Raw genomic sequence first — 56768 nt, 5'->3', positions numbered from 1 at the left:
CCGGCACGCTGACCGGGATCAACACCCTGGCGGGCACGGTCGTGGACGCCGACGGCAGATTCCTGGCCTTCGCGTTCACGGCGTCGGGCACCACCGACCGCTACGGCGCCCACGATGCCCTGGACCGCCTCGCCGCCGCCCTGGCCAACTGCGGCTGCCGCTGACCGGGCCGGCCGGCGGTTCCGCCCGGGGCCGGTCCGGGCGGGCGTGACGGGCCGCCTCCGGGGCACCCTGCCCGGGCGCCGGTCCGCTCCCGTTCGGGAGCACCGGCACGTACGGTGAAGTCATGACGAGCCTCGGTGGTGTGGAGATGGTCGACTGGAATCTCGCGGTGGCGACCGCGACCCGGCTCGTGAAGCCCGGGCCCGAAGTGAGCCGTGAGGAGGCGCGCGAGGCCGTCGCCGAACTGCGGCGGCACGCGGCGGCGGCCGAGGAGCACGTGCGCGGCTTCACACGGATGACACCCGACGGCGCCGCGGACACACCCGTGCTCGTCGTGGACCGGCCCGGCTGGATCCGGGCGAACGTGGCGGGTTTCCGCGAGCTGCTGTCGCCGCTGCTGGACAAGATGCGGGCGCGGCGCGACGGCGGCCCCGGCAACGCGGTGCTCGGCGCGGTCGGCGGCAAGGTGACCGGCGTCGAGGTCGGGATGCTGCTGTCGTTCATGGCCTCCCGCGTCCTGGGCCAGTACGAGACCTTCGCCCCGCCCACCCGCGACCTGCCGGGGGCCCCGGGCGAGGGCGGCGGGCGACTGCTGCTGGTCGCGCCGAACATCGTGCACATCGAGCGGGAGCTGGACGTCGACCCGCACGACTTCCGGCTGTGGGTGTGCCTGCACGAGGAGACGCACCGCACCCAGTTCTCCGCCGTGCCGTGGCTGCGCGACCACATCGAGGGGGAGATCCACGCCTTCCTCGGGGAGACCGAGATAGAGCCCTCCGCGCTGCTGGAGCGGCTGCGCGAGGCCGTCCAGTCGCTGGCCGGCAGCGGTCGCCCGGAGCCCGGGGACGGCGGGGAGCGGGACGGGGGGCACAGCCTCGTCGAACTGGTGCAGACCCCGGCCCAGCGCGAGGTCCTCGGCCGTATCACCGCGGTGATGTCGCTGCTGGAGGGGCACGCGGACTACGTGATGGACGGCGTCGGGCCCCAGGTGGTGCCGTCGGTCGCCGAGATCCGGGAGAAGTTCCAGAAGCGCCGCGCGGCCGGCGCGGGCCGTCTCGACCAGGCGCTGCGCAGGCTGCTGGGGCTCGACGCCAAGCTGCGCCAGTACCGCGACGGCGAGCGGTTCGTGCGGACGGTGGTGGAGGAGGTCGGGATGGACGGCTTCAACCGGGTGTGGACCTCCCCCAACACGCTGCCCACCAGGGCGGAGATCGCCCGGCCGGCGGAGTGGATCGCGAGGGTGCACCGCAAAGCGGACTGATGACCGCCGAACGCCGGGACAATCACTCTTACGAGGGACCGTGGGCGGCGGGCGCGCGTGCGATGCTCAGGGACACGGCACTTCTCTGTCACCATCGACGCACTCAGCGTAGTCATCGACTGCGCGGCCACGACTCCCCGAGGAAGTGAACGGACATGGGTCCCCACCCCGCGGTCGCCGCGATACGCCTGGCGGTTCGCCGCACACTCCGTGACGTACTCCAGGACGCCCCCGGCGCTCCCGTCGGCTCCTCCGCCCCGCACCGGCGCCCTCCACTCGTGCTCGTCGCCTGCTCCGGCGGCGCCGACTCGATGGCGCTCGCCTCCGCCCTCGCCTTCGAAGCCCCCCGCCTCGGCCTGCGGGCCGGGGGCCTCACCGTCGACCACGGCCTGCAGCCCGGCTCCGGCGACCGGGCCCGGGAGGTCGTCGGCCGCCTCGCCGAGCTCTCCCTCGAACCGGCCGAGGCCCTCACCGTGGCCGTCGGCCGCGACGGCGGCCCCGAGGCCGCCGCCCGCACCGCCCGCTACACCGCCCTCGACGAGGCCGCCGACCGCCTCGGCGCCGCCGCGGTCCTCCTCGGACACACCCGCGACGACCAGGCCGAGACGGTGCTGCTCGGCCTGGCCCGGGGCTCCGGTACCCGCTCGCTGTCCGGAATGGCCGCCGTGTCCGGCTCGCCGGCCGGGCGCCGGGGCGTCCGCCACCGCTATCTGCGGCCGTTCCTCGCCGTGGACCGGCAGACCACCCGCAAGGCGTGCATGGTGCAGTCGCTGCCGGTCTGGGACGACCCGCACAACGCCGATCCCGCGTTCACCCGCTCCCGGGTGCGCCACGACGCGCTGCCCGCCCTGGAGAAGGCGCTCGGCAAGGGCGTGGTCGAGGCCCTGGCCCGCACCGCGCAGCTCTCCCGGGACGACGCCGACGCCCTCGACGCATGGGCCCGCGACGCCGAGCGGGAGGTCCGCACGGAGCTTTCGCCGTCCCGGGCGGACGGGGCGGACGGGCCCGGCGGGTCCGATGGGTCCGGCGGGTCCGATGGGTCCGGCAGGTCCGGCGGGTCCGGTGATGCCGCGAATGTCGCGGATCTCACAGAGGGGCCCGGAGCCGCCCTCGACGTCGCCCGGCTCGGCGCCCTGCCGCCCGCCGTCCGCCGGCGTGTGCTGCGCCGCGTGGCGGTCGCGGCCGGTTCCCCGGCGGGCTCGCTGTTCGCCCGCCACATCGAGGAGGTGGACCGGCTGGTCACCGAATGGCACGGCCAGCGGGCCATCAGCCTGCCCGGCCGGGTGGCCGCCCGGAGGCAGGGTGGCACACTGGTCATCCGGCAAGTGTGATCCCCGACCGAGAGCAGCAGGGTGGACGACAAGGACATGGGCGCCGACCTCAAGTCGGTGCTCATCACCAAGGAAGAGATCGACGCGAAGCTGGCCGAGCTGGCGGAGGCGATCGACGCGGAGTACGAGGGCGAGGACCTGCTCCTGGTCGGGGTCCTCAAGGGCGCGGTGATGGTCATGGCGGACCTCGCCCGGGCCCTGTCCTCGCCGGTCACCATGGACTGGATGGCGGTGTCGTCCTACGGCGCGGGCACCCAGTCCTCCGGCGTGGTCCGGATCCTCAAGGACCTGGACACCGACATCAAGGGGCGGCACGTCCTGATCGTCGAGGACATCATCGACTCCGGCCTGACACTGTCCTGGCTGCTGTCGAACCTCGGCTCGCGCGAGCCCGCCTCGCTGAACGTCTGCACCCTGCTGCGCAAGCCGGACGCGGCGAAGGTGGCGATCGACGTGAAGTGGGTCGGCTTCGACATCCCCAGCGAGTTCGTCGTCGGCTACGGGCTGGACTACGCGGAGAAGTACCGCAACCTGCCGTTCGTGGGGACGCTGGCGCCGCACGTCTACGGAGGCTGACGGGCCCTGGCGGGTCCGGGGCGCCGCCCGGGAACGTTCGGGGGGTCCCCCGGCGTTGGAACGGGCGGACGGGGATGTTCACCGTCCGCCGGCGGCGCCCGCCTCGGCAGTGCTTCGGGCTGTGATCCTGGGGTACCGTCCGAAGGTCGGTCCGTTGGGGCAATCCGTTCGTAGGCCGAGCAAGCCGGAGTAACACGCCGGAGTAAAACACCGTACGCACAGGCGATCTCACCCGAGGTCGCGGTGCCTCACTGTGGCAGGAGGGACGGGGCGCGCGCCGCCCCGTGTGGATGGACGTGAAGCGCTACTTCCGTGGTCCCGTCATGTGGATCGTGCTGGCCGCCCTCGCCGTGGTCGTGTTGATGAACGTCGTCGGCTCGTCCGGCGGCTACAAGACGGTGGACACCGGCCAGGTCGTGCAGGCGATCAACGAGAACAAGGTCAGGTCCGCCGAGCTGACGACCGGCGACGAGCAGACCGTCAAGGTCGAGCTCACCGAGGGCACGAAGATCGAGGGCAGCGACAAGATCAAGGCCAGCTACATCGACGACCAGGGCGTCGATCTGGCCAAGCAGTTGCAGTCCAAGTACCAGGACGGGCAGATCAAGGACGGTTACACCGTCTCGCCGCAGAAGCAGAACCCGTTCCTCGGGATGCTGCTCTCGCTGCTGCCGTTCGTACTGATCGTGATCGTCTTCCTGTTCCTGATGAACCAGATGCAGGGCGGCGGCTCCCGGGTGATGAACTTCGGGAAGTCCAAGGCGAAGCTGATCACCAAGGACACCCCCAAGACGACCTTCTCGGACGTCGCCGGCTCGGACGAGGCGGTCGAGGAGCTCCACGAGATCAAGGAGTTCCTCCAGGAGCCCGCCAAGTTCCAGGCCGTCGGCGCGAAGATCCCCAAGGGCGTGCTGCTCTACGGCCCGCCCGGCACCGGCAAGACGCTGCTCGCGCGCGCCGTCGCGGGCGAGGCGGGCGTCCCGTTCTACTCGATCTCCGGCTCCGACTTCGTCGAGATGTTCGTCGGTGTCGGCGCCTCGCGTGTGCGCGACCTGTTCGAGCAGGCCAAGGCGAACGCCCCGGCGATCGTCTTCGTCGACGAGATCGACGCCGTCGGCCGCCACCGCGGCGCCGGCATGGGCGGCGGCCACGACGAGCGCGAGCAGACGCTGAACCAGCTGCTGGTCGAGATGGACGGCTTCGACGTCAAGGGCGGCGTCATCCTGATCGCCGCCACCAACCGCCCGGACATCCTCGACCCGGCGCTGCTGCGCCCGGGCCGTTTCGACCGGCAGATCGCCGTGGACCGCCCCGATATGCAGGGCCGTCTGGAGATCCTCAAGGTGCACGCCAAGGGCAAGCCGATGGAGCCCGACGTGGACCTGTCCGCGGTCGCCCGCCGCACACCCGGCTTCACCGGTGCGGACCTGTCCAACGTGCTCAACGAGGCCGCGCTGCTCACCGCGCGCAGCGACAAGAAGCTGATCGACAACCACTTCCTGGACGAGGCGATCGACCGTGTCGTGGCCGGACCGCAGAAGCGGACCCGGATCATGAGCGACAAGGAGAAGAAGATCACCGCGTACCACGAGGGCGGCCACGCCCTGGTCGCGGCGGCCTCACCGAACTCCGACCCCGTCCACAAGATCACCATCCTCTCCCGCGGCCGGGCGCTGGGCTACACGATGGTCCTGCCCGACGAGGACAAGTACTCCACGACGCGCAACGAGATGCTCGACCAGCTCGCGTACATGCTGGGCGGGCGCGCGGCCGAGGAACTGGTCTTCCACGACCCGACCACCGGCGCCGCCAACGACATCGAGAAGGCGACCGCCACGGCCCGCGCCATGGTCACGCAGTACGGCATGACCGAGCGGCTGGGCGCGATCAAGTTCGGCTCCGACAACTCCGAGCCCTTCCTGGGCAAGGAGATGGGCCACCAGCGCGACTACTCCGAGGAGGTCGCCGGGCTGGTGGACGAGGAGGTCAAGAAGCTGATCGAGACCGCCCACAACGAGGCGTGGGAGATCCTCGTCGAGAACCGGGACGTCCTGGACAACCTGGTGCTGGCCCTCCTGGATAAGGAGACCCTGGGCAAGGAGGAGATCGCCGAGATCTTCCGGCCGATCGTCAAGCGCCCGCCGCGTCCGGCCTGGACGGGCTCCGCGCGCCGGATGCCCTCCACCCGCCCGCCGGTCTCCACCCCCAAGGAGCTGGCCCTGACCAACGGCACGCAGCCCGGCCAGGAGAAGGGCAAGGAGATCGGCCCGACGGACACCGCGCTCTCCAAGGAGACCCGCCTGCCGTCCGACGAGCCCCGGCCGGAGAGCTGACCTGGGCTTCCCCACCGCCGGCCCCCGGGCCGGCGGTGGGGAACCCCGAGGAATGCCCGCCGCGCCCCTCCGGTTGACTACCGGAGGGGCGCGGCTTTTCGCCGCCGCAATCGAGAAAGAGGACCACATGATCGACCCGGTGACGCTGGAGGGCGAGGGCTCCGTCGGAGAGTTCGACGAGAAGCGTGCCGAGAACGCCATACGGGAGCTGCTCATCGCGGTCGGCGAGGACCCCGACCGCGAGGGCCTGCGGGAGACCCCGGCCCGGGTGGCCCGGGCGTACCGGGAGATATTCGCGGGTCTGCGGCAGCGGCCGGAGGACGTGCTGACCACCACCTTCGACCTCGGTCACGACGAGATGGTGCTGGTGAAGGACATCGAGCTGCTGTCCTCCTGCGAGCACCACCTGCTGCCCTTCCACGGAGTGGCGCACGTCGGCTACATCCCGGCCGACTCCGGCAAGATCACCGGCCTGTCGAAGCTCGCCAGGCTGGTGGAGGTCTTCGCCCGCCGCCCCCAGGTCCAGGAGCGTCTGACGACACAGGTCGCCGACTCCCTGATGGAGATCCTGGAGGCGCGCGGGGTGATCGTCGTCATCGAGTGCGAGCACATGTGCATGACGGTCCGCGGCGTCCGCAAGCCCGGGGCCAAGACCATCACCTCGGCGGTCCGCGGCCAGCTCCGTGACTCCGCCACCCGCGCCGAGGCGATGAGCCTGATCATGGCCCGCTGACCGCCCGCCGGCTGCCCGCCCGGCCGCCCGCCGGCCTCCGTTCGGCCGCGGGCCGTCCGACGGGGCGGTGACGGGGAGGCGCCCGCGGAACGCCTACGCTGGACGGCATGAGTACCTTGCGCGTCCCCCGCGGGGAAGTGGCCGGGCTGCCGGCATGGGACCGGTGCGCGGTCATGGGCGTGGTGAACGTCACGCCGGACTCCTTCTCCGACGGAGGCCGCTGGTTCGACACCGGGGCCGCGGTCAAGCACGGTCTGGCCCTGGTGGCCGAGGGCGCCGACCTGGTCGACGTGGGCGGCGAGTCCACCCGGCCCGGCGCGACCCGTGTGGACGAGGCCGAGGAGCTGCGCCGGGTCATCCCGGTGGTCCGCGAACTGGCCCGGGAGGGCGTGGTCATCAGCGTGGACACCATGCGGGCGTCCGTGGCCGAGCAGGCGGTGGAGGCCGGTGCCCGCCTGGTCAACGACGTCAGCGGTGGGCGCGCGGACCCGCGCATGGTCCCGGTGGTCGCCGCCGCCGGGGTGCCGTACGTGGTGATGCACTGGCGCGGCCAGAGCATCGACATGAACGACCGGGCCGTCTACACCGACACCGTCACCGAGGTGATCGGCGAGCTGCGCGCCGCTGTGGAGCAGGCGGTGGACGGCGGGATCGCCCCGGAGCGGATCGTCGTCGATCCCGGGCTGGGCTTCGCCAAGCAGGCCGCCCACGACCTGGCCCTGGTGGACGCCACCGCCCGGCTGCGCCGGGAGCTGGGACGGCCGGTGCTGGTAGCGGCCTCCCGGAAGCGGTTCCTGGGCCGGGTGCTGGCGGGCGACGGCGGCGAGGTGCCGCCCGCCCGGGAACGGGACGCGGCCACCGCCGCGGTCTCGGCGCTCGTGGCGCGCGAGGGCGCCTGGGCGGTACGGGTGCACGAGGTACGGGCGAGCGCGGACGCGGTCCGGGTGGCCCGGGCCCTGGAGGGAGCCAGGTGAGCGGAGAGGCCCGTACGGACGTCGAGGCCGTGGAGGCGGCGAACGCCGCGCTGTACGACGCGGTGGAGCGCGGCGACCTCGACGCCCTGGCCGAGAGCTGGCTGCACGACGAGGTCAGCGTCGTGCACCCGGGCTGGCCGGTGCTCACCGGACGCGACGAGGTGCTGCGCTCGTACGCGCTGATCATGGCCAACACCGAGTACATCCAGTTCTTCCTGACCGATGTCGAGGTCTCCGTGGCGGGCGACACCGCCCTGGTCACCTGCACCGAGAACATCCTCAGCGGCGGCCCCGCGGAGGAGGACGGCTCGGCCGGGCCCCTGGTCGGCGGGCTGGTGGTCGCCACCAACGTCTTCCGCAGGGCGGAGGACGGCCGGTGGCGGGTGTGGGCGCACCACGGCTCCCCGGTCCTCGTCGAGGACGAGGACGACGACGGGGACGGTGACGGTGAGGGGATCGACGGCGTCGACGGCGAGGGCGGGACCGTGCTCTGAGCGCCGGTCTGAGAGAGTGGCTCTGGTGTCCGGCGGGACCGGCACCGGTCTTCGCCGGTGCCGGTCCCGCCGGACACCGGGGTGCGGGGCATGGAGGCCACCGGCCCGCCGCCGCATCCGTACGACCGACGGGAGTGAGAGCGCGTGGACCGTGTCGCGCTGCGCGGACTGAGGATCCGCGGGCATCACGGGGTGTTCGAGCGGGAACGGAAGCAGGGACAGACCTTCGTGGTGGACCTGGCGATGGGCCTGGACACCCGCCCCGCGGCCGCGGGTGACGACCTCACGAAGACGGTGCACTACGGCATCGTCGCCGAGGAGGTCGCCGCGATCGTCGGGGGCGAGCCTGTCGACCTGATCGAGACCCTCGCCCAGCGGATCGCCGACCAGTGCCTGGCGCACGACGCGGTGCGCGAGGTGGAGGTCACCGTCCACAAGCCCGAGGCCCCCGTCACCGTCCCGTTCGACGACGTGACCATCACCATCAAGCGGAGCCGCGTATGACGCCGAACAGCGACCCGACCGTACAGCCGGTGCCCGCCTCGGTGGTGCACCAGGTGGACGCCGCCGACGTGACCCTGCACAACCCCAAGCGCGCCGTCATCTCGCTCGGGAGCAACCTGGGCAACCGCATGGAGACGCTCCAGGGAGCGATCGACGCGCTGGAGGAGACCCCGGGGGTGCGGGTCAAGGCCGTCTCACCGGTGTACGAGACCGAGCCGTGGGGCGTGGAGCCGGGCAGCCAGCCCTCCTACCTCAACGCCGTCGTCCTGCTCAAAACCACCCTGCCGCCCGGTTCGCTGCTGGAGCGGGCCCACGCCATCGAGGAGGCCTACGCACGGGCCCGCGACGAGCACTGGGGTCCGCGGACGATCGACGTGGACATCGTGGCGTACCAGGACGTCGTCTCCGACGACCCGGAACTGACCCTGCCGCACCCCCGGTGCCACGAGCGCGCCTTCGTTCTGGCGCCGTGGCACGATGTGGACCCCGAGGCCGAGGTTCCCGGGCACGGCCCGGTGGCCGACCTCCTGGGCGCCGTGGGCCGGGAGGGCGTGGCACGCCGGGAGGACCTGGGACTGAGCCTGCCGGAGTGACCGGCCGCGGCACGGCCGGGCCCACCGGCTCCACTGGCTCCACCGGCTCCAGGGGTGTGGGCGGTGCCGTACGGGCAAGGCTCTCCAGCGGCTGCGGTGGCCGCGACGGCCGCGGTGGCCGCGACGCGGTTTCGACGGTGCTGTTTGGGCGGCGCCCCCTCGGGGAGCGCCGAGTGACGTGGGGAGTCCCGTGAGGGAACTACGGATCAGAACGCTGGCCGGCATCTTCGCGCTCGCGCTGGTGCTGTCCTGGGCAGGGGCCCGGATGTGGGACGCGCTGGGCACCCTGCCCGCCGTGCCCGTCGCGGCCCCGATCGTGCTCGCGGTGATCGCCACGATCCTGACCGCCACCGCGCTGTCGATCCGCGCCCGGCTGCGCGCCCAGCGCGAGCGGCGGCCCGGCGCGAAGGGCGTGGAGCCGATGATGGCCGCCCGCGCCGTCGTCCTGGGGCAGGCCAGCGCGCTGGTGGCAGCCCTGGCCGCGGGCGCGTACGGCGGCGCGGGCGTCTATCTGCTCTTCGGCGCCATGGACGTGCCCGCCCGCCGGGACCAGGCGATCTACGCCGGCCTGTCGGTGCTGGCGGGCGCGGCGGTGGTGGCGGCGGCCGTCTTCCTGCAGCGGGTGTGCAGGCTCCCGGAGGACGACGAGGAGCCCCCGGCGGCCGCGGCGGCCTGAGGGATCCGGGAGGCCCGGGGCCTCGGGGCCGGGGCTTCGGGACCGGGGCCTCGGGGGCTGGTGATTCAGGGGGCCGGCGGTGGACGGGGAGACGTACGCGGGGCTGTCCGCGGTGGCGATCGCCGGTGCGGTGGCGCGGCGCGAGGTGTCCGCCGCCGAGGTGGTGGAGGCGGCACTGGGCCGGGTCGCCCGGCTGGAGCCGTCGCTGTGCGCCTTCCGGGAGGTGTGGGCGGACGGGGCGCGGGCACGTGCGGCCGAGGTGGACCGCGGGGTCGCGGCGGGCGACCGGCTGCCGCTGGCCGGGGTGCCCATCGGGGTGAAGGCGGGGACGGCGGGCCCGGCCGGGAGGCCGGCCGGTCCGGTCCGGCGGCTGCTGGCGGCCGGATGCGTACCGGTCGGGGCGACCTCGGTCCCCGGGCCTGGCACGCCGTGGCGGACCTGGGGCCTGGGAGCCGGCGGCCCCACCGTCAACCCCTGGCGCCGGGACCGGTCGCCGGGGGGCTCGTCCGCGGGTTCGGCGGCGGCGGTCGCGGCAGGGATGGTGCCGATGGCCACCGGGGCCGACGGCGCCGGCTCGGTGCGCGTCCCGGCGGCGTGGTGCGGGGTGCTCGGGCTGAAGACGACCAACGGGCTGCTGCCCGTGGCGGACCGTTCGGGCCTGGCCGCGCCCGGCGTCCTGGTCCGGTGCGCGGCGGACCTCGCGGCCTGGCTGGAGTGTGTGCCCGGCATACCCGCCCGGGGCGCCGGGGAGAGCGCCGGGGAGGGGGCCGGGGAGCCGGTGGCCGCGGTGTGGTCGCCGGACCTGGGGTTCGCGCAGAGCGACCCGGATGTCGTCCGGGTGACGAGGGCGGCGGTGGACGGGTTGGCCGCGGCGGGCGTCGTACGCCTGGAGCCCCCGGAAGGGCCGGAAGGGGGTGCCGTACTGCTGGACCCCGGACCGGCGTGGCTCGCCCTGCGAGCCCCGGACGGGGACCGGGCGGCGGCGCAGCGGACACGGGCGGAGAACGACGCGCGCCTCGACACGCTCCTCGCCGGCGGCCGGCTGCTGCTGACCCCGGCCACCCCCAACCGGCCCCACGGCCACGACGGGCCGGGCGACCGGTACAGCACGGCACTGACCTGGGCCTTCAACCTCAGCGGCCATCCGGCGGTCAGCGTCCCGGCGGGTCTCACCGGCGACGGCTGCCCGGCCGGGCTCCAGATCGTGGCCGCCAGGGGAGGAGAGGCGCTGCTCGCCTCGGTGGTGCGGGCGGCCGAGGGCGCGGCCCCGCCGGCACGGGCGCCCGGCGGAGCGGGCTGACTCGTCCGCGGGCGGCTTGGTCACCGGGGGGCGCGCCCCCGCAGCGCCCGGAGCGTCGCGCCGGCGGCGAGGCCGTACACCAGGTGCGGCACGATGTCCGACAGCCATGCGGAGCGGCTCCAGGAACGGGGATCGGTGACGCCGAGCGCGGTGGCGGACACATCACTGCCGGCCATGGCGGCGGCTCCGAGCAGCGGCGCGGTCACCGGCACGGGCGGCGTTCGCCGTCGTCCGCTCACCAGCGCGTAGGCCGCGGTGACGCCGAGGCCGGTGACGAAGCCCAGCAGAGCCCCGGCCGCTTCCTTGCGGTTCGACGCCTCCTCGTCCTCGCCCAGCCCGACACCGGTGCGCTCGGCGAGCCGGTCGACGACATCGGAGGGCACGGAGCTGGCCGGCCGTGCCCGCAGCAGCATGTCCCCGTAGGTCGTGATGTTGAGAGCGGCCGTGCCGACGGACCCGGCCACCAGTCCCTGGGTCAGTGGACGCATCGCTGTCTCCTTCCGGTCGGGACGCCCCGGGTACCCCTCCCGGTCCGCCGGCATGTCAGCGGGGTACGGCCAGCAGCAGGGCGAAACGCTCCCGGGCGTCGGTCCACCAGCGGGTCACCGCGAAGCCGTGCCGGCGCAGCTCGTCGGTCAGTCCGGCGCGGCGGAACTTCACCGAGATCTCCGTGCGCACCTCCTCCCCGCGCGCGAGGGGGATCTTCACATCGAGCGCGGGCAGAGTCACGGTGTGCTCGGTCCGGGACCGCAGCCGCATCTCGATGCGCTCCTCCCCGCGGTTCCACACGGCCAGGTGGTCGAAGGAACCGGGGTCGAAGTCGGCGCCCAGCTCGCGGTTGAGCACCCGCAGCACGTTCTTGTTGAACTCCGCGGTGATCCCCTGCGCGTCGTTGTAGGCGCGCACCAGGACGTCCTCGTCCTTGACCAGGTCCGCACCGAGCAGCAGGGCGTCCCCCGCGCCGAGGCAGGAGCGCAGCCGCTCGTGGAAGGCGGTGCGCTCCGCGGTGTCGAGGTTGCCCAGAGTGCCGCCCAGGAAGGCGACCAGCCGCGGGCCGGGACCGGCCGGCAGACGCAGACGGTCGCCGAAGTCGGCGACGGTGGCCGCGATGCGCAGCCCGGGATACTCGTGGCACAGCGCCTCGCCCGCCGCGGACAGGGCGGACTCGCTGACGTCGACGGGCGCGTAGCTCTCCAGGGTCCCGCGGCGCAGGAGCGCGTCGATGAGCAGGCGGGTCTTGTCCGAGGACCCCGAGCCGAGTTCCACCAGGGTGCGGGCGCCGGTGAGCTCCGCGACATCGGCCGCACGCAGTCGCAGGATCTCCCGTTCGGCCCGGGTCGGGTAGTACTCGGGCAGCCGGGTGATCTCGTCGAACAGCTTGCTGCCGCGGGCGTCGTAGAACCACTTGGGCGGCAGCGTCCTGGGCGGAGCGGTCAGTCCGGCGAGGACATCGGCGCGCAGCGAGTCGGCGAGGTGGTGCTCGGGGAGCCGGCGGTCGAGGGTGAACCGGGACGTCATGCGGTGGGCATCCTCTCGGACAGGGGAGGGGCGGGGCGGGGGGCGGGCGCGGCGGGCAGCGGGGTGATCTCGACGCTCTCCGCCGTGGCCCGCAGCAGGGAGTGCTCGGGAACCTCCCGCCAGCCGTCCCCGCCGGACGGCTCCCCGCCGGACGGCTCGAAGGGCCCGGACGGCTCGAAGGGCTCGGATGCGACGAGCACGGCGCCGGGCGCCGTGCGGTACCACAGGGAGTCGCCGCAGCGGGTCGCGATGACGCTCCGGCCGTCGGTGAGGAGCAGGTTCGCCCGCGCCTCCGGGCACGCCCACGCGGTCCGCGCGGCGACGTCGGCCAGCGCCGGCCCGGCGGGCCGCCCGGCCCGCAGGCGGTGGCGGACCAGGAGCCACAGCAGCGCGGAGTCGCAGCGGGACTCCACCGCCAGCAGGTCCTCGGCCGTCAGGTCCCCCACGAGCTCGGTCAGTGCGCGGGTCCAGTCGGGGACGGCGCCGTTGTGGCTGAACAGCCACCGCCCCTCCCGGTACGGCGCCGCGGCCGACTCGTCCTGGGTGGTGCCCGGCGTGGCCGAGCGGACCGCCGCCAGCACCGCGCCGCTGCGCACGGTGCGGGCCAGATCGGGCAGGTTGCCGTCGGCCCACACCGGCACCGCGCGCCGGTAGCGCGCGGGCGGCGTCCCGTCCTGCGGATACCAGCCGATGCCGAACCCGTCGGCGTTGACGGTGCCGTACCGCTGTCTGCGAGGGGCCCAGGACTGGGTGTACAGACCCCCGGGCGGGTCGATCAGCAGCTCGCGCAGACTCAGCGGGGGCCCCAGATAGGCCAGGTGGCGGCACATCTACCGGCCTCCTTTCCCCGAGGGGGCGGCGTCCCGGGCGGTGCGGAAACCGCAGAAGATCTGCCGCCGGACGGGGAAGTCCCAGTTGCGGAAGGTGCCGCGGCAGGCGACCGGGTGCGCGGCGAAGGAGCCGCCGCGCAGCACCTTGTACTCGGCGTGCCCGCCGCGTCCGTCCTGTCCGCCCTGTCCGCCGTGCCCGTCCTGTCCGCCGTGCTCGCCGCCGGGAAAGAACACCTCGGAGTACTCCCGGTAGGGGAAGGCGGCGAAGCCGGGGTAGCCGGCGAAGTCGGAGGAGGTCCACTCCCACACGTCGCCGAGCAGCTGCCGCGCCCCGCACGGCGCGGCCCCCGAGGGATACGCGCCGGCCGGAGCGGGCCGCAGATGCCGCTGGCCGAGGTTGGCCAGTTCCGGGGTCGGCTCGGCGTCCCCCCAGGGGTGGCGCAGCGAACGGCCGGTGGCCGGATCGTGGCGGGCGGCCTTCTCCCACTCCGCCTCGGTGGGCAGCCGGCGACCCGCCCAGCGGGCGTAGGCGTCCGCCTCGTACCAGCACACGTGCATCACGGGCTCGTCGGGCGGCACCGGCTCGGTGCGGCCGAAACGACGGCGCAGCCAGACACCGTCGCGGCGTTCCCAGAACAGCGGTGCGGACAGCCCCGCCTCCCGCCGGTACGCCCAGCCCTGTGGAGTCCACCAGCGAGGGTCGTCGTATCCGCCGTCGTCGATGAACTCCTGGTACGCGCCGCAGGTGACCGGGACGGTGTCCAGATGGAAGGCGGGCACGTCCACGGTGTGACCGGGCCGCTCGTTGTCCAGCGCCCAGGGATCGGCGGAGGTGCCCATGGTGAACGGGCCGCCGGGCACCAGCACCTCGCGCGGCAGGTCCGCCGCACCCGCGGGCGCCGCGGGCGGCGCGGGGGCGTCGAGCACCGCGGGGCCCCGGCGCAGCTGGTGGGTGGCCAGCATCGTCTCGCAGTGCTGCTGCTCGTGCTGGGCGGTCATGCCGAAGACGAAGGCGTTCTCCAGCAGGGGCGAGCCCTCCAGCGGGGATTCGGCCAGTATCCCCAGCACCCGCTCGCGCACCTCGGCGATGTAGCGCCGGGCCTCCGGCGGACGCAGCAGGGGCAGCGCCGGGCGGTCGGCGCGGGGGTTGCGGAAGGCGTCGTAGAGCGGGTCGAGGTCCGCGCGCAGCGGCTCCCGGCCGCCGGCCGCGCGCAGCAGCCAGATCTCCTCCTGGTTGCCCACATGGGTCAGATCCCAGACCAGCGGGGACATCAGCGGCGAGTGCTGGGCCATCAGCTCCTCGTCGTCGAGGCAGTCGGTCAGGGCCAGCGTCCTGCGCCGCGCGGCCCCGAGCGCCTCCAGCGCCCGGGCCCGCACACCGGCCCCGGGCGGGGAAGCCGCCCGGGCGGGGGCGACGGTCGCCGTGGCACCGCCGTGGTCGCCGTGGTCGCCGTGGTCGTGTTTCACTGCGTCTCCTTCCGGTGTGCGGTTGCCGTGCTCCGGCAGACGGTGTCCAGCAGGTCGTCGGCGGGGCAGCGGCCGCGGTCCGCGTAGCGCTCGGCGAAGCGGGCCACGGCGTCGCGCACCCCGGCGGGCACGCGGGCCCGGGCCAGGGCGGCCTCGGCGGCGGCGAAACAGGCCCGTACGGCCTTGCCCAGCTCCGGGGCGGCGGGGCCGAGCCGGGCCGCGCGCAGCCACACGGCCGTGGCGGGCAGCTCCCCGGGCGGGGCGAGGGACTCGGTGGCCGCGAGCGCGGCGTCGGCGGCGAGGGGGTCGTCCAGCAGGACGGCGGCGACCGCGGTCGGTACGATCCAGCCGTCACCGGCCTGGGCGTCGATCATCCGCAGCTCCAGCCAGCCACGCGGCCGGACGGGCGGGAACAGCGTGCTGAGGTGGTAGTCCAGATCCTCGGCGGTGGGGGGCCGCTCCCCGCGCGGATCGCGCAGCCAGGCGCGGAAGCTCAGCCCCGGCGGCGCCGCCCAGTCGGCACCGGGGCGGCGCAGGCACATCAGCTCCGCGTCCAGCGCGTAACGGGCCCAGGCCGTACGGGGGTCGCCGCCGCGTGGTGTGCGGGTGCGGCCCGGGTCGAGGCGTGCCCAGACCGCCTGCCTGGTCGAGCGCCAGCCCGAGGGGCGGCCCCGCCAGAACGGGGAGTTGGCGAAGGCCGCCACCAGCACCGGGCCGAGGCGGTGGGCCAGTTCCCAGCGGAGCCGGAAACCCGAGGTTCCCCCGGTGCCGTCGCCGGAGTCCAGGGACACCTGGACCGACGCGGTCGCGCACATCATCACCCGGCCCCACGGACCCGAGCGGGCGAAGAAGGACTCCATCGCCCGGTACCGGGGGTGGTCCAGCACCCGGCCGAGCGGGCGGACGTCGTCCACGCCGCGGCCGACGAGCCGCAGCCCGGACGTCTCCACGGCCTGCCGCAGGACGTCCAGATCGGTCGCCACGGACGCCAGGCACTCGCTCAGGGAGTCGGCCGGGGCGGAGCTGAGTTCGAGCTGCCCGCCCGGCTCGCGGGTGAGCGAGCTCCCGCCCGGCAGGCCGCCGGGCGCCTCCAGCCGGGCCACGGCCCCGGTGAGGCGCTCGGCCGACAGGGCGCGTCGCGGGTCGTCCCGGTCGTGTACCAGCCACTCCAGCTCCACGCCGACGCGGCGGGGAGGGCCGGTCCTGAAGCATCTCCTCGCGACCCGCGACTCGGCGGCGTCCTCGGTCAGCCGCCCGCTCCCGCCGCTTCCGTCCGGTTCTCCGTACGCCATGGGGCCTTGCCTCCTCAGATGCGGCCGGTACCGCGCGCAATTCCCCTGCCGGCGCCGTCCGGGACGTCCGTCCTGCAAGGACGGGCGGACGGCCGTGGCCGTCGGCCCGCTGTCCGCCCGCTACCCGCGAGCGCGGTCCGGTAAGCCATGGCATTCGGTTGGACTGCGAACGCACAACGAATACGGACGGAGACCTATCCGGAGGCGGCGCACAGGGTAAATTCCAGGCCATGCCACGAGGACGCCACCGCCACGCGCCGCCCCTGCACCGGATGCTCGCGCCGTTCGCCGTGGCGGCCGTCGCGCTCGTCAGCGCGGCGGTCCCCTGGCTGATCGGGGACGCGGGCGACCCCGGGGTGACGGCACTGCGCCTTCCGGCCGCCGCGGCCGCCGCGGCGGCCGTCACCGGGGCCGTGCTGCTGCGGCGGTGGGACCGGGAGGCCGGCCGGCGGGTCGGCGAGGTCAGGGCGGCCAAGGCCACGGCCGAGTGGCGGGCCGAGGAACGCCAGGCCGAGCTGGAGACCGAGCTGGAGGAGTCCCTGGAGATCCGCCGGAAGGCGGAGGACACGCTCCGGAGCAAGCGCGCCGAGCTGGAGAGGCTGCGCACCGAGCACGCCGCGCTGCTGCGCCGGTACGCCACCGCCGAGACCGAGCGGGCCAGCGCCCTGGAGGGGCGGCGGCAGCTCGCCCTGGAGACCGCCGGGCCCGCGAAGGCGCTCACCACCGGGGCCGCCGACCACCGCAGGGCGTCCGGCGCGCCCACACCGCTCACCTACCTCCAGGCGGACGAGGCGCTCAGGCGGCTGCGGCTCAACGCCGCCCGCCAGCGGGAGCGCGAGGGGCACGAGGAGGGGGAGAAGCGGGGCGGGGCCGCGACCGTGCCGACCCCGGAGCCGGGTACCCTCCAGCAGGCCCAGCAGGCCCAGCAGGCCCAGCAGGCCCAGCAGGCCCAGCAGGCCCAGCGGATTCAGCCGCCCCGGCCGGCGCCGCCGCGGCCGCGGGCGCCGCGGCGCGGCGGTACGGCGGGGCCGGGGGAGCCGTACGGGCAGGGCTCCGGGAGCCGCGGAAGCGGTGCCCCCAAGCGCGGCGGATTCGACTTCTTCGGCACCCAGGGCGCCCGGAAGCGGCGCGGGGACCCGGGACCACAGGCCCCCGCGGCCGGGTCCTCCTCCGACCAGGAGGACGACCCGGCCCGCGCCGGCGCCCCCGGTGACGCACCCGCTTCCGGCACCGCCCCCGAGACCCCGGCCCGCACCCCCTCGCCCGCCGTCGCGGGCAAGGTCATCGATCTGGGCGAGCCCGGCGGTGACGAGAGCGAGGACGGGGGTTCCGCTCCCGCGGACGGCGAGAGCGCGGGCGGCGCGCCGCGGCCGGCGGGCCCGGTCAGGGGCCTGCGCCGCACCCGGTCCGCCTGATCCGCCCCTGCCCGTTCGGCCGGCGCGGCTATGTGAGCCAGCGCTCCGGACGCGCCCGGTGGCGCCCGGTGCGGGAGCGCCCCGCCTGGGCGGCCACCACCGCCCGGGCCTCCTCCGCCGCCCGCAGCCCGGCCGCCACCGTGCCGTTCGCACCGTGGTCGACGTGGACGTCCGCCAGACCGAAGGCCCGCTCCCAGGGGCCCTGGGTGAAACGGACGCTCTGCACCTTCGCGTGCGGGACCAGCGACAGCGTGCGGCACAGCAGCCCCTTGCGGGAGGCGAACACCGTCTGAGTCACCCCGTGGCCGTATCCCCGCCACCACAGCGGTACGACCCAGCGGGCCCGGCGCGGCACCGGGGCCAGGGACGCCGCCGCCTCGTCCGGGTCGACGCCGGGAAGCACCCGCGCCAGTACGCCCCGGGCCGTCTCACGGGTGGCCACCGGAAGCAGCAGGCCGCCCTCGTTCCCCCCGGCGGCCACGTCCAGCTCCACCCGGACCCAGCCGCGCCGCCGCCACAGCCACGGCTCGACGATCCGGACGGCCTGGACGCGGCCGGGCGGGACGGTGGCATGGGCGCGGTCCAGCAGCCCGTGGTCCAGCCGCATCCCGTCCGGCGACTCGGCGACGACCCAGTCGAACTCGGTGAGGAAGCGGCCCACACCGCTGCGCCACACACCGCTGAGCAGCGGCACCGCCACCGCCAGGGCGGGCCAGAGGCTGCCGCTCGTCCACCAGATGAGCGCGGGCACGGCCACCGCCGCGGCCAGCGTGCCCCAGACGCTGCCGAGCAGCAGCAGTGAGACCACCAGCATCCGCGTGCCGACCCGCACCAGCTCCCGGGAGGGCGCCTCGCCGACTTCCGCGGCCGCCTCGGGCGCCATCCCCGAGGCCCGTGCCAGCAGCTCGGCGCGGAGCGCGACGGCGTCCCGCTCGCCCAGGAACGCCAGCTCGTCCTTCTTGTCCGTGCCGACCACGTCCAGCTTGAGCTTGGCCACGCCCACGACGCGGGCCAGCAGGGGACGCCCCACGTCGATCGCCTGGAGACGGTCCAGACGGATGTGGGCCACGCGCCGGAACAGCAGACCGGTGCGGATGCGCAGCTCGGTCTCGGTGACCGTGTAGCTCGTCATCCACCAGGACAGGAAGCCGTACGCCGCCGCCGCGGGCAGCAGCAGGGCCAGGGCCGCCAGCAGCCGGCCGGCCGTCAGCGACTCCACGCCCTGCCGGGCCCGCTCCGGGTCCTGCGCGGCGAAGGCGAACAGCGCGGCCAGCGGCGCCCATGCCCGCCGCCACGGGGTGACCGGGTGCAGCCGCCTGCCCTCCGGGCGCTGGAGCAGTGCCATCACAGTCCCCTCGCGGCCGGGCCCGTCACAGCCCCGCCGAACGGGCCTCGCCCAGCTCGGTGAGCCGGTCGCGCAGCCGCTCGGCCTCCTCGGGGGCGAGTCCGGGTATGTGCGCGTCGGTCGTCGCCGCGGCGGTGTGCAACTGCACCCGGGCCAGCCCGAAGTGCCGCTCCAGCGGCCCCGAGGTGACCTCCACCAGCTGCATCCGGCCGTAGGGCACGACGGTCAGCCCGCGCCACACCACCCCGCGTTCGATCAGCAGGTCGTCGTCGCGCTCGGAGTACCGCCAGGAGGCCCAGTTGCGGGCGACGGCCCGCCATCCCCACAGCGCGACCGCCGCCGGCGCCGCGGCGAGGACGGCCCACCACGGACCGGCGGTCAGCCACAGGACCGGGCCCAGCACCACGGCCAGCGGCACGGACACGGCCGTCAGCAGCGTCCTGCGCATCCGCAGCAGCCCGCGTTCGACGCCGCGCCACCGCTCGGCGTCCTCCGGCCCTCCGGGCTCCCCGGCGTGTCCGGCCCGCCCGGTCTCCCCGCCGGACGATCCCCCTGTCAGCTGACTCATACGGCAAGGGTAGGCGGCGGTGGTGACGGTGCGTATCCACCGCGGGGAGGAGAAGGAGAGGGAGGCAGGCGAGGGGAGAGGGCGGCGCCCCTCCCGGCGGAGGTGCCGGACTGCCAGACTGGTGGCCATGAGCGATCCCGGTACCAACGCCGAGTCCGCCGTGCCCGCCGAGCGCCCCGCCCCCGCCGGGAACACGGCGGCCGTGACCACCGTCGGCGTCGGCGGCGCGGCGGAGAGCACCGACATGGTGCTCAACATCGGCCCCCAGCACCCCTCCACCCACGGCGTGCTGCGGCTGAGGCTCGTACTGGACGGCGAGCGGATCGGCTCGGCCGAGCCGGTGGTCGGCTACATGCACCGCGGCGCGGAGAAGCTGTTCGAGGCGCGCGACTACCGGCAGATCATCGTCCTGGCCAACCGCCACGACTGGCTGTCGGCCTTCTCCAACGAACTCGGCGTCGTCATGGCCGTCGAGCGGATGCTGGGCATGGAGGTCCCCGAGCGGGCCGTGTGGGCGCGCACTCTGCTGGCGGAGCTGAACCGGGTCCTCAACCACCTGATGTTCCTCGGCTCCTATCCGCTGGAGCTGGGCGCCATCACGCCCATGTTCCACGCCTTCACCGAGCGCGAGGACCTCCAGCGCGTCATGGAGGAGGTCTCCGGCGGGCGCATCCACTACATGTTCAACCGGGTCGGCGGCCTCAAGGAGGACCTCCCGGCGGGCTGGCCCGGCCGCACCCGGCAGGCGGTGGCCGCCGTCCGCGCGAAGCTGGGCACCTACGACCGGCTCGTCCTGGGCAACGAGATCTTCCGCGGCCGCACCCGCGGCGTGGGCGTGCTCGACCCCGGAACCGTCCACGCCTACGGGGTGAGCGGCCCCATCGCCCGCGCCTCCGGGGTCGACTTCGACCTGCGCCGCGACGAGCCCTACCTGGCGTACGGGGAGCTGGCGGACGTGCTGCGGGTCGTCACCCGCACCGAGGGGGACTGCCTGGCCCGTTTCGAGGTGCTGCTGGAGCAGACCCGCAACTCCCTCGACCTCGCCGACGCCTGCCTGGACCGCCTCGCCGAGCTGCCGCCCGGCCCGGTCAACCAGCGGCTGCCCAAGGTGCTCAAGGCCCCGGAGGGCGCCACCTACGCCTGGACGGAGAACCCGCTCGGCATCAACGGCTACTACCTGGTCTCCAAGGGGGAGAAGACCCCGTACCGGCTCAAGCTCCGCTCGGCCTCGTACAACAACGTCCAGGTGCTCTCCGAGCTGCTGCCGGGCACGCTGGTGTCCGACATGGTGGCGATCCTGGGATCGATGTTCTTCGTCGTCGGCGACATCGACAAGTGAAGCGGCGAGTGAACCGGCGAGCGACGGGGGCGGCGGGAGGAACGGCGAAGGGACCGGCGGGGGGCCCGCGGCGCTGGCGGGAGGCCGCCGAGGAGGCGCTCTACGGCCCGGAGGGCTTCTTCGTACGCCACGCCCCCGCCGCCCACTTCCGCACCTCCGTGCACGCCTCGCCGCTGTTCGCGGGCGCGGTGGCCGAACTGCTGCGGCGCGTGGACGAGATGCTGGGGCGCCCCGGCGAACTGGCGCTGATCGACTACGGCGCCGGCCGCGGCGAGCTGCTGACCGGCGTGCTGGCGGCACTGCCCGCGCTCCCCGGCGATCTCGCGGCCCGGGTGCGCCCCCACGCCGTCGAACGCGCCCCCCGGCCGGACGGACTCGACCCGGCCGTCGCCTGGTCCGCCGACCCGCCGCGCGGCTCGGTCGGGCTGCTGTTCGCCAACGAGTGGCTGGACGACGTACCCGTGGACGTCGCCGAGACCGGCGGGGACGGCGTCCCCCGGTACGTCCTGGTGGACGCCGACGGTACCGAGCACCCGGGCGAGCCGGTGAGCGGCGAGGACGCCCGGTGGCTGGACCGCTGGTGGTCGCTGCCGCCCGAGCCGGGGGCGCGCGCGGAGATCGGCCGCCCCCGCGACGCGGCCTGGGCGCGGGCGGTGTCCTGCCTGGAGCGCGGACTGGCCGTCGCCGTCGACTACGCCCACACCCGCGCCGCCCGCCCCCCGCTGGGCACCCTCACCGGCTACCGCGACGGCCGCGAGGTGCGGCCCGTCCCCGACGGCCGGTGCGACCTGACCGCCCATGTCGCCCTGGACGCGTGCGCGGCGGCGGCCGAGCGCACCGGGGCCCCGGCGACCGGTCCGGGCCTGCCGCTGACCCAGCGCGAGGCGCTGCGCGCCCTGGGCGTGAGCGGCGCGCGGCCGCCGCTCGCCCTGGCGTCGAGCGACCCCGCCGCCTACGTACGGCTGCTGGGCCGCGCCGGCGAGGCCGCCGAGCTGACCGGCCCGGCGGGCCTGGGCGCCTTCACCTGGCTGCTCCAGCCCCGCGGGATCCCGCTGCCTCCACCCTGGGGAGTACACGGGGAGGCGGGGGATCGGCCGTCCGGTTGACCCCCGCGCGTACCCGGTCTGCCTACGCTGGGTTATGTGCACCGGCTCTACGAGTTCCTACGCAGGCACCCCACCCTCGTCGACGGGGCGTGGGCCGCCGTCCTGCTGGTGATGTCGGCCGTGTGGCTCGTGGGGATCATGACGCACCCGCCGTCGGCCGAGTCGCTGGGGCAGGGGGAGGTGCAGCAGGCCGCCTCCGTCCCGATCGTCCTGGTCCTGTGCACCGTGGTGGCCCTGCGGCGCCGGGCGCCGGAGAAGATGCTGCTGCTGGCCGCCGGGGCGGGGCTGGCGGAGGTGGTGACGGGCGCGTTCCCGGTGCCGGCCAACTTCGCCCTGCTGGTGATCGTCTTCACCAACGCCTCCCGCAACGTCCGCTGGGCCTCCCGGCTGGCCCTCGCCGGCGCACTGGCCGCGCCCACCGTCCACACCCTGCGCTGGCCCAACGAGGGCCAGAGCACCGCCGGCGTGGTGCTGGGCACGGTCTTCCTCACCGCCACCTTCCTGCTGGCCTGGGTGCTGGGCGACTCGCTGCGCACCCGGCGCGCCTACTACGCGCAGCTGGAGGAGCGGGCCGCCCGCCTGGAGCGCGAGCGCGAGGCGCAGGCCAAGGTCGCCGTCGCCGCCGAGCGGGCCCGGATAGCGCGCGAGCTGCACGACGTGGTCGCGCACAACGTCTCGGTGATGGTCGTCCAGGCCGACGGCGCCGCCTACGTCATGGACACCGCGCCCGAGCAGACCCGGCAGGCGCTGGAGACCATCTCCGGCACCGGGCGCCAGGCGCTGTCGGAGATGCGCAGACTGCTGGGCGTGCTGCGCACCGGGGAGCACACCGAGGGCGGCGAGTACGTGCCCCAGCCCGGTGTCGAGCAGCTCGCCGACCTCGTCGAGCAGGTGCGCGGCGCGGGCCTGACCGTGGACTTCCGCATCGAGGGCACCCCCCGCCCGCTGCCCAGCAGCGTCGAGCTGACCGCGTACCGCATCGTGCAGGAGGCGCTGACCAACACCCGCAAGCACGGCGGCCCCGACGTCGGCGCGACGGTGCGGCTGACCTACGGCACCGACGATCTGACACTGCTGGCCGAGGACGACGGCCGCGGCGCGCAGCGCGAGCTGTACGAGGTCGGCGGGCTGGACGGGCTCGGTCAGGGGCTGATCGGCATGCGCGAGCGCGTCGGCATGGTCGGCGGCAGCCTGGACGCCGGGCCGCGGCCCGGCGGCGGCTTCCGGATCAGCGCGGTGCTGCCGCTGAAGAGCACCGTGTGAACGGCCCCGCGCGGAGCGCGCCGTCCGCCGCCGTGCCGTCCGCCGCCGTACCGCCCCACGACACCACCTCAGGGGAGACCATGACCGTCCGTGTGATGCTCGTCGACGACCAGGCGCTGCTGCGCACCGGCTTCCGCATGGTGCTGGACGCCCAGCCCGACATGGAGGTCGTCGCCGAGGCCGGGGACGGCGCCGAGGCGCTGGCCGAGCTCCGCGCCACGGCCGTGGACGTGGTGCTGATGGACGTGCGGATGCCCCGCCTGGACGGGGTCGAGGCCACCCGCCGCATCTGCGAGGGAGGCGAGGGCGGCCCCGGCAGCCCCCGGGTACTGATCCTGACCACCTTCGACCTCGACGAGTACGCCTTCTCCGCCCTGCGGGCCGGGGCCGCCGGTTTCCTGCTCAAGGACGTGCCGCCCGGCGAGCTGCTGGCCGCGATCCGCGCCGTCCACAGCGGCGACGCGGTGGTCGCGCCCTCCACCACCCGCCGCCTGCTCGACCGCTTCGCGTCCCTGCTGCCCGCCGCCTCCGGCCGGCCCGCGCCCAGGGAGCTGGAGCGGCTGACGGACCGCGAGCACGAGGTGCTGCTGCTGGTCGCCCAGGGGCTGTCGAACGGCGAGATCGCCCGGCGCCTGGTGCTCTCGGAGGCCACCGTCAAGACGCATGTGGGCCGCATCCTCACCAAGCTGGAGCTGCGCGACCGGGTGCAGGCGGTGGTGCTGGCGTACGAGACGGGGCTGGTGCGGGCGGGCGGCAAGGGCGCCTGAGCGGCCGGATCTTTTCGGGGATCACCCCCGCTCCGGGACGCGGGCGAGGAAGCCGTACAGCGCGTCGCGCACGTCCTGCGGCCCCCAGCGCAGCCCCGGAGCGCCCACCGTCACCTCGGCCACGGCCGTTCCGGGCGGGCCGGGCGTACCCGGCGCCTCCCAGACGCGGAACAGCACCGTCCCCTCCTCCTCCGCCTGCCGCACCCCCGCCTCCGTCAGCCCGTCGGCGCCGTACGGCAGCCACACCTGGAACTGGTGGGTGTGCGGCTCGGCCGGATGGATCCGGAACCACGGCACCCCGGCCTCCGTCAGCCCCTCCCGCAGCGCCGCCGCGACCGCTTTGGCGTGGGCGACGTACCCGGGCAGCCGGGGCAGCTCCCGCTCCAGCCCCACCAGGGCGGACAGTGCGGCGGGCCACTGCTGGAAGACCTGCCCGCCGTAGCGGTGCCGCCAGGCGCGCGCCTGTGCCACGAAGTCCGCCGGGCCGGCCAGGGCGGCGCCCGAGAGGCCGCCGAGGGACTTGTAGAAGGAGACGTACACGCTGTCGGCCAGGGCGGCGATCTCCGGGAGCGTGCGCCCGAAGTGCGCGGCGCACTCCCACAGCCGCGCGCCGTCGAAGTGCACCACCGCGTCCCGTTCCCGGGCCGCCTCCACCACCGCCACCAGCTCGTCCCAGGCGGGCAGTACGAAACCGGCTTCGCGCAGCGGCAGTTCGAGCATCAGCGTGCCGAAGGGCTCCTCCAGCTCCCGTACCTCCCCGGCGGTGGGCGGGCGCGGCTCGGTGGTGGGGTGCACGGTGCTCAGCCCGCTCAGCCGCCCCGGCGCGCCCCGCTCGTGGCGCTCGGGGTGCGCCGCCGGGTGCAGGGCGACGACCGGGTCGCCGGTACGGCCCGCCCAGCAGCGCAGGGCGACCTGCTGGGCCATGGTGCCGGTGGGGAAGAACGCGGCGGCCTCGTGGCCCAGCGTGGCGGCGGTGCGCTCCTCCAGGCGGGCGACGATCCCGTCGCCGTAGATGTCGGGGCTGCCGTCCAGGTCGTGGACCTCGGCGCCCTCCTGTGCGAGCCGGGCCAGCCGGCCGGCGATCGTCCCGTCCACCGGGCCGTCGGACAGCTTCCGCCGCGCCGCGGTCCACGCCGCGAGCCTGCGGGCCCGCTCGGCCTCGGCGTCCCCTGCGTCCCCTGCGTCCCCGGCATCGAGGTCCGCGCGCGCTTCCTCTGCTTCCCCGGCTCCCTTGTCAGCTGTCATGTGCCCGATGTTCCCGCACCGGCCCGGCCCGCGCCGGTGCTTTTCCGCGCACCTGGACCCGAGCCGGATTCCGAGCCGGGTTCCGAGCCGGATTCCGCGTTCCGCCCGTCCCGCCCTGCGGGCTGGCGGAACGGGGAGCCGGCGAGTCCGCGTAGCATGGCGGTAATCGTCCGGTACCGGGTCCTGCGGACTGGAACGGAAGGCCTGAACCAGTGAACCAACCTCCCTCCGGCGCCGCCGGGGACCGTCCCGCGCGCCTGACCGTCGGCGTCGTCGGCGCGGGCCGCGTCGGTCCCGCGCTGGCCGCGGCCCTCGCCCTGGCCGGGCACCGCCCGGTGGCCGCCTCCGGCGTCTCCGACGCCTCCCGCCGCCGGGCCGAGGCCCTGCTGCCGGGGGTGCCGCTGGTGGAGCCCGCCGAGGTCCTGGCCCGTGCCGACCTCGTCCTGCTCACCGTCCCCGACGACGCCCTGCCCGGCCTGACCGCGGGCCTGGCCGAGACCGGCGCCGTACGCCCCGGCCAGCTCCTGGCGCACGCCTCGGGCCGCTACGGCACCGCCGTCCTCGGCCCCGCCACCCGGGCCGGGGCCCTGCCGCTGGCACTGCACCCGGTGATGACGTTCACCGGTACGCCCGTGGACGTACAGCGGCTGGCGGGCTGCTCCTTCGGCGTCACCGCGCCCGAGGAGCTGCGACTGGCCGCCGAGGCGCTGGTCATCGAGATGGGCGGGGAGCCCGAGTGGGTCGCCGAGGAGGCCCGCCCGCTCTACCACGCGGCCCTGGCCCTCGGCGCCAACCATCTGGTCACACTGGTCGCCCAGGCCATGGAACTGCTGCGCACCGCCGGGGTCGGCGCGCCCGACCGGATGCTCGGCCCGCTGCTCGGCGCGGCCCTGGACAACGCCCTGCGCTCCGGCGACGCCGCGCTGACCGGCCCGGTAGCCCGGGGTGACGCCGGCACGGTCGCCGCCCACATCACCGAGCTGCGCCGCCACTCCCCGCAGGCGGTGGCGGGCTACCTCGCGATGGCCCGCACCACCGCCGACCGGGCCCTGGCCGGCGGACTGCTCAGGCCGGAACTGGCCGAGGACCTGCTGGAAGTCCTCTCCGACGGGGACACCCGGTGAACGGACCGACCGCCGACCACAGGAGCCCAGCCGTGCCCGCGCCCGCAGCCGTACCCGCCCCCACACCCGTACCCGTCCTGCACACCGCCGCCGAACTGCGCGCCCTGCCGCGCCGGGGGCGGCGGGCGGTGGTGATGACGATGGGCGCCCTGCACGAGGGCCACGCGGCCCTGGTCCGGGCCGCCCGCGAGAAGGCCGGGCCCGAGGGGCAGGTGGTGGTCACCGTCTTCGTCAACCCGCTGCAGTTCGGCGCCGGCGAGGACCTGGACCGCTACCCGCGCACCCTGGACGCGGACGTCGTGGTGGCCGCGGGCGCGGGCGCCGACGCCGTCTTCGCGCCGCCGGCGGAGGAGGTCTACCCCGGCGGGGAGCCGGAGGTGAGGATCGGCGCGGGCCCGATGGGCGAGCGCCTGGAGGGCGCCAGCCGGCCCGGCCACTTCGACGGGATGCTCACCGTCGTCGCCAAACTGCTCCACCTCACCGCCCCCGACCTGGCGCTCTACGGGGAGAAGGACGCCCAGCAGCTCGCCCTGATCACCCGGATGGTCCGCGACCTGAACTTCCCCGTGGAGATCGAGGGCGTGCCCACCGTGCGCGAACCCGACGGCCTGGCCCTCTCCAGCCGCAACCGCTACCTGTCGGACGCCGAGCGCACCACCGCCCTGGCCCTCTCGCGCGCCCTGTTCGCCGGACGCGACGCGGTGGCCGCGGGCGGGGCGGGCCCGCGCGAGGTACGCCGGGCCGCCGAGGCCGTACTGGCGCAGGCCGGGCGGGCACGACCGCCGCTGGTGCTGGACTACCTGGCGCTGGTGGACCCGGCCCATTTCACGGAGGTCCCGGCGGAGCCCGGCGCGTACGAGGGCGAGGCCGTGCTCGCGGTGGCCGCGCGGGTGGGCACCACACGACTGATCGACAACGTCCGGCTGCGCCTCGGACGCCCCGGAGGGGTTCTGTGAACGGGATGACAGGCCTGCGGCTGGACGCGCCGCGCTCCGGCTGGGCCATCGCGGCGGACGTGGTGGTGGTCGGCTCCGGAGTGGCCGGTCTGACCGCCGCCCTGCGCTGCGCGGCCTCCGGCCGGAAGACGGTGATCGTCACCAAGGCCCGGCTGGACGCCGGCTCCACCCGCTGGGCGCAGGGCGGGATCGCCGCCGCGCTGGGCGAGGGCGACACCCCCGGCCAGCACCTGGACGACACCCTGGTCGCCGGCGCGGGCCTGTGCGACGAGGAGGCGGTGCGCACCCTGGTCACCGAGGGGCCGGACGCGGTACGGCGGCTGATCGGCGCCGGGGCGCGGTTCGACACCTCCGCCGAGACCGGCGAGATCGCCCTGACCCGCGAGGGCGGCCACCACCGCCGCCGCATCGCCCACGCGGGCGGCGACGCGACCGGCGCGGAGATATCCCGCGCCCTGGTGGCGGCCGTACGCGAGGCCGGGATAGAGACGGTGGAGAACGCCCTCGTCCTGGACCTGCTCAAGGACGCCGGAGGGCACGCCGCGGGCGTCTCCCTCCATGTGATGGGCGAGGGGCGGCACGACGGAGTGGGCGCAGTCCACGCCCCGGCGGTGGTGCTGGCCACCGGCGGAATGGGCCAGGTGTTCTCCGCGACCACCAACCCCCCGGTCTCCACCGGCGACGGCGTCGCGCTGGCGCTGCGGGCCGGCGCGGAGGTCTCCGACCTGGAGTTCGTCCAGTTCCACCCGACCGTGCTCTACCTGGGCCCGGGCAGCGAGGGCCAGCAGCCGCTGGTGTCGGAGGCCGTGCGCGGCGAGGGTGCGTACCTCGTCGACGCCGGCGGCGAGCGCTTCATGGCCGGGCAGCACGAGCTGGCCGAGCTGGCCCCGCGCGACATCGTCGCCAAGGGCATCATGCGGCGGATGCGCGAGCAGGGCGCCGACCGCATGTACCTGGACGCCCGGCACTTCGGCGCACGGATGTGGAGCGAGCGGTTCCCCACCATCCTCGCCGCCTGCCGCGCCCATGGCATCGACCCGGTCACCGAGCCGGTCCCGGTCGCGCCCGCCGCGCACTACGCCTCCGGCGGGGTGCGCACCGACCTGACGGGCCGCACCACCGTGCCCGGCCTGTACGCCTGCGGCGAGGTCGCCTGCACGGGCGTGCACGGCGCCAACCGGCTGGCCTCCAACTCCCTGCTGGAGGGCCTGGTCTTCGCCGAGCGGATCGCCGCCGACATCGCCCGTACCCCCGCGCGCGTCCCGGTGCCCGCAGAACCCGGCGATCCGGCGGGCACGCGGACCGTTTCGCTGCCGCCGGCCGAGGCGCGGTACGCGATCCAGCGCACCATGACCGCCGGGGCCGGGGTGCTGCGCTCCGCGGAGAGCCTGACGCGGGCCGCGCGGGAACTGGCGGCGCTGGCCCCCGACGAGGCCGGGGACAGCGCCGGCGGCAGGGCCGGCAAGCCGGCCGAGCCCGGAGTCGAGGCCTGGGAGGCGGCCAACCTCCACCTCGTCGCCGGCGTCCTGGTCGCCGCCGCCCTGCGCCGTACCGAGACCCGCGGCTGCCACTGGCGCGAGGACCGTCCCGGACGGGACGACGCGACCTGGCGCCGACACCTGATCGTCGCCCTGCGCCCCACGGCGGAGGGCTCCGAGCTCGTCGTCCGCACGACCGACTCGACGACGTTTCCCCCGGTCACGGACAGGGGGGTCCAGTGAGCGTCGCACGCGCGGCCGCCGGGCCGCAGACGGCGGGCAGAGCCGCGCTTTCGTGCCGTGTGGGCGGAGAAGCTCACGAGGGGGTGGCGGGCGTCGCACGCGCGGCCGCCGGGCCGCAGACGGCGGGCAGAGCCGCGCTTTCGTGCCGTGTGGGCGGAGAAGCTCACGAGGGGGTGGCGGGCGTCGCACGCGCGGCCGCCGGGCCGCAGTTGAAGAAGATGCCTGCGCCGCTGTGCCGCGTGGGCGGAGAAGCTCACGAGGAGATGCAGTGACCAGCCCCACGCCCGACGAACTTCCGCTGCTCCAGATCGGTTTCGGCCGCCCCGGCGAGGCGGTGAACGGCACCGGCGGGGGCTGCGGCGACGCCTGCGGCTGCGGCGGCGCGGACGACGGACCCGACCTGGACCCGCTGGAGTGCGGTCTGGACCCGGACCTGGCCGCGCTGCTCGTGGACGCCGGCCTGGACCCGGTGCAGGTCGAGGACATCGCGCACACGGCGATCGAGGAGGACCTCGACCAGGGCGTGGACGTCACCACCGTCGCGACCATCCCCGAGGACGCCGTCGCCACCGCCGACTTCACCGCCCGGGAGGCGGGCACCGTCGCCGGTCTGCGGATCGCCGAGGCGGTGCTGTCGGTGGTCTGCACCGAGGAGTTCGAGGTCGAGCGGCACGTCGAGGACGGCGACCGGGTCGAGGCGGGACAGCGGCTGCTGTCGGTGCGCGCCCGCACCCGCGATCTGCTCACCGGTGAGCGCAGCGCGCTCAACATCCTGTGCCGGCTGTCCGGTGTCGCCACCGCCACCCGTGCCTGGGCCGACGTGCTCCGGGGCACCGGCGCGGCGGTCCGCGACACCCGCAAGACCACTCCCGGGCTGCGTGCCCTGGAGAAGTACGCGGTGCGCTGCGGCGGCGGGGTCAATCACCGGATGTCGCTGTCGGACGCCGCGCTGATCAAGGACAACCACGTGATCGCCGCGGGCGGGGTGGCCGAGGCGTTCAAGCGGGTGCGCGAGGAGTTCCCCGGTGTGCCGATCGAGGTGGAGGTGGACCGGCTGGACCAGATCGAGCCCGTCCTCGCCGAGGGCGCCGATCTGATCCTGCTGGACAATTTCACCCCCGGGCAGACGGCCGAGGCGGTCGCGCTGGTCGCCGGCCGGGCGAAGCTGGAGTCCTCCGGCCGTCTCACCCTGGCGAACGCCCGCGCGTACGCGGACACCGGCGTGGACTATCTGGCGGTCGGGGCGCTCACCCACTCCTCCCCGATCCTCGACATCGGCCTTGACCTGCGTGACGAGGCCCGCGGCGGCGCGGGCGGACAGGAGAGCGACTGATGCTGCTCACGATCGACGTCGGCAACACCCACACCGTCCTCGGCCTGTTCGACGGCGACGAGATCGTCGAGCACTGGCGGATCTCCACCGAGGCCCGCCGCACCGCCGACGAGTGGGCGGTGCTCCTTCAGGGGCTGATGGGCATGCACCCGCTGCTCGGCGAGGACCTGGGCGACGGCATCGACGGCATCGCCATCTGCTCCACCGTCCCCTCCGTCCTGCACGAGCTGCGCGAGGTGACGCGCCGCCACTACGGCGACATCCCCTCCGTCCTCGTCGAGCCGGGTGTCAAGACCGGTATGCCGGTCGTCACGGACAACCCCAAGGAGGTCGGCGCGGACCGGATCATCAACGCGGTGGCCGCTGTGGAGCTGTACGGCGGACCGTGCGTCGTCGTGGACTTCGGCACCGCCACCACCTTCGACGCGGTCTCCGCCCGGGGCGAGTACACCGGCGGCGCCATCGCCCCGGGCATCGAGATCTCGGTCGAGGCACTCGGCGTGCGCGGTGCGCAGCTGCGCAAGATCGAGCTGGCCAGGCCGCGCAGCGTCATCGGCAAGAACACCGTCGAGGCGATGCAGTCCGGCATCCTCTACGGCTTCGCCGGACAGGTGGACGGCGTCGTGGAGCGGATGGCCCGCGAACTGGCCGACGACCCGGAGGACGTGACCGTCATCGCCACCGGCGGTCTGGCCCCGATGGTGCTGGGCGAGTCCACGGGGATCGACGAGCACGAGCCGTGGCTGACGCTGATCGGGCTGCGCCTGGTCTACGAGCGGAACATGGCGCGGGGCTGAGCGGCTGAGCGGCTGAGCACGGGGCCGGGGGCGGGCCGGGACACAGCAGGACGGTGATATGTCCGTTTTGCGGACTCCTGTCGTAATGTCGCCGTATGCCCACGCCCTATGGTTCCCGAGGCGCCATGGTCCTCGGTCCGGACGAGCTGCGCGTTCTGCGCAGCGCACTCGCTCTCGTCCTCCGTCCCGCCCGCGCCCGGCCGTCCGCGTACGCCGGCGGGCGGGGCCCGGAAGGGACGGCGGGGGAGTGCGCCGAGGCGGTGCGCGCGTGTCTGTGGCTGGCCGACGCGCTGGACGAGGCGAGCCGTGAGGCGGACCGGCTGAGGGCCTTCCTGCGGGCGGACCTCGACCGCTACCGCGCCGCGCTGCCGGGCTCGGCCCCGGGGTACCTCGCGCGGCTGGAGGAGGCCCTCGCGCTGGGCTGTGCGCCGGGCGCGGAGGACCTGAGGGCGTTGCGCGAACTGTGCGCCCACGGGACCGGCGAGGCGGAGACCCGGCGCCGCGCCGTGCTGCTGCGGCGCTGCGAACGGCCGGCGGCGCCCGCGGAGCCCTCCCGGACGTCCCGGACACCCGAACCCCCGGGCCGCGGCCGCCCGGCGGCCGTACCGCGTCCGGTCCCCACCCCGGCCGAGGTCTTCCCGCCCCGTGGCCCGTCCGGGGTGCGCCCTCAGGCCCTCCCGGCCTGACGCACAACTCGCTCCCGGACCCTCGCTCCCGGGCCCTCGCGAGGAGCCGGCGGAGCCGCCGGTACGCTGGAGGTCCGGTATCCAAGGAGGCTGATCCGGCATGGAGTACATCGCCGCACTCACCCCGTCCGTGGTGATGGCCGTGGCCTTCACCGCTCTCATCGTGACGATCGTCAAGAGCCAGGGCGGTGCCAACAAGTCCAAGGAGGACGCCGCGGTGGACCGGGCTCTGGCGCAGGCCGAGTCCGCGCGCGCCGCGTCGTCGGCGGACGGCGCGTCCAGGAGCTAGCGGCGCGTACCGCCGGGCGCGGACGCCGCGGCGGCGCGGGAGCGCGCACCGGGAGGTTCGTCTTCCCGGAGCGCGCTCCTCTTTGTTTACCGCCCGGCCAAAACAAAGTGCTCAATGCCGTTCATATGCGGCTATCGTTCTTGGTGTGCCTCGGCCACTGGGAGAGCTGGAAGACGCGGTCATGACGCGGGTATGGCAGTGGAACCGCCCGGTCACGGTGAGAGAAGTGCTCGACGACCTCCGGCGTGAACGGCCGATCGCCTACACCACGGTCATGACCGTAATGGACAACCTGCGGGAGAAGGGATGGCTGCGGCGAGAGCGCGAGGGCCGGGCCTATCGATATGAAGCCGTCTCCACCCGGGCCGCCTACTCCGCGGCACTCATGAACGAAGCCTGGGCGGCGAGCGACAACCCCGCGGCGGCACTGGTGGCCTTCTTCGGGATGATGTCGCCGGAACAGACGGAAGCACTGCGGGACGCCTTGCGCGTCGCGCATCTCGACGACACGCACCCCGGCGCCCCCGCCGAGGGCCAGGGTTCTCCGGAGCGATAGCGTCCCCGACATGCCAGAAGCCGTAAGTCGCGTAAGCCCCGTGAGCCCTGTAAGCGAGGTCACCGTCCGCAGGGCGAGAACCAGTGATGTGCGCACCGTGCGCCGTCTCATCGACGCCTACGCGCGCGACCGCATCCTCCTCGACAAAGCGACGGTGACGCTTTACGAGGACATCCAGGAGTTCTGGGTCGCCGAACGCGACCACGACGGCGAGGTCGTCGCCTGCGGTGCCCTCCACGTGATGTGGGAGGACCTGGCGGAGGTCCGTACGCTCGCCGTCGACCCCGCGCTCAGGGGCACGGGAGTGGGGCACCTGGTGCTGGAGAAGTTGCTGCAGACCGCGCGCTGGCTGGGAGTCCGGCGAATTTTCTGCCTCACCTTCGAAGTGGACTTCTTCGCCCGGCACGGCTTCACCGAGATCGGCGAGACGCCGGTGGACGGGGATGTCTACAGCGAGCTGCTGCGTTCCTATGACGAAGGTGTAGCCGAGTTCCTGGGTCTCGAACGAGTGAAACCCAACACCTTGGGCAACACGCGGATGCTGCTGCACCTATGAGGCGCCCGCTTCGTGCGCCCTATGTCCGAAAGGTCCCTCCAATCCGGCCGGATCGGCTCGGCAATGTTCCCGGAGGGTTTGTGTTTTCCCCGGAAAAGCGGTTTGCTTTCACCGTCAGTATCAGTAATCGGTTTTCGGTGACTGACCACACACGACGAATGGGAGTAACCGGTGGCGCAGAAGGTTCAGGTCCTTCTTGTCGACGACATCGACGGCGGTGAGGCCGACGAGACCGTGACGTTCGCTCTCGACGGCAAGACCTACGAGATCGACCTCACCACCGCCAACGCGGACAAGCTCCGGGGTCTGCTGGAGCCTTACGTCAAGAACGGTCGTCGCACCGGTGGCCGTTCGGCTCGCGGCAAGTCCCGCCCGTCCGCCGGCGGCGGAAGCCAGGACACCGCGAAGATCCGCGCCTGGGCGAAGGAGAACGGCTACGAGGTCAACGACCGCGGCCGTGTCCCCGCCAACATCCGCGAGGCCTACGAGAAGGCGAACGCCTGAGTCGCGGGCGAGCCGCGTGCGGCGGTGCCCGTCGCCGCCGCGCTCACCGGACCGGCGAGGGACGCCTCGTGCCCCGTCCGGGAGGCCGCAGCCGTGCCGCGGCCTCCCGGGGACGCGGGCGGCCGGGCGGCCGGGTGGTCGCCGGGCGCCTTCGTGGGGCGCCCGTGCCCGTCGTGTACGTCACATGCGCCGCGTACGGCGCACCCCTTACCCGGGGTCACGGCCCACCACTCCAGGTACCCGGCGGGCGGGTGGGGAAGGTGCGGTACGCCACGCAAGAGTGTTCGCCAGTAGCGGATGTACCCCCCTTGCCCGGCATGGACTGTCAGTGTCCCGGGGTAAGAAGTCGGTGAAGAAATCCCACGTGGAACGGGGGTGCGGCACCGGCGATGGAGCGGTGGACGGACGTGGCGGCCCAGAGGCGTTCGCCGTCGGCGTAGCGGAAGCGGGCGGATATGTCTGGCCTGCGGGAACATCGTCTCGCACCATCGGGTTGGAACTGTTGTCGGCTGTTCGGGACGAGGGCGAGAGGTAACGGGCTCTCCTCCCCCGCCAGCGCGGGAGCGATCCGGACGGGTGTCGGCAGTTGGAATGAGCGGTCCCCGCTTGCGGGACTAAGCTGCGGAAGGACAGGGAGGGGACCGACCCCTTACTGCCTGACCGCTCTGAGGAGCGATTAACGATGTTCGAGAGGTTCACCGACCGCGCGCGGCGGGTTGTCGTCCTGGCTCAGGAAGAAGCCCGGATGCTCAACCACAACTACATCGGCACCGAGCACATCCTCCTGGGCCTGATCCACGAGGGTGAGGGTGTCGCCGCTAAGGCACTGGAGAGCCTCGGGATTTCGCTCGAGGCGGTCCGCCAGCAGGTGGAGGAGATCATCGGCCAGGGCCAGCAGGCCCCCTCCGGCCACATCCCCTTCACCCCCCGTGCCAAGAAGGTCCTGGAGCTGTCGCTCCGCGAGGCCCTTCAGCTCGGCCACAACTACATCGGCACCGAGCACATCCTGCTCGGCCTGATCCGCGAGGGCGAGGGCGTCGCCGCCCAGGTCCTCGTCAAGCTCGGCGCCGACCTCAACCGGGTGCGGCAGCAGGTCATCCAGCTGCTCTCCGGCTACTCCGGGGGCAAGGAGGCGGCCACCGCGGGCGGCCCCGCCGAGGGCACTCCCTCGACCTCCCTGGTGCTGGACCAGTTCGGCCGCAACCTCACCCAGGCGGCCCGCGAGTCCAAGCTCGACCCGGTCATCGGGCGCGAGAAGGAGATCGAGCGGGTCATGCAGGTGCTGTCCCGCCGCACCAAGAACAACCCGGTCCTCATCGGCGAGCCCGGCGTCGGCAAGACGGCGGTCGTCGAGGGACTGGCCCAGGCCATCGTCAAGGGCGAGGTGCCCGAGACGCTCAAGGACAAGCACCTGTACACGCTGGACCTGGGCGCCCTGGTCGCCGGGTCCCGCTACCGCGGTGACTTCGAGGAGCGCCTGAAGAAGGTCCTCAAGGAGATCCGCACCCGCGGCGACATCATCCTGTTCATCGACGAGCTCCACACCCTGGTGGGTGCGGGCGCCGCCGAGGGCGCGATCGACGCCGCCAGCATCCTCAAGCCGATGCTGGCCCGCGGGGAGCTCCAGACCATCGGCGCGACGACGCTGGACGAGTACCGCAAGCACCTGGAGAAGGACGCGGCCCTGGAGCGCCGCTTCCAGCCCATCCAGGTCGCCGAGCCGTCGCTGCCGCACACCATCGAGATCCTCAAGGGTCTGCGCGACCGCTATGAGGCGCACCACCGGGTGTCCATCACGGATGCCGCCCTGGTGGCCGCCGCGCAGCTCGCCGACCGCTACATCTCGGACCGCTTCCTGCCGGACAAGGCGATCGACCTGATCGACGAGGCCGGCTCCAGGATGCGCATCCGCCGGATGACCGCACCGCCGGACCTGCGCGAGTTCGACGAGAAGATCGCGAACGTGCGCCGGGAGAAGGAGTCCGCGATCGACTCGCAGGACTTCGAGAAGGCGGCTTCCCTCCGCGACACCGAGAAGCAGCTCCTGGCGGCCAAGGCCAAGCGGGAGAAGGAGTGGAAGGCCGGCGACATGGACGTCGTCGCCGAGGTGGACGAGGAGCTGATCGCCGAGGTCCTGGCCACGGCCACGGGCATCCCGGTCTTCAAGCTCACCGAGGAGGAGTCCTCGCGCCTGCTGCGCATGGAGGACGAGCTGCACAAGCGCGTCATCGGGCAGGAGGACGCCATCAAGGCGCTCTCCCAGGCCATCCGCCGCACCAGGGCGGGCCTGAAGGACCCCAAGCGCCCCGGTGGCTCGTTCATCTTCGCCGGCCCGTCCGGCGTCGGTAAGACCGAGCTGTCCAAGACGCTGGCGGAGTTCCTCTTCGGTGACGAGGACGCCCTGATCTCCCTCGACATGTCGGAGTTCAGCGAGAAGCACACCGTCTCGCGGCTCTTCGGCTCGCCCCCCGGCTACGTGGGGTACGAGGAGGGCGGCCAGCTCACGGAGAAGGTCCGCCGCAAGCCGTTCTCGGTCGTCCTGTTCGACGAGGTCGAGAAGGCCCACCCGGACATCTTCAACTCGCTGCTGCAGATCCTGGAGGACGGTCGCCTGACCGACTCCCAGGGCCGGGTCGTGGACTTCAAGAACACCGTCATCATCATGACGACCAACCTCGGCACCCGGGACATCTCCAAGGGCTTCAACCTGGGCTTCGCAGCCCAGGGCGACGCCAAGACCGGCTACGAGCGGATGAAGGCCAAGGTCAACGAGGAGCTCAAGCAGCACTTCCGGCCGGAGTTCCTCAACCGTGTCGACGACACCGTCGTCTTCCACCAGCTCACCGAGGAAGACATCATCCGGATCGTCGACCTGATGGTCGCCAAGGTGGACGAGCGGCTCAAGGACCGCGACATGGGCATCGAGCTCAGCGGTGACGCCAAGAAGCTGCTCGCCAAGAAGGGCTACGACCCCGTCCTGGGCGCCCGGCCGCTGCGCCGGACGATCCAGCGGGAGATCGAGGACGTGCTGTCGGAGAAGATCCTCTTCGGCGAGCTGCGCCCCGGTCACATCGTGGTCGTCGACACCGAGGGCGAGGGTGAGGCGAAGAAGTTCACCTTCCGCGGCGAGGAGAAGTCGGCCCTGCCGGACGCCCCTCCGGTGGAGTCCGCGGCGGGCGGCGGCCCGAACCTCTCCAAGGAGGCGTGAGGCGCGGGGCGTCACCGAGACACACGCCACACGCCACACGGCAGTCACACGGGCGCGGCCCGGGACCGTACACACGGTCCCGGGCCGCGCCCGTGCGCGTGAGGGCGTCCGGATCACCGCGCGCCGGGGGCGGCTCAGCGCGCGATGATCCGGATGCCCTCCGGGACCCCGCCGACCCGGGGCAGCCGCGGGTTCACCCGGATGGTGTGCAGCCGGGGAAAGGCGCTCAGCCACCCCATGTCGACCCCGAGGTCGTAGGCGAGCCACAGATGCGTCAGCCGGTCGCGCACCGTGTCGTGCAGCAGTTCCTCCGGAGTGAAGCCGCCCGCGATCTGGATGCGGTCCCGGCCGCCCATGTCGCGCAGCGCCCTCAGCTCGGAGAGGTCGGAGACGGGGAAGTACAGCCCCTCCGGGTCCAGCCGGGAGACGATCTCGCGGGCGTAGCGGGCGGTGTCGAAGTTGCGCCAGGCCCGTGCGAGCTCCGCCCTCACCCTCAGCGACGACCGGTCCCGCAGCCGTACCAGATAGTCGACGGCCGCCTCGTCCCGCACCCGTGTCGCGGTGACGGCGAGCAGATACGCCTTGTCGTCCGGGACGGCCGCCGGATCGGGCAGCAACTCCAGCACGACGGGCCCGATCCACCCCAGGTTGCGGGCGCCCAGCGGATCGGTGGGACTGACGATCTTCTCGGTGCGGTCGCGCACCAGCTTCCGCGTCTCCGGATCCAGCTCGGTGACGTGTTCCAGACAGGCGGCCGCCATCAGCCTGCGGTGCTTGGTCTCGGAGGTCTTCAGATGCCCGCAGGGAGCCAGCAGCCGTTCGATGAAGCGCGCGCACTCGTCGGGCCGGGCGTGGGCGGCGGCCATCCGGACGATCTCCTCCCACCCCGCCTCGTGGGCGTGGTCCACCAGATCCTCGAACCGTCCCCGCGCCACGATCTCCTTGGCGCTCAGATAGTCCTGGAAGGTCCGGTGCACGAACTCCACCCGGCCGTCGTCCGACTCGCGCAGCAGCCCGGTGCGGTGCAGCAGATGGCCGAAGATCTTCTCCGCGTCCCCCTGGCCGCGGGCGGCCGGGATGGCGGGTAGATGGGAGTCGAGCACCGCGACGGCGGTCTCCCGGTCCAGATCCGTGCGGTCCTCGGTCAGCATCCGGTGCGCGAGTTTCTGCAGCAGCCGCTCGCGCGGCGCACGCTGGAGCTCGACGTCGTCGGCGTGCAGCACGTCGCGCTCCGGGTCGCGCCGCTGGAGCAGCATGTCCATGGCCGCGTCGTACAGCTCCTTGCGGCCCTGCGGCAGCGTCCCGGCGCGGTCCCTGTTCAGCGCGCAGATCAGACCGCACATCAAGGGGTTGGTGGCCAGCCGGCGCAGCTCCCGGTAGACCCGCACCGAGTGCAGCAGCCGCTGCTCGTAGCCGGCGAGCCGCTCCTGGTCCCCGCCGCCGTCGCGCCGGGCGGCCCGGTGCCAGTGGCGGATGAACTCCGCCACCTGGTCGCGGCTCATCGGCGCCAGCATCAGCTCGCTGAACCCCTCCCGGGCCAGCCAGTCGGGCTCGACGGCCGACGGCCGGGTGGTGACCAGGCAGACCGTGCCGGGGTGGATGTGCAGCAGTCTGCGCAGCCCCGCCCGCAGCTCCTCCCGGCGGGCCTCGGGCGCCTCGTCGATCCCGTCCACCAGCAGCAGCGCCCGCCCCTCGACCAGCACCCGGACGGCCCAGCCGGGAGGCTCGCCGCCCGGCAGCGCCGTCCGGCAGCGCCCCACGGACAGGAACTCCTCGGGCGCCGGGAAGCCCTCGCGTGCGAAGTGCCGCACGGGCAGCACGAAGGGCACCCGGCCGCGCAGCGCGGCCAGCTCCCCGGGCAGGTCGTTGCGGGTGACCGCCACGGCCAGCCACTGCACCAGCGTGGTCTTCCCCGATCCCGCCACCCCGCGCAGCAGCACCCGCTCCTGTCCGGCCAGGGCGCGGTCGGCGGGCAGCGCCGGCTGCCCGGACGACCCCTCGACGGGGGTGGCGAACTCGGCGCCCAGGCTCAGATAGGTGGCGTCCAGCGGCCAGCTTCCGGGAGCGTTGGGCAGGTCGATGCCGTGGATGGTCAGGCGGTTGTGCCGCCGGACGAGAAAGGCGGCGTACTCCTCCTCGAAGGCGAGGTCCTCGGGGGAGGGCAGGGGGCGGCGCACGGCGTCGGCGTCGTTGAGGTCGACGAGCTGCCGTATGCGGTGGCTCTGCTCGGCCAGGTGCCCGGCGACGTACGGCGAGTGCCGGATCAGGAAGTGCAGGACGTGCAGGCAGACGTTGTCCAGCAGCTGGTCGTGGAACCATGCCTGCTCGCCGGTCAGCTCCCGGTCGGCGCCGGGGACGGCCCGGCGCAGTCGCCGCGCGCAGTCCTGCGGTCCCATGCGGACGGCCTCCACATCGTCGAGGTCCAGCTCGCCGAGCGCGGCCAGGGTCCGCCCCAGGACCAGGGCCACGGGCCGGTCGGCCGGGTCCTCCGGCGCCCTGCCGCCGCCGCCCGGCCGGGCGATCCGCACCAGCTCCCGGGCGATCCGCGCCACGTCGTCGTACGTCCGCTCGGGCCGCAGGCCCCGGAACGACACCAGCCCCGCCACCAGCCGAGGGCCGTCGCAGGCCGGCGGGAGGTCGGCGAACAGCTCGCGGACCAGGGGCGCGGCCCTGTTCGAGGGGATTCTCGCGACGGCTTCTTCCATTCGGCCCTCCCCCGACGGCCCTGTGGACTGGTGGTGGTCTGACGGTGGTCCGGCGATGGCCTGCGGCGGTGTGCGGCCCGGCGGGCGCCCGCTCCCAAGGCTATGCCAACTCGCCTGAGGCGTAAGGGGTTTGGTAGATCGCACCGCGGTGCCGCACCGTACTGTGGACGGACCGCCGCACACGGCGCGATCCTGGGAGGGACGGGCCGGTGGGCGCGCTGCCCACGGTGGACCGCACGTCCGCGACCATGGGAGGCACCATGATCAAGGGTCTGGCCGCAGCCACCGTCTGGTCCACCGACCAGGAGCGGGATCTGAGGTTCTTCACCGAGAAGCTCGGCTTCGAGGTGCGAGGTGACGTCACCGAGAGCGGAACGCGCCGGATCACCGTCGGAGCCAGGGGCCAGCCGGACGTCGGGCTGACGCTGGTGCCGGCATACGGACCCGGCATCGACCCCGAGTCGGCCCGGGCGCTGGCCGGGCTGGTCCGCAAAGGGGTCCTGGGGGCGGGTGTACTGCGCACGGACGACTGCCGCTCCGCGTACGAGTGGCTGGTGGAGCGGGGCGTGGAGTTCCTGCAGGAGCCGCGCGAGGGGCCGCACGGCACCGAGGCGGTCTTCCGGGACGAGTCGGGCAACCGGTACTCGCTGGCCGAGCAGCGGACGGGCGGGCTGGTTTTGAGCCGGGAGTGGTCGGAGGTCTGCGACTGATTCCGCACCCGCCCGCCGCACCGCGGCGGGCGGGTGCGGCGGCCGTGACCGCCGCACCCCGCCTCACATGGCCGGACCCCGGCCCTGGGGCAGCCGGTAGACGCCGTTCTCCAGCGGCTCGACCAGCCCGTCGGCGACCAGCCCGTCCAGCGCGCGCGCCCGCTGCACCGGCTCGTCCCACACCGCGTCCAGCGCGGTCTGCGGCACCGGCCCCACGGCCTCGCGCAGCACGGCCAGCAGTCTGCCGCGTACCTGGCGGTCGGTGCCCGCGTAGCTCTGGCCGCGGCGCGGCGGACCGTCGTGCGCGGGCGAGCCGGCACGGCGCCAGGCGCACAGGTCCATGACCGGGCAGTTCTCGCAGTCCGGCTTGCGGGCCGTGCACACCAGGGCGCCCAGCTCCATCGTGGCCGCCGCCCAGCGCGCCGCCGTCGCGTCCTCCTCGGGCAGGACGGCCCGGGCGAGTCTGCGCTCGGCGGCGGTGGTGGCGGTCGGGGGGAACTCGCGGCCGCCGAAGGCGCGGGCGAAGACCCGCCGGACGTTGGTGTCCAGCACCGGGTGCCGCTGCCCGTAGGCGAAGGAGGCCACGGCCGCGGCCGTGTACTCGCCCACCCCCGGCAGGGCCAGGAGTTGTGCGTGTTCCTTGGGCACGTCGCCGCCGTGCCGTTCCGTTATGGCGGCGGCGGCGCCGTGCAGCCGCAGGGCCCGGCGGGGGTAGCCCAGCCGGCCCCAGGCGCGCACCGCCTCGCCGGGCGGCTCTGCGGCCAGGTCGGCGGGGCGCGGCCAGCGGGCGAGCCACTGCTCGTACACGGGCAGCACCCGGCTGACGGGCGTCTGCTGGAGCATGAACTCGCTGACCATCACACCCCAGGCGCCCGCCTCGGGGCGGCGCCAGGGCAGGTCGCGGGCGTGTTCGCCGAACCAGTCGATGACCGGTCCGTGGAGGTCGGAGGGGGAAGGGGACTCGGGGGGAAGGAGGCCGGTCGTGGTCGGACCGGTGGCGCTGTGCTCGGATGTGGTCGCAGTCATGGCGTCTCCGATCCTGACACGGAGGGGCGCGACGGCGAAGCGGCCCGCGCCGATGGACGGCAGGCACCACCCGTCCCGATGTGCCCCTTTCATCCGGGGGGAGTGTCGTCCGGTTTCCGGTGGGGGCGGGGGCCGGCGGCGATCGTCGCCCAAGAGGCGGGGCCGGTGTAGCCGAGCCTGGTCCGCACCCGGTCCGTCAGCGCGGTCGCCGGCCCGGCCGCCGACCAGGTCACCAGCAGTACCGCGGCCGCGCCCAGCAGCGCGCCCGCCACCACGTCGTGCGGGTAGTGCACCCCCAGGAACACCCGGGAGAAGGCCGTCAGCACCGCCAGCGGCAGCACCAGCCAGGCCATCGCCCGCCAGACCAGTACGACGGCCACCGCCGCGGCGGCGGCGATGGTGGCGTGGTTGCTGGGGAAGGACCAGTCGCCCGGCTCCGGGCAGGGCGCGATCGGGGCCGGCGCGCCCGCCACGGCACGGCACGGCCGTTCCTCCCGTACGACCAGCTTGACGGCCTCGCTGACGCCGTACGCCGCCGCCACCGCGGCTCCGCCCAGCAGGGCCCGGGCCAGGATCCCCGGCTCGGCGCGCCGGACCCGCCAGCACGCCGTCGCCAGCAGCGCGGCGAGGAGCAGCAGACCACCCCCGGTGCCGTACTCGGCGAGCGAGTGCAGCCAGTCCGGGGTGTCGTGCGCGAAGCCGGTGACGTCCCGGTAGAGGTCGCTGTGGAGACCGTCCGGGGAAGCGTGCCGGGAGTCGTCCGGGGGAGCGCCGGGGAGATCGCTTCGGGGATCACTGCTCATGCGTGAACGGTACGGAAAGGAAGCGTACGATCACGCCCCGCGACAGTGGGGTGTCACCCCTGGTGATCGTCGGAGTCTGCCGGGCCGTTCATCATAAAAGTTGGTCTTCAGTGCGGCGGGTAAGACCGTATGGGGCACATGATGTCTCGTAAGGTTTGCGCGTGGGATCTCTGCGCAATCCGGTCGGGCCCCTTCCCTCCTCCATCTACTGGAGGCGAAGGGCGGTCATGCTTGCGCTCCTGCTGGTCCTGACACTGCTCGTCATATGGGCCGTCAGGTCCGGAGGGCCGGGCGGAGGCGGCGGGAGCGACCAGGGCGGGAAGCAGGGCGGCAGTGAGGTGCCGGGCACCATCACACCCGGGCCGTCCTCGTCCGAGTCCCTGATCAGCGAACGCCCCGGCGGGCGCGAGGAGTCCGACGGAGGCACCGGCGGCTCGGGTGGTTCGGGCGGTTCGGGAGACACCGGCGGGGGCGGTGACACGGAAGGATCCGCCGGCTCCGGGTCCGGCGGCGGCGGAGGCGCGGACGGCGAGGGCGAAGGCGGCGCGAACGGTTCCGGTTCGGGCGGTCCGGGTGCCGCAGGGGCGGGCGGCGGATCCGCCGGTGTCGTCCCGGGCGGGGTCGAGGCCGTGCCGGCCGACTCCACCCTCCCCGACTGCCGCCCCGGCTCGGTCGACGTGACGCTGCACAGCGAGGAGAACCGGTACGCGCCCGGCGAGAAGCCCGTCTTCCGGCTGACCGTGCGCAACGAGGGCGGCGGCGCCTGCAAGGTCGACTTCGGCACCGATGCCACGGCCTTCACCATCATCGACGCCGAGGACGGCGACGAGAAGGTCTGGAAGTCCGGGCACTGCCCGAAGGGCGCCCGCTCGGCCCTCTACAAGGTCCCGGCGGGCGGTACGGCCGTCCGCACCCTGGAGTGGGACCGCAGGCACAGCACGCCCGAGTGCGGCACGCCGGGCGCCGGGGCGAAGGCCGGCACCTACCTGGTCGAGGCCGAGGTGGAGGGCCTGGACAAGAAGCGCGTCTCGTTCGTCCTCGCCAAGGACTGAACCGGGGAACGTCCGGTCCGCGCCGCGGACCGGACGGGTGCGGTCCGGACGGGGCCGGGCGGGCGCGGTGGCCCCGTCCGGCCCGGACGCCTCAGACGTACCGCTCCAGGATCGACGACTCCGCCAGCCGCGACAGGCCCTCGCGGACCGACCTGGCCCGCGCCTCGCCCACCCCGTCGACGGTCTGCAGGTCGTCCACGCTCGCGGCCAGCAGCTTCTGCAGCCCGCCGAAGTGCTCGACCAGCCGCTCGATCACGGCGTTCGGCAGCCGCGGCACCTTCGCCAGCAGGCGGTAACCACGCGGCGAGACGGCCGAGTCCAGCGTCTCCGGCGACCCGCTGTACCCCAGGGCCTTGGCCACCGTGGGCAGTTCGAGCAGCTCGGTGTGGGTCAGCCGGTCCAGCTCGGTCAGCGCCTCGCCCACGGTGCGGGACCGCTTGGCGGTCGGCTCGGGCACGTAGTCGCGGGCGACCAGTTCGCGCTCGGGCTCCACACCCGCGATCAGCTCGTCGAGCTGGAGGGAGAGCAGCCGCCCGTCCGTGCCCAGCTCCACCACGTACTCGGCGATCTCCGTGGCGATCCGCCGCACCATCTCCAGCCGCTGCGACACCGCGGAGACGTCCCGGACCGTCACCAGGTCCTCGATCTCCAGCGCGGAGAGCGTGCCCGCCACCTCGTCCAGCCGCAGCTTGTACCGCTCCAGCGTCGCCAGCGCCTGGTTGGCCCGGGACAGGATCGCCGCCGAGTCCTCCAGCACACGCCGCTGGCCGTCCACGTACAGCGCGATCAGCCGCATCGACTGGCTGACCGACACCACCGGGAAGCCGGTCTGGATCGACACCCGCTGCGCGGTGCGGTGCCGGGTGCCCGTCTCCTCCGTCGGGATCGAGGCGTCCGGCACGAGCTGTACGCCCGCCCGCACGATCTTGGTGATGTCCTTGTCGAGGATCAGCGCGCCGTCCAGCTTGCACAGCTCGCGCAGCCGCGTCGCGCTGAACTCCACGTCCAGCACGAAACCGCCCGAGCACAGGGCCTCGACGGTCTTGTCCATGCCCAGGACGATGAGCCCGCCGGTGTTCCCCCGCAGCACGCGCTCCAGGCCGTCGCGCAGGGCCGTACCAGGCGCGACCGCGCTCAGTGAGGCGCGCAACAGGCCGTCGGCGCCGGTTGCTGCCCGGTCGTTGGCTGCCACGGCACTCCTTCGGGTCATGCGTACGTACGGGCGAGACCAGGGCAAAGTCTACCGGCGGTGTCAGCCCTCGTGCGGCGTGCTCCGATCGGCCCCGTCGCGGCCGTCCCGTTCGGAGCGGTCCGGCCGGGGCGGCCGGGCGGGCAGGACCCGCAGCGCCTCCCCTATGTCCGCCACCTCCCGCACCCGCATTCCCGACGGGATCCTGCCCGGGTCGGTGGGCACCAGGGCGTGGGTGAAGCCCAGCCGCGCGGCCTCCGCCAGTCGGCGCTGCACGCCCGTCACCCGCCTGACCTCGCCGGCCAGCCCCACCTCGCCGATGGCCACCAGGTTCTTCGGGAGCGGCGTGTCGCTGGCGGCGCTGGCCAGCGCGAGCGCCATCGCCAGATCGGCCGCGGGCTCCGACAGCCGCACCCCGCCGACGGTGGCGGTGTAGACGTCCCGCTTGCCCAGCGCGTTGATCCGGCCCCGCTGCTCCAGCACGGCCAGCATCATCGACACGCGCGAGGTCTCCAGCCCGGACGTGGTGCGCCGGGGGGAGGGGATCTGCGAGTCCACCGTCAGCGACTGCACCTCGGCCACCAGCGGGCGGCGGCCCTCCAGGGTGACGGTCAGACAGGTGCCGGGCACGGGCTCGTCCCGGCGGGTGAGGAAGAGACCCGACGGGTCGGCCAGACCGGTGATGCCCTCGTCGTGCAGCTCGAAGCAGCCCACCTCGTCGGTGGCGCCGTAGCGGTTCTTCACCCCGCGCACCAGCCGCAGCCGGGCGTGCCGGTCGCCCTCGAACTGCAGGACCACGTCCACCAGGTGCTCCAGCAGGCGCGGACCGGCGATGGCGCCGTCCTTGGTGACGTGACCCACCAGCAGCGTGGACATCCCGCGCTCCTTGGAGGCCCGGATCAGCGCCCCGGCCACCTCCCGCACCTGCGCCATGCCGCCGGGCGCGCCGTCGATCTCGGGGGAGGCGACCGTCTGCACCGAGTCCAGGACCAGCAGCGAGGGCTTCACCTCGTCCAGATGGCCCAGGACGGCCGACAGGTCCGTCTCGGCCGCCAGGTACAGGTGGTCGCTTATCGCCCCGATCCGGTCCGCCCGCAGCCGCACCTGCCCGGCCGACTCCTCGCCGGTGACGTAGAGCGTGCGGCGCTCGGCGTCGGCCGCCTTGGCCGCGACGTCCAGCAGAAGCGTGGACTTGCCCACCCCCGGCTCGCCCGCCAGCAGCACCACCGCGCCCGGCACCAGCCCGCCGCCCAGCACCCTGTCCAGCTCCGGCACGCCCGTGCTGCGCGCGGTGGCCACCTGCCCGTTCACCTGCCCGATGGGCAGCGCGGGGGACGAGACCCGGCCGGGCGCGGTGGTGCGGACGGCCGGGGTGCCGCCGGTCTCCTCGACGGTGCCCCAGGCGTGGCACTCCGGGCAGCGGCCGAGCCACTTGGCGGTGGTGTAGCCGCACTCGGTGCAGCGGTAGGCGGGGCGGTCCTTGGCGGACGACTTGCGGGCAGCCATGGGCCTCACGGTAGCCGGAGCCTCTGACAGCCGGATCCCGGCGGGCACGGGGGCGGCACACGGGGCGGGCACGGGGCGGCCGGGGAGCGGACCGGCGGGGCGGGGCGGACACCGTATGAGCCCGGCCCTCGTGCGCCCTCGCGCACCCCCCTGCCACCCACCGTTGAGCGTTTGTGCGTTTTACCGCAGATCGTCACCCGTAAGGGTTAAACCCACGCAAGCATCACCAGTGATGCCCGGCCTTCCGCCTACGGTCGGCTGGGTGATGAGCACTCGGCGCGAGCACCCCACGCACACCACCGGCGTACACCGGGCGCACCGTGGCACGCACCGCGCCGCGGCCCGGCCGCCGGTGCCCGTCGACCCCTACCGGGACCACCTGGACGGGCTGTTCACCTACTGCCTGTCCGTCATGTGCGAGCACGAGGCGGCCGTCTCCGTCCTCGGCGAGGCCCTGGCCGTCGCCGAGCGGCAGCGCCGCCGCGGCCGCACCCCCGCCGACACGGCACTGCACCGGCCCTGGCTGTACGCGCTGGCCCGCTGGTCCTGTCTGCGGCTCCTGGCCGAGCGCCAGGGCGTGCGCCCCGAGCCCCCGGAGCTGCCCGGCCCCCTGGCCACCGCGCGCCGCCGCGAGCTGGCCGCGCTCGCCTGGCCGGAGGCCGCCGGCACCGGCCCCGAGCAGCGCGAGGCCCTGGAGCTGGCCGTACGCCACCACCTGCCGGTCCACGAGGTCGCCGCCGTCCTCGGCACGGACCACGACGGCACCGAGCTGCTGCTGTCCAGCGCCGCCTGTGAGGTGGAGCGCACCCGCACCGCGCTCGCCGTCGTCGACCGGGGCGGCTGCCCGGCCGTCGCCCGGCTCGCCGGGGACCGGGAGGTGCTGCTGGGCAGCGCGCTGCGCCGGGAGCTGGTGCGGCACGTGGACGAGTGCCCCGAGTGCCGCCGCACCGCCGAGCGGGTGCTGGCGGGCGGCCCGTGGCCGGGCACCGCCCCCGCGGACGTCGGCGCGCTCACCGTGCTGCCCGCCCCGCGGGCGGAGGTGCACGCCGCGATGCTCGCCGCGCAGCGCGCACGGGCCCAGCACACCCCGCGCTTCGACCGGCGCGGCTTCCCCGTCAACGTCCGGGACCGGGCCGAGCGCTTCGACCGGCTGCGCAGCCGCGCGGTGACCACCACGGTCGTCGCCACGGTCGTCGCCGCGCCGCTGCTGGCGCTGTGGGCGGCGTACCGCGGCGCGCCACTGGCGGAGGGCGGCCCGGGCGGCGCCCCCGTCTCGGCCTCCGAACGGCAGGACCCGGGCGGTCCGTACGGCGGCCCCCGGGGCGACGGGAGCCGGACGGGGGGCACCGGGGCCTCCCGCGACGGCTCCGGCGTCCGTATCGATGTGGCCGGCGCGGACGGCGGGGAAGGGCGGGACGCCCCGTCCTCCGGCACGGACGGAGCGGACGGGGCGGACGGAGCCGACGGAGACGGCCCGCGGCGCGGGGACACCGGCACGGGGCCGGGCCGGCTGACGGTCGAGGCCCAGCCGTCCGGGGACGCCACCGTCGTCACCCTCGTCGCCTCCGGCGGCTCCCCGGTCGACTGGACGGCCTCGGTGGACGCCCCCTGGCTGCGGCTGGACCGTGCGCACGGGACGCTGCGGCCCGGCGAGTCGGCCGCCTTCACCGTCACCGTGGACCGGTCGCGGGAGCCGGCGGGCGCGTGGACCGCGCGGATCTCGATCGCCCCGGCGAAGGCGGTGATCACCCTGCGCGGGCACGGCGCGGAGGCACCCGCCCAGCCGCGTCCCTCCGAGCCACCTGAGCCGGAGCCCGGGCCGTCCGAGCCGCCCGCGCCCGAACCGACCCCCGAGCCGACGTCGAGCACACCGCCGGCGGAGTCCTCGCCGCCCCCGGCGGGGCAGCCGGACTAGTGCCGGCCGGGGCTCACCCCGGCATCGTGTGCCCCGGCTCCGCACGTCCCGGCTCGGTACGGCCCGCTGGCGGCCCCGCGGCGCCCGCGGCGGGGCCGCCAGCCGGCCCGTCCGCCGGGTGCGGCGCCACCAGCGGCAGCTCCGAGGCCAGCCGCTCCTCGCACAGCTCGGCCAGCCGCGCGTACCCGGCCGGCCCCATCAGCTCCGTCAGCTCCGGCCGGTACGAGACGTACACCGGCTCGCCGGCCCCGTGCGCCGACGGCGCGCCGGTGCACCACCAGTGCAGGTCGTGCCCGCCCGGTCCCCAGCTGCGGCGGTCGTACTCGCCGATCGACACGTACAGCCGCTGCTCGCCGTCCGGCAGCTCCACCCACTCGAACGTCCGCCGGACCGGCAGCTGCCAGCACACGTCCGGTTTGGTCTCCAGCGGCTCGCGCCCCTCCTTCAGGGCCATCGTGTGCAGCGCGCAGCCGATGCCGCCGGAGAAGCCGGGGCGGTTGAGGAAGATACACGCGCCCCGGTGCAGCCGGGTCTGGCGCTCGCCGTCCTCGTTCACCTCGACCCAGCCGCGCCCGGAGGAGCCCTCCGCGTGGAACTGCCAGCTCTCGGGCGTGAGCCGCGCCACGTGCGCCGCCACGCGCTTCTCGTCGTCCTCGTCCGAGAAGTGCGCGCCCAGCGTGCAGCAGCCGTCGCTCGCGCGCCCCGCGTCGATGCCCTGGCACCCCTGGCCGAAGATGCAGCCCCAGCGGGAGGTCAGCCAGGTCAGGTCGCACCGGAACACCTGCTCCTCGTCCGCCGGGTCCGGGAACTCCACCCACATCCGGGCGTGGTCCAGCTCCACCTCGTCGCCCGCGGCCCGCCGCCGCTCCCCGCCCGTGTTCGCCTCTTTGTCCGGCTTCACCGTTTTCGTCTTCGCCACGCACCCAGGGTATGCACCACGGGCCGGGCTCCGGACCACCGTCCCGCCGCAGTAGCGTGGCCCCCCATGAGACTCGGTGTCCTCGACGTGGGTTCCAACACCGTTCACCTGCTGGTGGTGGACGCGCACCGGGGTGCCCGCCCCCTGCCCGCCTACTCCCACAAGGCGGAACTGCGCCTGGCCGAACTCCTCGACGAGGACGGCTCCATAAGCCCGGCGGGCGTCGGGAAACTCGCCGCGACCGTCCGGGAGGCGATGGTCGTCGCCGAGGACAAGGGCGTGGAGGACCTGCTGCCGTTCGCCACCTCGGCCGTACGGGACGCCGCCAACGCCGACCATGTGCTGGAGCGGGTCGCCGCCGAGACGGGCGTGGAGCTGAAGGTGCTCTCCGGCGAGGACGAGGCCCGGCTGACCTTCCTCGCCGCCCGCCGCTGGTTCGGCTGGTCGGCCGGACGGCTGCTGGTCCTGGACATCGGCGGCGGCTCGCTGGAGATCGCGTACGGCATCGACGAGCAGCCCGACGCCGCCGCCTCGCTGCCGCTGGGCGCCGGCCGCCTCACGGCCTCCTGGCTGCCCGGCGACCCGCCCGACCCGGCCGACGTCCGCGCGCTGCGCCGCCATGTGCGGCACGAGATCGCCCGGGTCGTCGGGGGTTTCAGCCGGCTGGGCACCCCCGACCACGTGGTGGCCACCTCCAAGACCTTCAAGCAGCTCGCCCGGCTGGCGGGCGCTCCCCGCTCCGCCGAGGGCCCCTACGCGCAGCGCGAACTGGTGCGCGCGTCGCTGGAGGAGTGGGTGCCCAGGCTGGCCACCATGCCGGCCGCCGAACGCGCCGCCCTCCCCGGCGTCTCCGAGGGCCGGGCCGGGCAGCTGCCGGCGGGGGCGCTGGTGGCGGAGGGAGCCATGGACCTGTTCGGCGTGGAGCGGCTGGAGATCTGCCCCTGGGCGCTGCGTGAGGGCGTCATCCTGCGCCGGCTGGACACGCTGTCCGGCAACGGGACTCCGTGACCTTCCCCACACCCGGGCCCGCGGGCCCCGCGACGACCTCCGTAACGCACTCCCGGTCGCCGTAGGCTGTTGTGCGTGGTCGATCCAGAGCTGTCCCTTCCGGCACCGAAGGTCGCCCTCTCCACGGCCTCCGTCTACCCGGAGACCACGGCGACGGCCTTCGAGATCGCCGCACGCCTCGGTTACGACGGGGTGGAGGTGATGGTGTGGACCGATCCGGTCAGCCAGGACGTCGAGGCGCTGCGCAGGCTCTCCGACTTCCACGGCGTCCCGGTCCTCGCCGTCCACGCCCCCTGCCTGCTGATCACCCAGCGCGTGTGGTCCAAGGACCCCTGGACCAAGCTCCAGCGCTCCCGCGAGGCCGCCGAGAAGCTGGGCGCGAGCACGGTCGTGGTGCATCCGCCGTTCCGCTGGCAGCGTTCCTACGCCCGGGAGTTCATCCGCGGCGTGTGGCGGATGGCCGACGAGACCGACGTCCGCTTCGCCGTCGAGAACATGTACCCCTGGCGCTACCGCGACCGCGAGATGCTCGCCTACGCCCCCGCCTGGGACCCGACCGAGGACGACTACCGCCACTTCACCCTCGACCTCTCCCACACCGCCACCGCCCGCAACGACACCCTGGCGATGGTGGACCGCATGGGCGACCGCCTGGCGCACCTCCACATCGCCGACGGCACCGACTCCGCCAAGGACGAGCACCTCGTCCCCGGGCGCGGCGACCAGCCGTGCGCGGAGGTCCTGGAGCACCTGGCGGCCGGCGGCTTCGACGGGCACGTGGTGGTCGAGGTCAACACCCGCCGGGCGATGTCGTCGGCCGAGCGCGAGGCCGACCTCGCCGAGGCCCTGGCCTTCACCCGCCGCCACCTGGCCTCCGTGCCCCGGAAGGCCGGGCCGTGAGCGCGCGGGACACCGACGCGCGGCCCGCGCGGGACGCACAGCCCGCACAGCCCGCGAAGGGCGCCGGGGGCGCCCCGCGCCCCGCGCGCCGCCGCGGCCGCCCCGCGTCGGCCGACCGCGCCGCGGCCGGGGAGGCGGCACGCGACCGCATCCTGGCCTCGGCCCGCGCGGAGTTCGCCGAGCGCGGCTACGACAAGGCGTCCATCCGCTCCATCGCCCGCGGCGCCGAGGTGGACCCGGCCCTGGTCCACCACTACTTCGGGACCAAGGAGCAGGTCTTCGAGGCCGCCGCCGAGGTCTCCTTCGCCCCCGCCGCCGAGGGCCTGGGCCATCTCGCCCCGCACGGCCCCGAGGGCCTCGGCGAGGAGCTCGTCCGCTTCTTCCTGGGCGTCTGGGAGGACCCGGCCGTCCGCGCGCCCCTGCTGGCCGTCGTCCGCTCGGCGCTCAGCAACGAGACCGCCGCCCGGATCTTCCGCGGCATGGTGACGCGGCAGCTGATGGCCCGGGTGGCGCACCGGCTGGACGCCCCGGACCGCCGGCTGCGGGTGGAACTGGCCGCCGCGCAGCTGGTGGGCGTGGCGATCATGCGGTACGTCCTGGAGATCGAGCCGCTGGCCTCCGCGGAGTCCGAGGAGCTGGTCGCCCGCCTCGCGCCGGCCGTCCAGCACCATCTGACCGGCCTCGCCGCACCCGCCGGACCCGTCGGCGAACACCCGCGCGGAGGGTGAATCCAGCGCCTCTCATGTCTTACGATCCGGACTTTTCGTCCAGATCTTGAGCAGGAGGCGTACGCTCGTCAGCCATGGCCCGAAGGCCGCGCCCGACGGTCTTCCCACGGTTCACGAAGGAGTGGAGCACCATGCCCCAGCTGAGGTCCCGCACCGTCACCCACGGCCGCAACATGGCGGGCGCCCGTGCCCTCCTCCGGGCCGCCGGCGTAGCGCGCGAGGACTTCGGCAAGCCGATCATCGCGGTGGCCAACAGCTTCACCGAGTTCGTGCCCGGACACACCCACCTCCAGCCGGTCGGCCGGATCGTCAGCGAGGCGATCAAGGAGGCGGGCGGCGTCCCGCGCGAGTTCAACACCATCGCCGTGGACGACGGCATCGCCATGGGGCACGGCGGCATGCTCTACTCCCTGCCCTCCCGCGACCTGATCGCGGACTCCGTGGAGTACATGGTCGAGGCGCACTGCGCCGACGCCCTGATCTGCATCTCCAACTGCGACAAGATCACCCCGGGCATGCTGATGGCCGCGATGCGCCTGAACATCCCCACGGTCTTCGTCTCCGGCGGGCCGATGGAGTCCGGCCGCACCACCCTCGTCGACGGCACGGTCCGCAAGCTCGACCTGATCAGCGCCATCGCCGACTCGGCCAACGACGCCGTCTCCGACGAGGACATGGCGCTCATCGAGGAGAACGCCTGCCCCACCTGCGGCTCCTGCTCGGGCATGTTCACCGCCAACTCGATGAACTGCCTCACCGAGGCCATCGGCCTCTCCCTGCCCGGCAACGGCTCGGTGCTGGCCACCCACACCGCCCGCCGGGCGCTGTACGAGAACGCCGGCCGCACGGTCGTGGAGATCACCAGGCGCCACTACGAGCAGGACGACGCGACCGTCCTGCCGCGCGCCGTCGGCTCCCGCGCCGCCTTCGAGAACGCCATGGCCCTCGACATCGCCATGGGCGGCTCCACCAACACGATCCTGCATCTGCTCGCCGCGGCCCAGGAGGCCGGACTGGACTTCGGACTGACCGACATCGACGCCATCTCGCGCCGCGTGCCGTGCCTGTCCAAGGTCGCGCCCAACGGTTCGTACTACATGGAGGACGTCCACCGGGCCGGCGGCATCCCCGCCATCCTGGGCGAGCTGTACCGCGCGGGCCTGCTCAACGAGGACGTCCGCACCGTCCACTCCGACTCCCTGGCCGAATGGCTCAAGACCTGGGACATCCGCGGCGGCTCCCCGTCGCCGGAGGCCGTCGAGCTGTTCCACGCCGCCCCCGGCTGCGTCCGCTCCGCCAGCGCCTTCTCACAGTCCGAGCGCTGGGAGTCCCTGGACACCGACGCGGCCGGCGGCTGCGTGCGCGACGTGGAGCACGCCTACTCCAAGGACGGCGGCCTGGCCGTCCTGCACGGCAACCTCGCCGTCGACGGCTGCGTGGTGAAGACCGCCGGCGTCGACGAGTCCATCCTGACCTTCAGCGGACCGGCCGTGGTCTGCGAGTCGCAGGAGGAGGCCGTCGAGAAGATCCTGGGCAAGCAGATCAAGGAGGGCGACGTCGTCGTCATCCGCTACGAGGGGCCCAGGGGCGGCCCCGGCATGCAGGAGATGCTCTACCCGACCTCCTTCCTCAAGGGCCGGGGTCTGGGCGCCAAGTGCGCGCTGATCACCGACGGCCGCTTCTCCGGCGGCACCTCGGGACTGTCCATCGGCCACGCCTCCCCCGAGGCGGCCGCGGGCGGCACCATCGCCCTGGTCGAGGACGGCGACCTGATCAGCATCGACATCCCCTCCCGCACCATCGAGCTGAAGGTCGACGAGGCCACCCTCGCCGCCCGCCGCGAGGCGCTCGGCGGCCGGTACGCGCCGGCGGCGCGCGACCGCAAGGTCTCCGCCGCGCTGCGCGCCTACGCGGCCATGGCCACCAGCGCCGACAAGGGCGCGGTGCGGGACGTCACCAAGCTCGGCTGACCCCGCCCCGGTATTTCCCGGACCGCCGCCCGCATAATCGACACCATGAGCGAGAAGCGGGAGCGCCCCGAGCCCGAGCCGATCCGGTTCTACGGCACCACCTGGGCGGACCACTCCGGTGGCTACCTCCTGCGCCGGATCACGCTCGGACTCGGGGCGCTGCTGCTGGCCGCCGCCGGAGCCTGGGTGCTGCGGCTGGCGTACGAGGGCAGCACCTTCGCGGACGGCGGCGTGATCGGCGTCCTGCTCGTGGTCGCCCTGGCACTGTCCAGCTCCATGGCCTTCAGCCGCACCCTCACCGACTACACCCGCGAGCCCGGCCAGGCCCGCTCCGACGACGCGGCGATGCGCCCGGTGAAGATGGTCGGCTTCCTCGGCGTCCTGCTCGCCTACGCCGCGCGCAGCCTGGTCGAGGCCCCCGGCGAGAAACTGCGGCGCGCCGAGTACGACCGGGCCGTCGCGCGGTACGAGCGCCGTGGCGCCGCCCGTGCCGCGCGCCGCGGCAACCCGGCCGCCCGCCGCGGCTCCGGAAGGCCCGGCCGCAGGCGCTGAGAGAGGCGGGCCGAGCCGCCCGCCCCGCGGCACCCCCCGCGATACCGCCCGCAACGCCCCCCGTCCGTCCCGGACGGGGGGCGTCGGCATGTCCGGGCCCGTCCCGCTTGACGCCCGGGCCGGCGCGGGAGCATTATTCAACGCATGATGAATTCTTCTGCGGGGCCGGCCGTCAGAGCCGACGGCCTCACCGTCGTCCGCGGTGGCCGCACCGTCGTCGACGGCCTCTCCTTCGACGTCCCACGCTCCACCGTCACCGGCCTGCTGGGCCCCAGCGGCTGCGGCAAGACCACCCTGATGCGCGCCATCGCCGGCACCCAGGCGAAGGTCACCGGCACCCTCGACGTGCTCGGCCGGCCGGCCGGAGCCGCACCGCTGCGCTCCCGCGTCGGATACGTCACCCAGGCCGCCTCCGTCTACACCGACCTGACCATCCGCCAGAACCTGGAGTACTTCGCCTCCGTTCTGGGCCTGCCCCGCGCCGACCGCCGCGCACAGGTCGAACGCGCCTTCGCCGACGTCGACCTCACCACCCACGCCGAAGCACTCGCCGGCAACCTCTCCGGCGGGCAGCTGTCCCGGGTCTCCCTGGCCGTCGCCCTGCTCGGCTCCCCCGAGCTGCTGGTCCTCGACGAACCCACCGTCGGCCTCGACCCCGTCCTCCGCCGCGACCTGTGGGGCCTCTTCCACCGCCTCGCGGCCGGACGCGGCACCACCCTGCTCGTCTCGTCCCACGTCATGGACGAGGCCGACCGCTGCGACCGCCTGCTGCTGATGCGCGCCGGCCGCCTCCTGGCCGACGGCACCCCCGACGCCCTGAGGGCCCGCACCCGCACCAGCACCGTCGAAGACGCCTTCCTCCACCTGGTCGACACCGCCCGGGAAGACGAGAAGACCGATGAAACCGACGAGGAGGAGACCCGGTGAGCGCGCTCCGGACCCTGGCCACCGCCCGCCGCGTACTGCGCCAGCTCGCGCACGACCCCCGCACGATCGCGCTGCTGCTGCTCGTCCCCGTGCTGCTGACGGTCCTGCTGTACTACGTCTACGCCGACGACCGCGAACTCTTCGACCGCATCGGAGCCTCGCTGCTCGGCATCTTCCCGATGATCACGATGTTCCTGGTCACCTCCATCGCCACCCTGCGCGAACGCACCTCGGGCACCCTGGAGCGCCTGCTGTCCATGCCGCTGGGCAAGGCCGACCTGATCCTGGGCTACGCACTGGCCTTCGGCCTGCTGGCCGTCGCCCAGGCGGCCCTGGCCACCGGGGTGACCATCTGGTTCCTGGACCTGGACTTCGCGGGCTCCCCCTGGCTGCTGCTGCTCATCGCCCTGCTCGACGCACTGCTCGGCACCGCGCTGGGCCTGTTCGTCTCCGCCTTCGCCGCCACCGAGTTCCAGGCCGTCCAGTTCATGCCCGCGCTGATCCTCCCGCAGCTCCTGCTCTGCGGCCTGCTCACACCGCGCGACACCATGCAGCCCGTCCTGGAGGCCGTCTCGAACGTCCTGCCCCTGTCCTACGCGGTGGACGGCATGAACGAGGTCCTGCGCAGCCCCGACGTCACCGGCGACCTCGTCCGCGACATCGCCGTCGTCGCCGGAAGCGCCCTCCTCGTCCTCTTCCTCGGCGCGGCCACCCTCCGCCGCCGCACCCCCTGACCGCCAGACGGACGAACCGGCGGCGCCGTCGCCGCGAGTGCGAGGATTGCAGCGCAGCACACAGACGCACGCACGCATGCGCAGCACGCACGCATGTACCCGGACCCGGACAAGGTGAGCCGTCCCATGACCCAGAAGATCGCCGTACTCGGAACCGGCAAGATCGGCGAAGCCCTGCTGTCGGGCATGATCCGCGCCGGCTGGTCCCCGTCCGACCTCCTGGTCACCGCCCGCAGGCCGGAGCGCGCCGAGGAACTGCGCTCCCGCCACGGCGTCGCCGCGGTCACGAACGCCGAGGCGGCCAAGACGGCCGACACACTGATCCTGGCGGTCAAGCCGCAGGACATGGCGGCCCTCCTCGGCGAGCTGGCCCCCCACGTCCCCGCCGACCGCCTGGTCGTCAGCGCGGCCGCCGGAATTCCGACGGCCTTCATCGAGGAACGCCTCGCCCAGGGCGTTCCGGTCGTCCGCGTCATGCCCAACACCCCGGTACTGGTGGACGAGGGCATGTCCGTCATCTCGGCCGGCACCCACGCCACCGAGACCCACCTCGTCCGCACCGAGGAGATCTTCCAGCCGGTCGGCAAGACGCTGCGCGTCCCGGAGTCCCAGCAGGACGCCGCCACGGCGCTCTCCGGCTCGGGGCCGGCGTACTTCTACTACCTGGTGGAGGCCATGACCGACGCGGGCATCCTCCTCGGCCTCCCCCGGGACAAGGCGCACGACCTGATCGTCCAGGCGGCCGTGGGCGCATCGGTGATGCTCCGGGACAGCGGTGAGCACCCGGTCAAACTCCGCGAGGCGGTCACATCCCCGGCGGGCACCACGATCAGCGCCATCCGTGAGCTGGAGCGGCACGGTGTACGCGCCGCACTCATCGCGGCCCTGGAAGCGGCCCGCGACCGCAGCCGTGAACTGGCCTCCGGCGGCAACGGCTAGGGCTGTTTGATGGACCGCTCACGTTCGTGTACTGTTCTCCGAGCTGCTACGGAGTCGATCCGACACCGGGCAGCTCTTCTGTCGCCTTCGGCGGCGACCACTCACTTGGTGTGAATCCCTTCCGGGGGTGAATTGCGGCGTGCCGCAATTCCGGTCCGGGTGGCTCGATTAGGAGCCGGACGGGAAATCCGCTACGGTGGTGGAAGCGCCGGAAACGGCGCGGAAGGAAAAGGCAGGACCCCGCCGGCGGGGATTCGGAGACCGAAAAGGGATCTGATAGAGTCGGAGACACCGAAGGGAAGCGCCCGGAGGGGCCCCGGAAGGGGTGCCGAAGGAAGCGTCCGTTCCTTGAGAACTCAACAG

Annotated in this window: 53 protein-coding genes (1 of these 53 running past the window's edge); 39 read left to right on the top strand and 14 right to left on the bottom strand. The window is 74.1% G+C overall.

Annotated elements, in window-relative coordinates:
• The 12 genes from dacB to CUT83_RS24795 all read left to right on the top strand — a co-directional run.
• Positions 1–164, top strand: the end of a protein-coding gene (gene dacB, locus CUT83_RS24850; protein ID WP_101258080.1) for a D-alanyl-D-alanine carboxypeptidase/D-alanyl-D-alanine endopeptidase. 1369 nt of this gene lie to the left of the window's left edge; the window shows 164 of its 1533 coding nt (coding positions 1370–1533); its start codon lies beyond the left edge, outside the window; its stop codon occupies positions 162–164.
• Positions 165–286: 122 nt separating this feature from the next.
• Entirely contained in the window at positions 287–1423 is a 1137-nt protein-coding gene (locus tag CUT83_RS24845; RefSeq protein ID WP_101258063.1) for a zinc-dependent metalloprotease, read from the top strand.
• Between the two features lie 155 nt (positions 1424–1578).
• A complete protein-coding gene (gene tilS / locus CUT83_RS24840) occupies positions 1579–2754 on the top strand; it encodes a tRNA lysidine(34) synthetase TilS (RefSeq protein WP_101258062.1) in 1176 nt (391 codons plus the stop codon).
• A gap of 36 nt (positions 2755–2790) precedes the next feature.
• Positions 2791–3330 carry a hypoxanthine phosphoribosyltransferase gene (hpt, locus tag CUT83_RS24835; protein WP_093852161.1) on the top strand — a complete coding sequence of 180 codons (540 nt, stop codon included), beginning with the start codon at positions 2791–2793 and terminating at the stop codon, positions 3328–3330.
• A 290-nt stretch (positions 3331–3620) separates the two neighbouring features.
• A complete protein-coding gene (gene ftsH / locus CUT83_RS24830; RefSeq protein ID WP_101258061.1) occupies positions 3621–5663 on the top strand; it encodes an ATP-dependent zinc metalloprotease FtsH in 2043 nt (680 codons plus the stop codon).
• A gap of 127 nt (positions 5664–5790) precedes the next feature.
• Positions 5791–6396, top strand: a complete 606-nt coding sequence (gene folE, locus CUT83_RS24825) for a GTP cyclohydrolase I FolE (RefSeq protein WP_093852138.1) — start codon at positions 5791–5793, stop codon at positions 6394–6396.
• Positions 6397–6503: 107 nt separating this feature from the next.
• The gene (gene folP / locus CUT83_RS24820) at positions 6504–7370 is read left to right on the top strand and encodes a dihydropteroate synthase (RefSeq protein ID WP_101258060.1); all 867 of its coding nucleotides are present in this window, start codon (positions 6504–6506) and stop codon (positions 7368–7370) included.
• Entirely contained in the window at positions 7367–7864 is a 498-nt protein-coding gene (locus CUT83_RS24815; protein ID WP_101258059.1) for a nuclear transport factor 2 family protein, read from the top strand. The genes folP and CUT83_RS24815 overlap by 4 nt, the downstream gene beginning before the upstream one ends.
• Positions 7865–8008: 144 nt before the next feature.
• On the top strand, positions 8009–8368 hold the full coding sequence (gene folB / locus CUT83_RS24810; RefSeq protein ID WP_101258058.1) for a dihydroneopterin aldolase: 360 nt from the start codon (positions 8009–8011) through the stop codon (positions 8366–8368).
• The gene (folK, locus tag CUT83_RS24805) at positions 8365–8961 is read left to right on the top strand and encodes a 2-amino-4-hydroxy-6-hydroxymethyldihydropteridine diphosphokinase (RefSeq protein WP_101258057.1); all 597 of its coding nucleotides are present in this window, start codon (positions 8365–8367) and stop codon (positions 8959–8961) included. Before folB ends, folK begins: the two co-directional genes overlap by 4 nt.
• A 190-nt stretch (positions 8962–9151) precedes the next feature.
• Positions 9152–9637, top strand: coding sequence for a DUF3180 domain-containing protein (locus CUT83_RS24800; RefSeq protein WP_101258056.1), 486 nt, complete (start codon positions 9152–9154; stop codon positions 9635–9637).
• A gap of 79 nt (positions 9638–9716) precedes the next feature.
• Positions 9717–10937, top strand: a complete 1221-nt coding sequence (locus tag CUT83_RS24795; protein WP_240958289.1) for an amidase — start codon at positions 9717–9719, stop codon at positions 10935–10937.
• 20 nt (positions 10938–10957) lie between these two features.
• Here CUT83_RS24795 and CUT83_RS24790 read toward each other — a convergent pair whose 3' ends face one another.
• The 5 genes from CUT83_RS24790 to egtA are packed head-to-tail and all read right to left on the bottom strand — an operon-like array spanning position 10958 to position 16044.
• Positions 10958–11425, bottom strand: coding sequence for a hypothetical protein (locus tag CUT83_RS24790; protein ID WP_093852131.1), 468 nt, complete (start codon positions 11423–11425; stop codon positions 10958–10960).
• 55 nt (positions 11426–11480) lie between these two features.
• Positions 11481–12455 carry an L-histidine N(alpha)-methyltransferase gene (egtD, locus tag CUT83_RS24785; RefSeq protein WP_101258055.1) on the bottom strand — a complete coding sequence of 325 codons (975 nt, stop codon included), beginning with the start codon at positions 12453–12455 and terminating at the stop codon, positions 11481–11483.
• The gene (gene egtC, locus CUT83_RS24780; RefSeq protein WP_101258054.1) at positions 12452–13285 is read right to left on the bottom strand and encodes an ergothioneine biosynthesis protein EgtC; all 834 of its coding nucleotides are present in this window, start codon (positions 13283–13285) and stop codon (positions 12452–12454) included. Before egtC ends, egtD begins: the two co-directional genes overlap by 4 nt.
• The gene (gene egtB / locus CUT83_RS24775; protein WP_173915147.1) at positions 13286–14752 is read right to left on the bottom strand and encodes an ergothioneine biosynthesis protein EgtB; all 1467 of its coding nucleotides are present in this window, start codon (positions 14750–14752) and stop codon (positions 13286–13288) included.
• Complete coding sequence (gene egtA / locus CUT83_RS24770) at positions 14749–16044, bottom strand: ergothioneine biosynthesis glutamate--cysteine ligase EgtA (protein ID WP_101258053.1); 1296 nt, start codon at positions 16042–16044, stop codon at positions 14749–14751. Before egtA ends, egtB begins: the two co-directional genes overlap by 4 nt.
• Before the next feature lie 230 nt (positions 16045–16274).
• On the opposite strand from egtA, the gene CUT83_RS24765 reads away from it, so the two are divergent.
• Positions 16275–17459 (top strand): hypothetical protein, encoded by a 1185-nt coding sequence (locus CUT83_RS24765; protein ID WP_143688618.1) that lies wholly within the window; start codon positions 16275–16277, stop codon positions 17457–17459.
• A 28-nt stretch (positions 17460–17487) separates the two neighbouring features.
• On the opposite strand, the gene CUT83_RS24760 is transcribed toward CUT83_RS24765, so the two are convergent.
• Positions 17488–18804 (bottom strand): PH domain-containing protein, encoded by a 1317-nt coding sequence (locus tag CUT83_RS24760; RefSeq protein WP_101258051.1) that lies wholly within the window; start codon positions 18802–18804, stop codon positions 17488–17490.
• Positions 18805–18829: 25 nt separating this feature from the next.
• Entirely contained in the window at positions 18830–19372 is a 543-nt protein-coding gene (locus CUT83_RS24755; RefSeq protein ID WP_101258050.1) for a PH domain-containing protein, read from the bottom strand.
• Positions 19373–19616: 244 nt separating this feature from the next.
• Between CUT83_RS24755 and CUT83_RS24750 the strand changes: the two genes are divergently transcribed.
• The 4 genes from CUT83_RS24750 (at position 19617) to CUT83_RS24735 (ending at position 23847) form a co-directional block, all read left to right on the top strand.
• The gene (locus tag CUT83_RS24750) at positions 19617–20711 is read left to right on the top strand and encodes an NADH-quinone oxidoreductase subunit D (RefSeq protein ID WP_101258077.1); all 1095 of its coding nucleotides are present in this window, start codon (positions 19617–19619) and stop codon (positions 20709–20711) included.
• A gap of 8 nt (positions 20712–20719) precedes the next feature.
• The gene (locus CUT83_RS24745; protein ID WP_173915146.1) at positions 20720–21817 is read left to right on the top strand and encodes an SAM-dependent methyltransferase; all 1098 of its coding nucleotides are present in this window, start codon (positions 20720–20722) and stop codon (positions 21815–21817) included.
• Between the two features lie 36 nt (positions 21818–21853).
• Entirely contained in the window at positions 21854–23080 is a 1227-nt protein-coding gene (locus CUT83_RS24740) for a sensor histidine kinase (protein WP_101258049.1), read from the top strand.
• A gap of 80 nt (positions 23081–23160) precedes the next feature.
• Positions 23161–23847 carry a response regulator gene (locus tag CUT83_RS24735; RefSeq protein WP_101258075.1) on the top strand — a complete coding sequence of 229 codons (687 nt, stop codon included), beginning with the start codon at positions 23161–23163 and terminating at the stop codon, positions 23845–23847.
• A 21-nt stretch (positions 23848–23868) separates the two neighbouring features.
• On the opposite strand, the gene CUT83_RS24730 is transcribed toward CUT83_RS24735, so the two are convergent.
• Positions 23869–25092, bottom strand: coding sequence for a threonine aldolase family protein (locus tag CUT83_RS24730; RefSeq protein ID WP_101258048.1), 1224 nt, complete (start codon positions 25090–25092; stop codon positions 23869–23871).
• A gap of 212 nt (positions 25093–25304) precedes the next feature.
• Between CUT83_RS24730 and CUT83_RS24725 the strand changes: the two genes are divergently transcribed.
• The 11 genes from CUT83_RS24725 (at position 25305) to CUT83_RS24670 (ending at position 36822) form a co-directional block, all read left to right on the top strand.
• Positions 25305–26216 (top strand): Rossmann-like and DUF2520 domain-containing protein, encoded by a 912-nt coding sequence (locus CUT83_RS24725; protein ID WP_101258047.1) that lies wholly within the window; start codon positions 25305–25307, stop codon positions 26214–26216.
• A 32-nt stretch (positions 26217–26248) separates the two neighbouring features.
• Positions 26249–27172 carry a pantoate--beta-alanine ligase gene (gene panC, locus CUT83_RS24720; RefSeq protein ID WP_101258046.1) on the top strand — a complete coding sequence of 308 codons (924 nt, stop codon included), beginning with the start codon at positions 26249–26251 and terminating at the stop codon, positions 27170–27172.
• Between the two features lie 5 nt (positions 27173–27177).
• A complete protein-coding gene (locus CUT83_RS24715; RefSeq protein WP_101258074.1) occupies positions 27178–28893 on the top strand; it encodes an L-aspartate oxidase in 1716 nt (571 codons plus the stop codon).
• 268 nt (positions 28894–29161) lie between these two features.
• A complete protein-coding gene (gene nadC / locus CUT83_RS24710) occupies positions 29162–30226 on the top strand; it encodes a carboxylating nicotinate-nucleotide diphosphorylase (RefSeq protein WP_101258045.1) in 1065 nt (354 codons plus the stop codon).
• On the top strand, positions 30226–31023 hold the full coding sequence (locus CUT83_RS24705; RefSeq protein ID WP_093852116.1) for a type III pantothenate kinase: 798 nt from the start codon (positions 30226–30228) through the stop codon (positions 31021–31023). Before nadC ends, CUT83_RS24705 begins: the two co-directional genes overlap by 1 nt.
• A 95-nt stretch (positions 31024–31118) precedes the next feature.
• Positions 31119–31709, top strand: coding sequence for a hypothetical protein (locus CUT83_RS24700; RefSeq protein ID WP_101258044.1), 591 nt, complete (start codon positions 31119–31121; stop codon positions 31707–31709).
• A 100-nt stretch (positions 31710–31809) separates the two neighbouring features.
• Complete coding sequence (locus CUT83_RS24695; RefSeq protein ID WP_093852115.1) at positions 31810–31998, top strand: hypothetical protein; 189 nt, start codon at positions 31810–31812, stop codon at positions 31996–31998.
• Positions 31999–32143: 145 nt separating this feature from the next.
• Positions 32144–32554 (top strand): BlaI/MecI/CopY family transcriptional regulator, encoded by a 411-nt coding sequence (locus CUT83_RS24690; protein WP_101258043.1) that lies wholly within the window; start codon positions 32144–32146, stop codon positions 32552–32554.
• 10 nt (positions 32555–32564) lie between these two features.
• Positions 32565–33110 carry an amino-acid N-acetyltransferase gene (locus tag CUT83_RS24685; RefSeq protein ID WP_101258042.1) on the top strand — a complete coding sequence of 182 codons (546 nt, stop codon included), beginning with the start codon at positions 32565–32567 and terminating at the stop codon, positions 33108–33110.
• Positions 33111–33281: 171 nt separating this feature from the next.
• The gene (locus CUT83_RS24680; protein WP_093852112.1) at positions 33282–33614 is read left to right on the top strand and encodes a histone-like nucleoid-structuring protein Lsr2; all 333 of its coding nucleotides are present in this window, start codon (positions 33282–33284) and stop codon (positions 33612–33614) included.
• A gap of 682 nt (positions 33615–34296) precedes the next feature.
• Positions 34297–36822 (top strand): ATP-dependent Clp protease ATP-binding subunit, encoded by a 2526-nt coding sequence (locus CUT83_RS24670; protein ID WP_101258041.1) that lies wholly within the window; start codon positions 34297–34299, stop codon positions 36820–36822.
• 134 nt (positions 36823–36956) lie between these two features.
• On the opposite strand, the gene CUT83_RS24665 is transcribed toward CUT83_RS24670, so the two are convergent.
• Entirely contained in the window at positions 36957–39527 is a 2571-nt protein-coding gene (locus CUT83_RS24665) for an NACHT domain-containing protein (protein ID WP_101258040.1), read from the bottom strand.
• A 260-nt stretch (positions 39528–39787) separates the two neighbouring features.
• Here CUT83_RS24665 and CUT83_RS24660 point away from each other — a divergent pair, with 260 nt between their 5' ends.
• On the top strand, positions 39788–40237 hold the full coding sequence (locus CUT83_RS24660) for a VOC family protein (RefSeq protein ID WP_101258073.1): 450 nt from the start codon (positions 39788–39790) through the stop codon (positions 40235–40237).
• Between the two features lie 63 nt (positions 40238–40300).
• Here the strand turns inward: CUT83_RS24660 and CUT83_RS24655 are convergent, their stop codons facing one another.
• Together CUT83_RS24655 and CUT83_RS24650 are read right to left on the bottom strand one after the other, a co-directional pair.
• A complete protein-coding gene (locus tag CUT83_RS24655; protein WP_101258039.1) occupies positions 40301–41263 on the bottom strand; it encodes an iron-sulfur binding domain-containing protein in 963 nt (320 codons plus the stop codon).
• An 89-nt stretch (positions 41264–41352) separates the two neighbouring features.
• Positions 41353–42066, bottom strand: a complete 714-nt coding sequence (locus CUT83_RS24650; protein WP_101258038.1) for a phosphatase PAP2 family protein — start codon at positions 42064–42066, stop codon at positions 41353–41355.
• Between the two features lie 227 nt (positions 42067–42293).
• On the opposite strand from CUT83_RS24650, the gene CUT83_RS30170 reads away from it, so the two are divergent.
• On the top strand, positions 42294–43118 hold the full coding sequence (locus CUT83_RS30170; RefSeq protein WP_158239057.1) for a hypothetical protein: 825 nt from the start codon (positions 42294–42296) through the stop codon (positions 43116–43118).
• A 91-nt stretch (positions 43119–43209) separates the two neighbouring features.
• Here CUT83_RS30170 and disA read toward each other — a convergent pair whose 3' ends face one another.
• Together disA and radA are read right to left on the bottom strand one after the other, a co-directional pair.
• A complete protein-coding gene (gene disA, locus CUT83_RS24640) occupies positions 43210–44310 on the bottom strand; it encodes a DNA integrity scanning diadenylate cyclase DisA (RefSeq protein WP_374492434.1) in 1101 nt (366 codons plus the stop codon).
• 60 nt (positions 44311–44370) lie between these two features.
• Positions 44371–45813, bottom strand: coding sequence for a DNA repair protein RadA (radA, locus tag CUT83_RS24635; protein ID WP_101258035.1), 1443 nt, complete (start codon positions 45811–45813; stop codon positions 44371–44373).
• A gap of 265 nt (positions 45814–46078) precedes the next feature.
• Between radA and CUT83_RS24630 the strand changes: the two genes are divergently transcribed.
• Positions 46079–47728: a BACON domain-containing protein gene (locus tag CUT83_RS24630; protein WP_101258034.1), complete on the top strand. Its 1650-nt coding sequence runs from the start codon at positions 46079–46081 to the stop codon at positions 47726–47728.
• 13 nt (positions 47729–47741) lie between these two features.
• On the opposite strand, the gene CUT83_RS24625 is transcribed toward CUT83_RS24630, so the two are convergent.
• On the bottom strand, positions 47742–48647 hold the full coding sequence (locus tag CUT83_RS24625; RefSeq protein WP_420882477.1) for a DUF3109 family protein: 906 nt from the start codon (positions 48645–48647) through the stop codon (positions 47742–47744).
• A 66-nt stretch (positions 48648–48713) separates the two neighbouring features.
• Here CUT83_RS24625 and CUT83_RS24620 point away from each other — a divergent pair, with 66 nt between their 5' ends.
• The 8 genes from CUT83_RS24620 (at position 48714) to proC (ending at position 56405) form a co-directional block, all read left to right on the top strand.
• On the top strand, positions 48714–49655 hold the full coding sequence (locus tag CUT83_RS24620) for a Ppx/GppA family phosphatase (RefSeq protein ID WP_101258033.1): 942 nt from the start codon (positions 48714–48716) through the stop codon (positions 49653–49655).
• Between the two features lie 75 nt (positions 49656–49730).
• Positions 49731–50555, top strand: a complete 825-nt coding sequence (locus CUT83_RS24615) for a sugar phosphate isomerase/epimerase family protein (RefSeq protein ID WP_240958288.1) — start codon at positions 49731–49733, stop codon at positions 50553–50555.
• Positions 50552–51283 (top strand): TetR/AcrR family transcriptional regulator, encoded by a 732-nt coding sequence (locus tag CUT83_RS24610; protein ID WP_101258032.1) that lies wholly within the window; start codon positions 50552–50554, stop codon positions 51281–51283. Before CUT83_RS24615 ends, CUT83_RS24610 begins: the two co-directional genes overlap by 4 nt.
• A 131-nt stretch (positions 51284–51414) precedes the next feature.
• Positions 51415–53253, top strand: coding sequence for a dihydroxy-acid dehydratase (gene ilvD / locus CUT83_RS24605; RefSeq protein ID WP_101258031.1), 1839 nt, complete (start codon positions 51415–51417; stop codon positions 53251–53253).
• A gap of 45 nt (positions 53254–53298) precedes the next feature.
• Positions 53299–53805 carry a hypothetical protein gene (locus tag CUT83_RS24600; RefSeq protein ID WP_101258030.1) on the top strand — a complete coding sequence of 169 codons (507 nt, stop codon included), beginning with the start codon at positions 53299–53301 and terminating at the stop codon, positions 53803–53805.
• A 144-nt stretch (positions 53806–53949) separates the two neighbouring features.
• The gene (locus tag CUT83_RS24595) at positions 53950–54732 is read left to right on the top strand and encodes an ABC transporter ATP-binding protein (protein WP_101258029.1); all 783 of its coding nucleotides are present in this window, start codon (positions 53950–53952) and stop codon (positions 54730–54732) included.
• Positions 54729–55466: an ABC transporter permease gene (locus CUT83_RS24590; protein WP_101258028.1), complete on the top strand. Its 738-nt coding sequence runs from the start codon at positions 54729–54731 to the stop codon at positions 55464–55466. Before CUT83_RS24595 ends, CUT83_RS24590 begins: the two co-directional genes overlap by 4 nt.
• 126 nt (positions 55467–55592) lie before the next feature.
• Entirely contained in the window at positions 55593–56405 is an 813-nt protein-coding gene (proC, locus tag CUT83_RS24585; protein ID WP_101258027.1) for a pyrroline-5-carboxylate reductase, read from the top strand.
• The last annotated feature ends 363 nt before the right edge of the window (positions 56406–56768 follow it).

Source organism: Streptomyces barkulensis, from assembly GCF_002843305.1.
Lineage (GTDB): Bacteria > Actinomycetota > Actinomycetes > Streptomycetales > Streptomycetaceae > Streptomyces > Streptomyces barkulensis.
Note: the sequence above shows the minus strand (reverse complement) of the source record. Positions and strands in the feature narration are given on the sequence as shown.

Bases quoted from the DNA above. Each gene is read 5' to 3' on its own strand.
- CUT83_RS24750 (WP_101258077.1), top strand. From the start codon at position 19,617: ATGGTGCTCAACATCGGCCCCCAGCACCCCTCCACCCACGGCGTGCTG.
- hpt (WP_093852161.1), top strand. From the start codon at position 2,791: ATGGGCGCCGACCTCAAGTCGGTGCTCATCACCAAGGAAGAGATCGAC.
- CUT83_RS24715 (WP_101258074.1), top strand. From the start codon at position 27,178: ATGACAGGCCTGCGGCTGGACGCGCCGCGCTCCGGCTGGGCCATCGCG.
- CUT83_RS24655 (WP_101258039.1), bottom strand. From the start codon at position 41,263: ATGACTGCGACCACATCCGAGCACAGCGCCACCGGTCCGACCACGACC.
- CUT83_RS24660 (WP_101258073.1), top strand. From the start codon at position 39,788: ATGATCAAGGGTCTGGCCGCAGCCACCGTCTGGTCCACCGACCAGGAG.
- CUT83_RS24695 (WP_093852115.1), top strand. From the start codon at position 31,810: ATGGAGTACATCGCCGCACTCACCCCGTCCGTGGTGATGGCCGTGGCC.
- CUT83_RS24760 (WP_101258051.1), bottom strand. From the start codon at position 18,804: ATGGCACTGCTCCAGCGCCCGGAGGGCAGGCGGCTGCACCCGGTCACC.
- egtC (WP_101258054.1), bottom strand. From the start codon at position 13,285: ATGTGCCGCCACCTGGCCTATCTGGGGCCCCCGCTGAGTCTGCGCGAG.
- CUT83_RS24665 (WP_101258040.1), bottom strand. From the start codon at position 39,527: ATGGAAGAAGCCGTCGCGAGAATCCCCTCGAACAGGGCCGCGCCCCTG.
- folP (WP_101258060.1), top strand. From the start codon at position 6,504: ATGAGTACCTTGCGCGTCCCCCGCGGGGAAGTGGCCGGGCTGCCGGCA.
- CUT83_RS24595 (WP_101258029.1), top strand. From the start codon at position 53,950: ATGATGAATTCTTCTGCGGGGCCGGCCGTCAGAGCCGACGGCCTCACC.
- CUT83_RS24685 (WP_101258042.1), top strand. From the start codon at position 32,565: ATGCCAGAAGCCGTAAGTCGCGTAAGCCCCGTGAGCCCTGTAAGCGAG.
- egtD (WP_101258055.1), bottom strand. From the start codon at position 12,455: ATGACGTCCCGGTTCACCCTCGACCGCCGGCTCCCCGAGCACCACCTC.
- ilvD (WP_101258031.1), top strand. From the start codon at position 51,415: ATGCCCCAGCTGAGGTCCCGCACCGTCACCCACGGCCGCAACATGGCG.
- CUT83_RS24790 (WP_093852131.1), bottom strand. From the start codon at position 11,425: ATGCGTCCACTGACCCAGGGACTGGTGGCCGGGTCCGTCGGCACGGCC.
- folE (WP_093852138.1), top strand. From the start codon at position 5,791: ATGATCGACCCGGTGACGCTGGAGGGCGAGGGCTCCGTCGGAGAGTTC.
- CUT83_RS24705 (WP_093852116.1), top strand. From the start codon at position 30,226: ATGCTGCTCACGATCGACGTCGGCAACACCCACACCGTCCTCGGCCTG.
- tilS (WP_101258062.1), top strand. From the start codon at position 1,579: ATGGGTCCCCACCCCGCGGTCGCCGCGATACGCCTGGCGGTTCGCCGC.
- CUT83_RS24735 (WP_101258075.1), top strand. From the start codon at position 23,161: ATGACCGTCCGTGTGATGCTCGTCGACGACCAGGCGCTGCTGCGCACC.
- CUT83_RS24650 (WP_101258038.1), bottom strand. From the start codon at position 42,066: ATGAGCAGTGATCCCCGAAGCGATCTCCCCGGCGCTCCCCCGGACGAC.
- CUT83_RS24620 (WP_101258033.1), top strand. From the start codon at position 48,714: ATGAGACTCGGTGTCCTCGACGTGGGTTCCAACACCGTTCACCTGCTG.
- egtA (WP_101258053.1), bottom strand. From the start codon at position 16,044: ATGGCGTACGGAGAACCGGACGGAAGCGGCGGGAGCGGGCGGCTGACC.
- CUT83_RS24630 (WP_101258034.1), top strand. From the start codon at position 46,079: ATGAGCACTCGGCGCGAGCACCCCACGCACACCACCGGCGTACACCGG.
- CUT83_RS24670 (WP_101258041.1), top strand. From the start codon at position 34,297: ATGTTCGAGAGGTTCACCGACCGCGCGCGGCGGGTTGTCGTCCTGGCT.
- CUT83_RS24700 (WP_101258044.1), top strand. From the start codon at position 31,119: ATGCCCACGCCCTATGGTTCCCGAGGCGCCATGGTCCTCGGTCCGGAC.
- CUT83_RS24600 (WP_101258030.1), top strand. From the start codon at position 53,299: ATGAGCGAGAAGCGGGAGCGCCCCGAGCCCGAGCCGATCCGGTTCTAC.
- radA (WP_101258035.1), bottom strand. From the start codon at position 45,813: ATGGCTGCCCGCAAGTCGTCCGCCAAGGACCGCCCCGCCTACCGCTGC.
- CUT83_RS24845 (WP_101258063.1), top strand. From the start codon at position 287: ATGACGAGCCTCGGTGGTGTGGAGATGGTCGACTGGAATCTCGCGGTG.
- CUT83_RS24755 (WP_101258050.1), bottom strand. From the start codon at position 19,372: ATGAGTCAGCTGACAGGGGGATCGTCCGGCGGGGAGACCGGGCGGGCC.
- ftsH (WP_101258061.1), top strand. From the start codon at position 3,621: ATGGACGTGAAGCGCTACTTCCGTGGTCCCGTCATGTGGATCGTGCTG.
- CUT83_RS30170 (WP_158239057.1), top strand. From the start codon at position 42,294: ATGCTTGCGCTCCTGCTGGTCCTGACACTGCTCGTCATATGGGCCGTC.
- proC (WP_101258027.1), top strand. From the start codon at position 55,593: ATGACCCAGAAGATCGCCGTACTCGGAACCGGCAAGATCGGCGAAGCC.
- CUT83_RS24765 (WP_143688618.1), top strand. From the start codon at position 16,275: ATGCCACGAGGACGCCACCGCCACGCGCCGCCCCTGCACCGGATGCTC.
- folK (WP_101258057.1), top strand. From the start codon at position 8,365: ATGACGCCGAACAGCGACCCGACCGTACAGCCGGTGCCCGCCTCGGTG.
- CUT83_RS24730 (WP_101258048.1), bottom strand. From the start codon at position 25,092: ATGACAGCTGACAAGGGAGCCGGGGAAGCAGAGGAAGCGCGCGCGGAC.